Annotated in this window: 53 protein-coding genes (1 of these 53 running past the window's edge); 29 read left to right on the forward strand and 24 right to left on the reverse strand. The window is 37.4% G+C overall.

Going from position 1 to position 57,671, the window contains the following annotated elements:
- Positions 1-35 carry the start of an FUSC family protein gene (locus AB1278_RS07320; protein WP_343640060.1) on the reverse strand. The gene continues 2,230 nt to the left of window position 1, outside the view, so only the first 35 of its 2,265 coding nucleotides appear in the window; its start codon is at positions 33-35; its stop codon lies off the left edge, out of view.
- A 230-nt stretch (positions 36-265) separates the two neighbouring features.
- Between AB1278_RS07320 and blaCHM the strand changes: the two genes are divergently transcribed.
- A complete protein-coding gene (blaCHM, locus tag AB1278_RS07325) occupies positions 266-1,027 on the forward strand; it encodes a CHM family subclass B1 metallo-beta-lactamase (RefSeq protein WP_343640058.1) in 762 nt (253 codons plus the stop codon).
- A 428-nt stretch (positions 1,028-1,455) separates the two neighbouring features.
- On the opposite strand, the gene porV is transcribed toward blaCHM, so the two are convergent.
- Together porV and porU are read right to left on the reverse strand one after the other, a co-directional pair.
- Complete coding sequence (gene porV / locus AB1278_RS07330; RefSeq protein ID WP_062674515.1) at positions 1,456-2,619, reverse strand: type IX secretion system outer membrane channel protein PorV; 1,164 nt, start codon at positions 2,617-2,619, stop codon at positions 1,456-1,458.
- A 60-nt stretch (positions 2,620-2,679) separates the two neighbouring features.
- The gene (porU, locus tag AB1278_RS07335) at positions 2,680-6,582 is read right to left on the reverse strand and encodes a type IX secretion system sortase PorU (RefSeq protein ID WP_202838973.1); all 3,903 of its coding nucleotides are present in this window, start codon (positions 6,580-6,582) and stop codon (positions 2,680-2,682) included.
- A 164-nt stretch (positions 6,583-6,746) separates the two neighbouring features.
- On the opposite strand from porU, the gene gldJ reads away from it, so the two are divergent.
- Positions 6,747-8,348, forward strand: coding sequence for a gliding motility lipoprotein GldJ (gldJ, locus tag AB1278_RS07340; protein WP_110011788.1), 1,602 nt, complete (start codon positions 6,747-6,749; stop codon positions 8,346-8,348).
- Between the two features lie 152 nt (positions 8,349-8,500).
- Entirely contained in the window at positions 8,501-9,772 is a 1,272-nt protein-coding gene (locus AB1278_RS07345; protein ID WP_411413951.1) for a UDP-N-acetylmuramoyl-tripeptide--D-alanyl-D-alanine ligase, read from the forward strand.
- Positions 9,773-9,938: 166 nt separating this feature from the next.
- On the opposite strand, the gene AB1278_RS07350 is transcribed toward AB1278_RS07345, so the two are convergent.
- On the reverse strand, positions 9,939-10,547 hold the full coding sequence (locus tag AB1278_RS07350) for an NUDIX hydrolase (RefSeq protein ID WP_202838975.1): 609 nt from the start codon (positions 10,545-10,547) through the stop codon (positions 9,939-9,941).
- A gap of 36 nt (positions 10,548-10,583) precedes the next feature.
- Here AB1278_RS07350 and AB1278_RS07355 point away from each other — a divergent pair, with 36 nt between their 5' ends.
- On the forward strand, positions 10,584-10,973 hold the full coding sequence (locus tag AB1278_RS07355) for a hypothetical protein (RefSeq protein ID WP_034699917.1): 390 nt from the start codon (positions 10,584-10,586) through the stop codon (positions 10,971-10,973).
- Between the two features lie 47 nt (positions 10,974-11,020).
- On the opposite strand, the gene AB1278_RS07360 is transcribed toward AB1278_RS07355, so the two are convergent.
- The 4 genes from AB1278_RS07360 to mdlD all read right to left on the reverse strand — a co-directional run bounded on the left by AB1278_RS07360 (position 11,021) and on the right by mdlD (position 15,497).
- A complete protein-coding gene (locus tag AB1278_RS07360; RefSeq protein WP_429813351.1) occupies positions 11,021-12,064 on the reverse strand; it encodes an anhydro-N-acetylmuramic acid kinase in 1,044 nt (347 codons plus the stop codon).
- An 11-nt stretch (positions 12,065-12,075) separates the two neighbouring features.
- Complete coding sequence (lptC, locus tag AB1278_RS07365) at positions 12,076-12,666, reverse strand: LPS export ABC transporter periplasmic protein LptC (protein WP_429813354.1); 591 nt, start codon at positions 12,664-12,666, stop codon at positions 12,076-12,078.
- A gap of 1 nt (position 12,667) precedes the next feature.
- Positions 12,668-13,981 (reverse strand): hypothetical protein, encoded by a 1,314-nt coding sequence (locus AB1278_RS07370; RefSeq protein WP_137905272.1) that lies wholly within the window; start codon positions 13,979-13,981, stop codon positions 12,668-12,670.
- 196 nt (positions 13,982-14,177) lie between these two features.
- Positions 14,178-15,497 (reverse strand): NAD(P)-dependent benzaldehyde dehydrogenase MdlD, encoded by a 1,320-nt coding sequence (gene mdlD / locus AB1278_RS07375; RefSeq protein ID WP_343643676.1) that lies wholly within the window; start codon positions 15,495-15,497, stop codon positions 14,178-14,180.
- A gap of 396 nt (positions 15,498-15,893) precedes the next feature.
- Here mdlD and AB1278_RS07380 point away from each other — a divergent pair, with 396 nt between their 5' ends.
- The 6 genes from AB1278_RS07380 to AB1278_RS07405 all read left to right on the forward strand — a co-directional run bounded on the left by AB1278_RS07380 (position 15,894) and on the right by AB1278_RS07405 (position 23,084).
- Positions 15,894-17,012 carry an ATP-binding protein gene (locus AB1278_RS07380; protein WP_429813358.1) on the forward strand — a complete coding sequence of 373 codons (1,119 nt, stop codon included), beginning with the start codon at positions 15,894-15,896 and terminating at the stop codon, positions 17,010-17,012.
- A gap of 303 nt (positions 17,013-17,315) precedes the next feature.
- Positions 17,316-17,954, forward strand: coding sequence for a TetR/AcrR family transcriptional regulator (locus tag AB1278_RS07385; protein ID WP_202838980.1), 639 nt, complete (start codon positions 17,316-17,318; stop codon positions 17,952-17,954).
- Positions 17,938-19,254, forward strand: a complete 1,317-nt coding sequence (locus tag AB1278_RS07390) for a TolC family protein (RefSeq protein WP_395974520.1) — start codon at positions 17,938-17,940, stop codon at positions 19,252-19,254. Before AB1278_RS07385 ends, AB1278_RS07390 begins: the two co-directional genes overlap by 17 nt.
- A gap of 16 nt (positions 19,255-19,270) precedes the next feature.
- The gene (locus AB1278_RS07395) at positions 19,271-20,374 is read left to right on the forward strand and encodes an HlyD family secretion protein (RefSeq protein WP_202838983.1); all 1,104 of its coding nucleotides are present in this window, start codon (positions 19,271-19,273) and stop codon (positions 20,372-20,374) included.
- A 140-nt stretch (positions 20,375-20,514) separates the two neighbouring features.
- On the forward strand, positions 20,515-22,092 hold the full coding sequence (locus AB1278_RS07400; protein WP_062674556.1) for a DHA2 family efflux MFS transporter permease subunit: 1,578 nt from the start codon (positions 20,515-20,517) through the stop codon (positions 22,090-22,092).
- 395 nt (positions 22,093-22,487) lie between these two features.
- Complete coding sequence (locus tag AB1278_RS07405) at positions 22,488-23,084, forward strand: hypothetical protein (RefSeq protein WP_343644183.1); 597 nt, start codon at positions 22,488-22,490, stop codon at positions 23,082-23,084.
- Positions 23,085-23,217: 133 nt separating this feature from the next.
- Here the strand turns inward: AB1278_RS07405 and AB1278_RS07410 are convergent, their stop codons facing one another.
- From AB1278_RS07410 to AB1278_RS07420, 3 genes are read right to left on the reverse strand one after another with little or no spacing between them, the layout of a single operon-like run.
- Positions 23,218-24,231 carry a TQO small subunit DoxD gene (locus AB1278_RS07410; RefSeq protein ID WP_343644185.1) on the reverse strand — a complete coding sequence of 338 codons (1,014 nt, stop codon included), beginning with the start codon at positions 24,229-24,231 and terminating at the stop codon, positions 23,218-23,220.
- Between the two features lie 55 nt (positions 24,232-24,286).
- Entirely contained in the window at positions 24,287-24,664 is a 378-nt protein-coding gene (locus tag AB1278_RS07415; protein ID WP_343644186.1) for a hypothetical protein, read from the reverse strand.
- A gap of 17 nt (positions 24,665-24,681) precedes the next feature.
- Positions 24,682-25,596, reverse strand: a complete 915-nt coding sequence (locus tag AB1278_RS07420) for an alpha/beta hydrolase (RefSeq protein WP_343644188.1) — start codon at positions 25,594-25,596, stop codon at positions 24,682-24,684.
- Positions 25,597-25,764: 168 nt separating this feature from the next.
- On the opposite strand from AB1278_RS07420, the gene AB1278_RS07425 reads away from it, so the two are divergent.
- On the forward strand, positions 25,765-26,325 hold the full coding sequence (locus AB1278_RS07425; protein WP_429813366.1) for a DNA-3-methyladenine glycosylase I: 561 nt from the start codon (positions 25,765-25,767) through the stop codon (positions 26,323-26,325).
- Positions 26,326-26,418: 93 nt separating this feature from the next.
- Here the strand turns inward: AB1278_RS07425 and AB1278_RS07430 are convergent, their stop codons facing one another.
- Complete coding sequence (locus tag AB1278_RS07430; protein WP_429813369.1) at positions 26,419-27,414, reverse strand: IS110 family transposase; 996 nt, start codon at positions 27,412-27,414, stop codon at positions 26,419-26,421.
- A 397-nt stretch (positions 27,415-27,811) separates the two neighbouring features.
- Positions 27,812-28,177 (reverse strand): winged helix-turn-helix transcriptional regulator, encoded by a 366-nt coding sequence (locus AB1278_RS07435; protein WP_202838989.1) that lies wholly within the window; start codon positions 28,175-28,177, stop codon positions 27,812-27,814.
- 91 nt (positions 28,178-28,268) lie between these two features.
- On the opposite strand from AB1278_RS07435, the gene AB1278_RS07440 reads away from it, so the two are divergent.
- A complete protein-coding gene (locus tag AB1278_RS07440; RefSeq protein ID WP_343644227.1) occupies positions 28,269-28,799 on the forward strand; it encodes an NAD(P)H-dependent oxidoreductase in 531 nt (176 codons plus the stop codon).
- A gap of 43 nt (positions 28,800-28,842) precedes the next feature.
- Here AB1278_RS07440 and AB1278_RS07445 read toward each other — a convergent pair whose 3' ends face one another.
- The 5 genes from AB1278_RS07445 to AB1278_RS07465 form a co-directional block, all read right to left on the reverse strand.
- Entirely contained in the window at positions 28,843-29,295 is a 453-nt protein-coding gene (locus AB1278_RS07445) for a hypothetical protein (protein ID WP_343644226.1), read from the reverse strand.
- Positions 29,292-29,771 carry a hypothetical protein gene (locus AB1278_RS07450; protein WP_343644225.1) on the reverse strand — a complete coding sequence of 160 codons (480 nt, stop codon included), beginning with the start codon at positions 29,769-29,771 and terminating at the stop codon, positions 29,292-29,294. Before AB1278_RS07450 ends, AB1278_RS07445 begins: the two co-directional genes overlap by 4 nt.
- Positions 29,772-30,275: a DUF2199 domain-containing protein gene (locus tag AB1278_RS07455; RefSeq protein WP_343644224.1), complete on the reverse strand. Its 504-nt coding sequence runs from the start codon at positions 30,273-30,275 to the stop codon at positions 29,772-29,774.
- A gap of 44 nt (positions 30,276-30,319) precedes the next feature.
- The gene (locus AB1278_RS07460) at positions 30,320-31,906 is read right to left on the reverse strand and encodes a patatin-like phospholipase family protein (protein WP_429813374.1); all 1,587 of its coding nucleotides are present in this window, start codon (positions 31,904-31,906) and stop codon (positions 30,320-30,322) included.
- Positions 31,907-31,998: 92 nt separating this feature from the next.
- Positions 31,999-32,898: a magnesium transporter CorA family protein gene (locus AB1278_RS07465; RefSeq protein WP_202839000.1), complete on the reverse strand. Its 900-nt coding sequence runs from the start codon at positions 32,896-32,898 to the stop codon at positions 31,999-32,001.
- Positions 32,899-32,971: 73 nt separating this feature from the next.
- Between AB1278_RS07465 and AB1278_RS07470 the strand changes: the two genes are divergently transcribed.
- The gene (locus tag AB1278_RS07470; RefSeq protein ID WP_202839002.1) at positions 32,972-33,994 is read left to right on the forward strand and encodes a 3-oxoacyl-ACP synthase III family protein; all 1,023 of its coding nucleotides are present in this window, start codon (positions 32,972-32,974) and stop codon (positions 33,992-33,994) included.
- 358 nt (positions 33,995-34,352) lie between these two features.
- Positions 34,353-35,060 carry a hypothetical protein gene (locus AB1278_RS07475; protein WP_202839004.1) on the forward strand — a complete coding sequence of 236 codons (708 nt, stop codon included), beginning with the start codon at positions 34,353-34,355 and terminating at the stop codon, positions 35,058-35,060.
- A gap of 78 nt (positions 35,061-35,138) precedes the next feature.
- On the opposite strand, the gene AB1278_RS07480 is transcribed toward AB1278_RS07475, so the two are convergent.
- Complete coding sequence (locus tag AB1278_RS07480; RefSeq protein ID WP_202839006.1) at positions 35,139-36,299, reverse strand: thioredoxin family protein; 1,161 nt, start codon at positions 36,297-36,299, stop codon at positions 35,139-35,141.
- A 277-nt stretch (positions 36,300-36,576) separates the two neighbouring features.
- Between AB1278_RS07480 and AB1278_RS07485 the strand changes: the two genes are divergently transcribed.
- Complete coding sequence (locus AB1278_RS07485) at positions 36,577-38,208, forward strand: AraC family transcriptional regulator (RefSeq protein WP_202839008.1); 1,632 nt, start codon at positions 36,577-36,579, stop codon at positions 38,206-38,208.
- A 337-nt stretch (positions 38,209-38,545) separates the two neighbouring features.
- On the opposite strand, the gene AB1278_RS07490 is transcribed toward AB1278_RS07485, so the two are convergent.
- From AB1278_RS07490 to pruA, 3 genes are all read right to left on the reverse strand, one after another.
- The gene (locus AB1278_RS07490) at positions 38,546-38,746 is read right to left on the reverse strand and encodes a hypothetical protein (RefSeq protein ID WP_110011430.1); all 201 of its coding nucleotides are present in this window, start codon (positions 38,744-38,746) and stop codon (positions 38,546-38,548) included.
- 267 nt (positions 38,747-39,013) lie between these two features.
- The gene (locus AB1278_RS07495; protein WP_429813380.1) at positions 39,014-39,235 is read right to left on the reverse strand and encodes a cytochrome C551; all 222 of its coding nucleotides are present in this window, start codon (positions 39,233-39,235) and stop codon (positions 39,014-39,016) included.
- 402 nt (positions 39,236-39,637) lie between these two features.
- Positions 39,638-41,263 (reverse strand): L-glutamate gamma-semialdehyde dehydrogenase, encoded by a 1,626-nt coding sequence (gene pruA / locus AB1278_RS07500; RefSeq protein WP_429813383.1) that lies wholly within the window; start codon positions 41,261-41,263, stop codon positions 39,638-39,640.
- A gap of 405 nt (positions 41,264-41,668) precedes the next feature.
- On the opposite strand from pruA, the gene AB1278_RS07505 reads away from it, so the two are divergent.
- From AB1278_RS07505 to AB1278_RS07565, 13 genes are all read left to right on the forward strand, one after another.
- Entirely contained in the window at positions 41,669-42,034 is a 366-nt protein-coding gene (locus AB1278_RS07505; protein WP_202839022.1) for a hypothetical protein, read from the forward strand.
- Positions 42,035-42,191: 157 nt separating this feature from the next.
- The gene (gene ureA / locus AB1278_RS07510; protein ID WP_002977652.1) at positions 42,192-42,494 is read left to right on the forward strand and encodes an urease subunit gamma; all 303 of its coding nucleotides are present in this window, start codon (positions 42,192-42,194) and stop codon (positions 42,492-42,494) included.
- A gap of 11 nt (positions 42,495-42,505) precedes the next feature.
- A complete protein-coding gene (gene ureB, locus AB1278_RS07515; protein WP_034697259.1) occupies positions 42,506-42,874 on the forward strand; it encodes an urease subunit beta in 369 nt (122 codons plus the stop codon).
- 1 nt (position 42,875) lies between these two features.
- Positions 42,876-44,597 (forward strand): urease subunit alpha, encoded by a 1,722-nt coding sequence (ureC, locus tag AB1278_RS07520; RefSeq protein ID WP_429813388.1) that lies wholly within the window; start codon positions 42,876-42,878, stop codon positions 44,595-44,597.
- Positions 44,598-44,709: 112 nt separating this feature from the next.
- Positions 44,710-45,357 carry a hypothetical protein gene (locus tag AB1278_RS07525; protein WP_411413969.1) on the forward strand — a complete coding sequence of 216 codons (648 nt, stop codon included), beginning with the start codon at positions 44,710-44,712 and terminating at the stop codon, positions 45,355-45,357.
- Positions 45,347-45,856, forward strand: a complete 510-nt coding sequence (gene ureE, locus AB1278_RS07530; RefSeq protein ID WP_429813391.1) for an urease accessory protein UreE — start codon at positions 45,347-45,349, stop codon at positions 45,854-45,856. Before AB1278_RS07525 ends, ureE begins: the two co-directional genes overlap by 11 nt.
- Positions 45,849-46,541, forward strand: coding sequence for an urease accessory protein UreF (locus AB1278_RS07535; RefSeq protein ID WP_429813394.1), 693 nt, complete (start codon positions 45,849-45,851; stop codon positions 46,539-46,541). The genes ureE and AB1278_RS07535 overlap by 8 nt, the downstream gene beginning before the upstream one ends.
- Before the next feature lie 138 nt (positions 46,542-46,679).
- A complete protein-coding gene (gene ureG / locus AB1278_RS07540) occupies positions 46,680-47,318 on the forward strand; it encodes an urease accessory protein UreG (RefSeq protein ID WP_047094673.1) in 639 nt (212 codons plus the stop codon).
- Positions 47,319-48,107: an urease accessory protein UreD gene (locus AB1278_RS07545; RefSeq protein WP_429813398.1), complete on the forward strand. Its 789-nt coding sequence runs from the start codon at positions 47,319-47,321 to the stop codon at positions 48,105-48,107.
- Positions 48,108-48,217: 110 nt separating this feature from the next.
- On the forward strand, positions 48,218-48,919 hold the full coding sequence (locus tag AB1278_RS07550; RefSeq protein WP_429813401.1) for a hypothetical protein: 702 nt from the start codon (positions 48,218-48,220) through the stop codon (positions 48,917-48,919).
- Positions 48,920-49,071: 152 nt separating this feature from the next.
- A complete protein-coding gene (locus AB1278_RS07555) occupies positions 49,072-49,959 on the forward strand; it encodes an urea transporter (RefSeq protein ID WP_429813403.1) in 888 nt (295 codons plus the stop codon).
- A 157-nt stretch (positions 49,960-50,116) separates the two neighbouring features.
- Complete coding sequence (locus AB1278_RS07560; protein WP_429813406.1) at positions 50,117-52,363, forward strand: TonB-dependent receptor; 2,247 nt, start codon at positions 50,117-50,119, stop codon at positions 52,361-52,363.
- Between the two features lie 193 nt (positions 52,364-52,556).
- Positions 52,557-53,447 (forward strand): AraC family transcriptional regulator, encoded by an 891-nt coding sequence (locus tag AB1278_RS07565; protein WP_411413974.1) that lies wholly within the window; start codon positions 52,557-52,559, stop codon positions 53,445-53,447.
- 131 nt (positions 53,448-53,578) lie between these two features.
- Here AB1278_RS07565 and AB1278_RS07570 read toward each other — a convergent pair whose 3' ends face one another.
- Together AB1278_RS07570 and AB1278_RS07575 are read right to left on the reverse strand one after the other, a co-directional pair.
- Positions 53,579-54,685: a DNA topoisomerase IB gene (locus AB1278_RS07570; protein WP_411413975.1), complete on the reverse strand. Its 1,107-nt coding sequence runs from the start codon at positions 54,683-54,685 to the stop codon at positions 53,579-53,581.
- Between the two features lie 199 nt (positions 54,686-54,884).
- The gene (locus AB1278_RS07575; RefSeq protein WP_110011422.1) at positions 54,885-55,322 is read right to left on the reverse strand and encodes a DUF6526 family protein; all 438 of its coding nucleotides are present in this window, start codon (positions 55,320-55,322) and stop codon (positions 54,885-54,887) included.
- A gap of 215 nt (positions 55,323-55,537) precedes the next feature.
- Between AB1278_RS07575 and AB1278_RS07580 the strand changes: the two genes are divergently transcribed.
- A complete protein-coding gene (locus tag AB1278_RS07580; RefSeq protein ID WP_343641983.1) occupies positions 55,538-57,307 on the forward strand; it encodes an aminopeptidase P family protein in 1,770 nt (589 codons plus the stop codon).
- Positions 57,308-57,671 lie beyond the last annotated feature (364 nt).

Here is a 57,671-nt window from a genome sequence, read left to right on the forward strand (position 1 = left end):
GTTACAAATTTTTTTAGTTCCGCCGAATAGTTCATATTACAAAAATAGCTATTGAATTTAAGAAAATCGCCATAAATAAGAGACTTTTATTAACTTAAATATTATATTTTTTTTAATTAAGATGTAGTATTATTTAAAATAAATTGACAGATGAAACATATGAATGATTCGCCACTTACAATTCGTCATTTTTTAACACAACAGCTAACAAATCCTGTTCCACGAATTCCTATCTTAGCTTATCTCAAGCGTAAATTATCATTTTATGAATTTCATCAGTAAAAATATAGTGGCCATTTTGTTTCCTTTGATCATGTTAAGCTGTAGCTCACAGAGCAAAAACAGTTTTAAAGCAAAGAAAATATATGAATCAAAAACCCTGATCATTACTCAGATTTCAGAGAATTCTTTTATTCATACCTCCTTTAAACAGACCAATGATTTCGGGAATGTACCCTGTAATGGATTGATTGTAAAAGATCATCACGAAACCGTTGTTTTTGATACACCTACCAATGATAAAAGTTCAGAAGAGCTGATACAATGGATTAATGAAAAGCTTGATTCGAAAATTAAGGCCATTATTCCAACCCATTTTCATGATGACAGTTTGGGAGGATTGATGACTTTTCATAAGCACAATATTTCATCCTATTCCTATGTGAAAACAATTGAGCTGGCCAGAGAAAATAATTTTGTTATTCCTGAAAACAGTTTTAATGATTCTGTTATTTTAAAAGTCGGGGATAAAGATGTCATAGCAAAATTTTTCGGCGAAGGGCATACAAAAGACAATGCTGTGGGATATTTTCCAAGCGAGAATGTTTTATTTGGAGGCTGTTTGTTAAAAGAGCTGGAGGCAGGTAAAGGATATTTGGGTGATGCCAATGTTTTTGCCTGGTCCAATACCGTTGAAAAAGTAAAAAAAGAATATCCGGATGTGAAAATTGTAGTTCCCGGCCATGGCGACTACGGTGATGGAAAACTTCTTGACTATACAATTACATTATTTAAAGGTCAAAAGTGAATTTTTGCTTCGCAAAGTGAATGGTGAATGGTTGCAGCATAAAAAAATTGACAAGCGAAGCGGATTGACGATTGACTATTCACGAATCAAAAGTGAATTTTTGCTTCGCAAAGTGAATGGTGAATGCTTGCAGCATAAAAAAATTGACAAGCGAAACGGATTGACGATTGACTATTCACGAATCAAAAGTGAATTTTTACTTTGCAAAGTGAATGGTGAATGATTGCAGCATAAAAAAATTGACAAGCGAAACGGATTGACGATTGGCTATTCACGAATCAAAAGTGAATTTTTACTTTGCAAAGTGAATGTTGAATGATTGCAGCATAAAAAAATTGACAAGCGAAGCGGATTCACCATTGACAATTGACATAAAAAAAGCCTCCATACAATAATGTATGAGGCTTTTTTTATCGCTTTTTCTTTTATTAACGATCGTTGTTGGATGTTTCTTCTCCGATGTTCCAGGTTAGACCGAAACGAAGCGTGTTATCCAAAGCACTGTTGATCTTAGACATATTGATCAGGTAAGAAAGATCAAGTCCGAAAGAACGGTATCTTAGCCCAACCCCTGCAGTTGCAAACTGTCTTGCTCCCTGCTCTTCACTTTCATGGAAGTAACCTCCTCTTACAGAAAATGCATTGTCATAAGAATATTCCAGAGCACCACTATACATGATACTGTTTTTATTTTTGAAAGATTTTCCGATACCAGCCATTGGTCCTACATTCGGGATCTGGTAGATAGGCTGTCTTGTATTCGGGTCTATTCCTGCATACTCAGATCCAGGAACTAATAGTTTTGAACCTTCCACAGAAATTCCAACTCTGTTCATATCATCCAGGTACATATCGTATCCAACCCCTAATCTTGCCATAGTAGGAAGATAAGATCTTGATTCTTCATTCCCTGTATAATCCAGTTTTGGACCTAAGTTCTGAATAGCTAAACCTGCATTGATTTTACCATCATATCCGCCAATACTGGAGAATCTTGGAGAGGTATAGTATCCTGAAACGTCTACTGCAAAACTGTTCGCAGCCTTAAGTGTTGTATCTGTGTTGAATCCTCCGGCTAAGTCTGAACGGATAAATCTACCGGTAACAGCTCCGGAGAATGAATCAGAAAGTTTCAAAGCGTAGGCAACGTCAATGGAGAATTCGTTTGGTTTTGATGTACCCATAGAAGCAATTTCTGTACCCACCAATTGAGTCAGGTCTACCTGTCCCATATTGAAATAATAGATACTCGCGGAGATTGTAGATCTTTCTTCCTGTCCTAAAAACTTATGGAACGAAGCATATAATAAGAATACATCATTGGTAAGTTTTCCCATGTAAGGCGTATAGTTAAGACCTACGGAAGAACTTGTCCTGCTGAAAGGGTATTTAGCCGCATTCCAGAATTGTGAAAATGCATCCGGAGAGGTTACCACCCCCTGATCTCCCATACCTCCCGATCTTGCATCAGGTGCAATTCTTAAGAAAGGAGCTCCGGTAAGAACTGGGTTTACTTTACCTAAATCTTGCGAATAGCCTAAAAAACCAGCACTCAAACCAAATCCTAATAGCAGTTTAGTAGTTAAATTCATATGTTGTCTTTTATATATTATCAGTTTTTTATTAATATTATTGTCTATTGTTCTATTTTATTATTTCAAAAGTACCATTTTTTCTACAGCTGTAGCACTTCCTTTGCATTTTTCTTGATTTTGACTTTTTGCAAATATCTTAAAAATATACGTACCTTTTGCTACAGTAGCTCCAAAATCATCTCTTCCGTCCCATTCTATGGCCTGACGAGGGGTTCTGAAGCCCTGTAGGAACGGTTCTGCAACCACCGGCTGCGACAAAGTTCTTACCAATCTTCCTGTTATTGTATAAATTTGTACGTTCACATCCAGAATATCATCACAATTGTGTTCAAACTGAATATAGGTTTTGTTGGTAAATGGATTTGGCCAGTTTAGCGGACGGTTTATTGTCAGATGCTGGTCAGACTCATCTTTAACTTCAAAATTTAACGTAGCAGTTGTAGAATTATTGTTTATATCCCAAACTTTAAATGTTAATTGATGCTGTCCTATTGCAAGATTTCTGAAAGGGTAGGTTACATTTCCTTTCTGGTATTCGGCAAGACTAGGATTTAAACATCCGTTTCCTTCTCCCGGAGCATAAAAATCATTTAAAACAACAGTATTGATAATCTGCCCGTCAAGATATACTGTAATATCATGCCCTACACCGGATCCTGTTGAATTGATTCCTGTATCATCGGTAAGACAGGCAAGAAGCATTGGATTCTGATTGGTAATTCCACCATCTGCAAAGTTGGTGTTGTTCATATACAGTTTTACTTTTGGAGGCTGATTATCATTGATTCCGTTTGGATTAATATCGCCAACCTGTACAGCCTGATTGTTGAAAACATCCGTTGACTTATTATCTGCATAGGCTAGTATTCTTCCCTGGCCTACAGCATAGTTAATGTCTTTAGGTACATAGAATTCAGCAGTGAAAACCCCATTTACAGCAGTTCCTGCAGATTTTACAATAGCACTTCCTTCCTCAGTATACTCTAACACCGGAGATAAAACGCCACTGTTATTTAATGTTTTTTTATTTAATCTCTTATCAAAAATATTGATGCTGACCTTTCCGTTGAAGGTATTGTTCAGTGTTCCGTTCGGATTATTGATGTGTCCTTTGATTTTTACAAAATCCAGCCCTCTGATCAGTCCCGGAACAGGTGTTTCAATATTATCAATAACCAGGAGTCTTTGTGGTCTGCTTAATTTCATGGCAGGATCACCCAGTAAGTTTACTTTTAAGTGGTTACTGTTTGGTCCTTTTTGTTTTTTGGCAATTAAGTGGGCATTCCCCAGCGTATTAAAGTCGTCATTGGTTAACTTAAAAATATTCTGAGTAAAGGTATTGGTAAAATCACGTCCATAATCAACCCCGATAGCACGGCTGGAGGTAATCATGGTAGAAACACCTCCCTGTTTCATCTTAATAAACTGTTCTCCTACAGAGTTGGTTGAAGGTTCGTCCCATAATGTAAACTCACAGGTAATGGTAGATACAAACGGGAATCTGCTGTATACATTAGAGAAATTGTTGGCATTCTGAACTTCTGTGCTGGTAAGTACTCTTTCCTGTGCCCAGCCATTGATTCCTCCGTGTCCGAAATAAAACAGATATAAGCTGTTTCCGATAGCATTGGAAATGGCCTGGTTTACCTGCGGATATCTTCGTCCTCCGGAAGTACTCTGGGCGGTAAAGGCATCCATGTATAATTTTTTAACATTATACTCTTTAAGTTCCTGCTGGCCAGGCTGTTCAAATATGCCGGCAAGGGAGTTGTTCATGACATTGTGGAAAGGGCTTCCCCCTTCGTTGTTATCATCCACTACAAAGTCAAGTCGCATACGCCAGTCTCCAAACGGGCTCGACTGTCCCTGAAGGGAATTATAGTAAGCCAGTGTTTTATTGATCATATCTCCGGCTTCACTGGCATTGGCTGCCGGAATTCTGCCAACCGGAAGATCCGGAAGGTTGTTTTCAATTAATAATGTATTCTGCGGCTTGGTCATTACGATATAATCATCCGTCACAAAAGAGGATACATAATCGGAAGACTGCTCACTCTGATAGCTGGCAACAACGTTTGAATTATTCGGAACCCTGTTTTTATAATCGTATGAAGCATCCCCAAGGATAAATACATATTGAAGTCTCCCCAGTGGGGTATTGAGTTTACTTACGAAATCTCTTATCGCGGTAAGATCTTTACTTCCGCTGCCATATTCCTCGTAGATTTTATTGATGTCAACAATTTCTACCTTATAGTTATTCTTGGTTTGATGGTAGTTGGCAATTCTCTGTGCCTGGCCCATCATTTCAGGAACGGTAAGGATCAGATAATCTACGTTTTGTATTGCGGAAAGATTCTGATTCGAGATTCTTCCCACAAACTGCGGACTGAAAGCCGCATCAGCACGGAAAGCTACAAACTCATTGTTGAAATTCTGATCAGCAGCTGTGTACGCAAAGCTGAAAGAACCGGCTCCTGCCTTATTCACTCTTCTATTGGCGTTTGTAATATCCGTTACATCCCATACCTGTTCTATAGCAGCAGCATTACTGATACTGAAACCATAGTCTGTATTGCTTCCACTTACAATTGAGTAATCCCTGAAGTTCATTTGTGAACCATTGAATGCAAGGTTTTCCTTATACTGAACCTCTACATAATCAAAATAGAAAGTTCCATTCGGATTCTTGGAGATATCAGGATTATAAACCAGTGTAAACTGATTTCCGGTAAGATTGGTTAATGTTCCAGTATAAGTTACCGGATAGAAAGTATACTGATACGAAGAGGTGTCTGTAGGAATTACCTGCAGCGGGTGCGGATTTAAATTGTTGATTTTAAAATCTATCGTATTCTGCTGGGAATTGTACGCTACCACCTGGGTTCTGTATCGTATTACATCATTCGCCTGTATCGGGGAATTGGTAGTAAATGTTACTGTTTTTTCATTGGTGAAAGGAATATCTTCTACCCATGTTCTTCCTACTTTTAACAGGTTTTTCTGATCTTTGTTGATCACCTGGTAACTGTCATACCTTGTAATCAGCTGGGCTGGAAGGTTTCCGTCTACAGTCGCAACCCTTTTTCCCGCACCTTTATCAAAGTTGATATAATAATAGGAGAAATCCTCATAGATGTTTTTGACATTATTGCTTCTTTCACTGAACCGGGTATCGTGTCTTTTAAAGCCGTTCCCGTTGGAAGTATCATAAAGGTTGTATCCGTCGGGACCCTGTGCATAGAAAAGAGCGTAGTCATTGTCATTCCATACCCCGTCATCTTCACCTACCACCTGAATGGCATTTTCCTGTAAAGCACCGTATCTTGGATCCTGGTTGTATTCGGGAAGCATGATTCCCCCGTTTCCATAAATTCTGAAATTTTTAGGATTTACAGAACCCGGATTGATTCCGTTGTCTTTTAAAAACTGCGAAGTGATTTTGAATACTCCGGACTTGTCTACCTTTATTTTATAAAAATTTCCACTTGATAAAGGATTGCCGGTGGTTCCTATTTTATTAACAGTTCCTGTTGTATTGATAAAAGAAGAAGCTTCCGAAACATTAAACGAAGATAATCTCTGAACACGGCCTTTTACATTTTTAAATAAAGCAATACTAATGCTGGCATAGCTTTCACCATCTAAAGTATAATAGGAAACATCTGCTACATCATAATCAGGAAGTCTGCCCTTATCCAGTTCAAACAAATCCTGATTTGAAACGCTTTCCCAGACAAGGTCTGAGATTTTTAATTGCTTTTCTCCGATTTTTTGCTTGCTTACGATAAAAACATTATTTTGGCTGTAAGAAAAACCTTCATTTTTAAAATTAGGAAGATTTAATTTTGTGTCACCAAAATCCTGGATTTTAGAACCATTCCATTCTATGGTGTTTCTTTGAGCGTAAAGTGTTGATGCAAAAGCGATTAAAGATAAAATCGTAATTTTTCGTTTCATGTTTACTATTGAAATTGCTAAATTACAAAATAAATGAAAATTTTAGAATTAAATTGTGATACAATAAAATTAATTTGTTAACGTTTTTCAAAAAAATCAAATGTTTACTTGATTTATTGAATAATTTATTTTTTCTTTGTACTTTGAAAATATTTATATCGACTATGAAAAAACTAAAGTTGTTTTCATTAATAGCATTAAGTTCTACACTTGCATTAACCAGCTGTGGCGGATCAGGAACCAGCAAAGGTGGCGGTACCAAAAAATTTGTCAGCAAAACAGGTTGGAAACCAAACGAAAAACAGGGTTGGTTTTTTGCAGGAAAGCAACAGAAGCAGAAGGGTTGGCCTGGGATGGTATATGTAGAAGGTGGAACTTTTACAATGGGATTAGTGAAAGATGATGTTATGCACGATTGGAATAACACACCTCGCAGAATGCAGGTAAGTTCATTCTTTATCGGAGAAACTGAAATTACTAACTACGAATACCGCGAATACCTTACATGGTTGAAGTATGTATTCCCACCAAGTGACCCGAGTTTTAAGGAGATCTATAACGGTGCTTTGCCGGATACCTTATTATGGGACAACAAATTAGCAAGAAACGATTATAACGAAACGTATCTGCGTTCTCCGGAATTTGATTACTATCCGGTAGTAGGAGTTTCCTGGACTCAGGCAAACAGATACTGTGAATGGCTGTCTGACAGAGCCAATGAAAAAGCTTTGATGCAGGCTGGTATTATTGCCAAAGATTTGTATATCAACGAATCCAACAACCAGGGAGGAACTGCTTTCAATATGGATAAATTCAAATCGAATGATCCTGAAATGCAGGGATATATCAATGAGAAAAGAATGCAGCAGAAAACTGGTATGAAAACGACAAACCAGAGATTGCTTGCAGCTAACAGAGCTCCGAATTCTGCAATGGTACAGAAGTTCAGACTTCCTACTGAAGTAGAATGGGAATATGCAGCTCTGGGTATGGCTAAAAACAGAGAATATAACCAATATCTGGGTAAAAAACCTCAAATTGAAAGATTAAGAGGTTCCAAAGGAAGAGACAGAGGAATGTTCCTTGAAAACTTCAAAATGGGTAGAGGTGATTATTCTGGTATCGCAGGTTGGAAAAACGACGGATCAGCTCAGACTTCTGACGTAAGACAATATCCATCTAACGATTTAGGAATCTACGGTATGTACGGAAACGTTTCTGAATGGACGGCTGACGTTTACAGACCTATCATCGATGAAGATTACAACGATTTCAACTACTACAGAGGAAACATGCCTCAGGCGATCGTAAGAAACGGTGACGGAACTTATAAAATGATCGACGAAGGTACTATCAAGTATGATACGTTAGCGGATGGAAGATTAGTTTACAGAGGACTTCCTGGACAATTCGAAAGACAAACTATTGCTGACTACAGAAACTACAGAGATGGTGACAGACAGTCTTCTTTAGAATATTACAGAGCTTCTGATTCTGCTGCCGGATTCGATATGTACAACGCTCCTAAAACAAGCTTCGTTGTAGATGGAAGCGGTAGAGTGAAACTACAAAAAGATACCAAAGACAGAACTTCTGCAATCTCTAACGAGGTTAGAGTAGTAAAAGGAGGTTCATGGCAGGATACAGCATACTGGCTGGATCCGGGACAAAGAAGATATAAAAATCAAAACAGAGCTTATGGTTGGGTAGGTTTCCGTGTTGCACAGGATGCTAAAGCCAGCGATAAGAGTAGAACTAGAAGATAATATTTATCAAAAAATACTTACAAAAAACCTTCCGGACTTTCGGAAGGTTTTTTTATTTTTGAACCATGAAACCGCTTGGGCTGAAAAGCCTGAAATACTCGTGTAGATTTGGCGGTTGCATGTCAATTCTTAAAAAAAATATATATTTCCACATGAATATAGAACAGTTTTATCCTTTATTTCTGCAGGCGGCAAAAGTAACCATTGACAGCAGAAAAATAGCAGAGAATGATATTTTCTTTGCCTTTTCCGGTGAGAATTTCAATGCAGCTACGCTGGCAGAAAAAGCCATTGATGACGGAGCTCTGGCAGTGATTGTTGAACTTCCGGAATTTGAAAACAGAGATAAAAACATTTTCTATGTTCCGTCTACGCTGGAATTTTTACAGCAATTGGCAATCTATCACAGAAGCCTGCTTCATATTCCTTTTATCGGGCTTACGGGAAGTAATGGAAAGACGACTACAAAAGAGCTTATCCATGCTGTTCTTTCGGAAAAATTTAACGTTCAGTATACATCAGGAAATCTGAACAACCATATCGGAGTTCCGTTGACAATCCTTTCCATTAAGCCGGAACATGAAATGGCTGTGATTGAAATGGGAGCGAATCATCAAAAGGAAATTGAATTCCTGTGTACCATTTCACAACCTGATTTGGGGTATATTACCAACTTTGGGAAAGCTCATCTGGAAGGCTTCGGAGGTTTTGAGGGAGTAATCAAAGGAAAGTCTGAGCTGTATGATTATCTTAAAAATAACAACAGAACAATTGTTGTGAATGAAAACGATCCGATCCAGGCTGAAAAGACTGAAAACTATTCACCTAAAATTACTTTTGGAAAAGAAACATCGGATTACAATTTTGAATCTTTTTCCGCTGAACATTTTGTAGGATTGACCTATCAGGGCGTAAAAGCCGTTTCAAAACTGACAGGAGAGTATAACTTTACCAATCTCTGTGCTGCTGCCAGTCTTGGCCTTCATTTCGGAATCAGCTTTGAAAAAATTAAGCATGCTCTGGAGCTGTATACCCCCACCAATATGAGATCTCAGGTGGTGAAAAAAGAGGGCAGGACTTTGGTGCTTGATACTTACAATGCCAATCCAAGCTCTATGACCGCTTCTTTAAATAACTTTATCAGTTTTGAAGGCAGCAAAACCATTATCATCGGAGATATGCTGGAATTGGGTGATGAAAGTGAGAAAGAGCATCAGAACATCTTAAAACTGGCTCAGGATCTTCATTTCGATGAGATCATTACTGTCGGAAAACATTTTAAAGCGGTTAATGATTCAGAGTTTGCTTTTGAAAATACGGCCGAATTAACAGAATACCTGAAACAGAATAGCATTCAGTCTGACAATATATTGTTGAAAGGTTCCAGAGGAATTGCTCTGGAGAAAGTGATCGACTTTATTTAAAGTAAGGAAGCTGGGCGCTGGGGGAGGAGTGTTCATGAAGGAAGGAAATTAAAGACCGTTCTCTTATTTCTTCAGCTTTATAAAATTTCACTGATGAATAACTTAAAGAAGTAATTGGCCGGATCGTAACTTCCGGCTTCATTCTTCCAGCTTCCAGCCTTCTTACTTATTTCTTCGAATCCCAGAATTCTTTTACGATTAGTTTGATATTTTTAAAAGTACTCGGGAACACTTCATTTTCAATTTCTGAGGTCGTTTTCCAGGCTACTTCGGTAATACCTTCTTCTATCTGCGGTTTGGAAGTATCTTCGCCGTCAAAGTTCATTTCAAACCAATGGGTGCATTTTAAGATTTTCTCCCCGTTTCTTTCTACATAGATATGATAAGTCGTGTTGATGAATTGTACAAGCTCAACATCACTCAACCCTGTTTCTTCCTCTATTTCCCGTACGGCAGACTCTTCTCTGGATTCTCCTTTTTCCATTTTACCCTTGGGAAGATCCCATTTGCCTAATCTTCTGATGAAAAGAATCTTACCTTCAGGATTATTAACAAGACCTCCTGCAGCCTCTATAATTCTGAAAAGCTTTTGAAACTCCTGCCAGATTTCATCCAAATTCTCTCCATACACATTAAGTTCCTGCACAGAAGTATTCTCCAGAAGATCCAGGGCGATCTCTAAAGTTGTATAATTTTCGTATCCAAGCTTTTTTTCAAGTTCTTCAGGATGCTTAGATAGTAATAATTTTTTTTCGTTGACAAAAACTTTATACATTTGTAATAGTTAAGAATTTAAATACAAAAATAAAAAATGAATTTAGAAGGACGAAAGATTATTGTCAATAAATCATCTAAAGAACTTACAGAGTTGCTGAAATCTCCTGAAAATTATAAAGATTTTATGCCAGACGGTCTTCAGAAATTTGAAACAAGAGATAACGGATTTAAATTTGGATTACAGGGGATGCCTGAAATCGCTTTAAAAATAGATGAAGTGGATGATCAGAAAGCTGTTTTAAGGTCTGCAAGTTCAAGTCTGGACTTCTCATTAACAGCGACATTGAACCCGATCAGTGAAAACCAGACCGAAGTTCAGATGTTATTTGAAGGGAAATTCAATCCATTCATCAAAATGATGGTAGAAAAGCCTTTACAGAACTTTATCAATACGCTTACGGATAAAATCGAAGCTTATAAATAATAAAAACCTTCATTTTGAAGGTTTTTTTATTTTACATGAAAGTTTTTTTATGCAATAACTCCCGAGCAATGATCCGCTGTACTTCCCGTGGCAGAAGACAATACATTGATCTCGTTATTCATCTTTAAAACGCCCATAAAGGCAAAAATCAAGGCTTCTTTATAATCGATGATCTCTTTTTCAGGGATGATCACTTCGGCCTTTGTTTTTGCTCTTATTTTTTCGATTAAAAAAGTGTTGTAAGCGCCTCCTCCGGTGATAAGGATGTCTTTTATACTATATTCATTGATGACGTTGGCAATCTGCTGGGCAGCATGTTCTGTAAAAGTGGCCAGAGCATCTAAGGCTTCAATATTTTCAAGAAGGGGAAATATATGTTGATGGCACCATTCTATTCCCAAAGATTTTGGATGCGAAATCTGGTAGAAATCCAGGCTGTTAAGCTGGTTCAGTAAAATTTCATCTATCTTTCCTTGTGCGGCCAGTGCTCCGTTTTCATCAAAATTTTTATGCAGCTGCTGGGCCAGATGGTTCAAAACAATATTCACGGGAGCAATATCAAAAGCGATCCTTTTCCCATCCCATTGTAAAGAAATATTGGAAAATCCACCTAAATTCAGGCAGGCGCTGTATCCGGAGAAAAGTAATGCATCACCTATAGGAACCAGAGGAGCTCCGTTTCCTTTCATCAACACATCCTGGCTTCGGAAATCATAGATAACAGGTAACCCGGTTTCCAGCTTTATGGCTCTGCCGTCACCGATCTGCAGGGTGAATTTTCTTTTAGGCTGATGAAAAACCGTATGCCCATGAGAGGCAATCAAGTCGATATTTTCAAGCTGATGCTGATGAATAAATGCTTTAACCTGCTGCCCGAGATAAAAACCATACGCTGAATGCAGTTCCAGCAAATCTTCGGACGAAAGATAAATGGAGTTTCTAAGTTGGGTTTCCCAATCCTCAGAATAGGAGAGTGTTTCGGCTTTCAGGATTTTAAAAGTCCATGTGTCCTGCTTTTCAAATTCAGCAAGACAGATATCCAGACCATCCAGACTTGTCCCGGACATCAGTCCAATAGCCACAGCTTTCATTCTTTTTGGATTTATTTTTTATTTTCAGAAATTCTTTTTGAACTGAAATCTCCGGAATTGTTATAGAATGTATATTCGGAAAAGTCATCTTTGGCAGTCATTCCATTGGCACCTATCAAGGTAGAGCCATCTTCCATGGTAACATAAACTGTATCTTTGGTGTAGATTCTGTTTCTTTTCTGATCCCAATAAATACTCTGCATGGCAAATCTCTGCCCTTCATTGGTTTTTATCCTTACATCACCTTTGGCTTCGTAGAATTTTTTATATTCGAAAATACGGGCATATTTAGCGGTAATTCTTCCCGGAACCTTAGGTTTCTTTTTATCAAAAAACTCAATGTCAATTCCTTTTCTGGCTACCACATACGGGCTGTCGATCAGTTCGTATTTTTCAATGATGGGGGCTTTGGCTTTTAAAGTCACAAAGCCGGAGTCACGCTGTATAATATTGGCGTTGTTGATAATCTGTGAAGGGAAATTCTTGCTTTGGTTGCCATTTCTTTTGGTAAGATCCTCCTCACAGGATGTCAATATAAAAAATATAGCACAACTAAAAAGGCATGCTATATTTTTATATGATATTTTTTCTGAAAAATTCATCTTAGTTATAAAGAGTCTTTCTGAACCATTTATCAGCGAAATTAAAGCCGATTCTCAGGTTGACAAAGTTCTGGTTGATCAGGTTGTTTTTAAGAGTTCCTCTTTTACCCACTTCCAATCCGATTTCAAGACCACTCATTCTTGTGATACTGCTGTTCTTGAACGGTAACATTACCCCGGCTGAAATACCGAACTTATTAATGCTGTTTCCTTCCAGTTTAAGATTTCCTCTTTCGTAGAACGCTCCATATCGGTAGATCACCCTTGAGAAGTAGTTTCTGAAGTTATTATAGTTAGGAAGGTACCATCCACCTGCAGAAATTCTGTAAGTGTCCTGGAAATCAAAGGTTTTACCGAAATAAGAGATGTCTTCTCCTTTTTTATAATCAAGCTGTCCTGATACAAACCAATGGTTTTCACTACCATATCCCACCCCTAATGAAGCCTGTAACGGAAGAAGGTTTTTGGATTTTGTTTCTTTTTGCTCGATAATGGTTTCCGATCCGCTAAGCTTGGTGGTTTCCTGAGCATCAGAATATCTGTAGGTACTGTTGACATACTGTGTCGTCATATTACTGGTATTCCCAAAAGTGGCAGTAGCTCCCAATGTGAACTTCTTATCAGTACGTGTATTTAAAGTCTGGTAGCTTGTCCCCAGTGTAAAATTAAAGTTTCTGACTCTGTTTTTAGTCTCATAGCCATTAACATATTCACCTACATAAGTCCCAAGGTTACTGTTGTAAGCACGGAATTCATTAAGGTCGTTAAGGTCTCCGAAATAAAGGTTGGCTTTTGCTCCTACGGATAATTCCTGATTGATCTTATAAGACACAGCAAGCTGAGCTGTATTTAAAGTTCCGCTTCCTTTAAAGCTGTTTTTGTAAAGAGGAGTTTTATCTTCTGTAAACTGTTCCGTTACGATATCGTAGCTTTTAGAACTGTAAGGCTGATAAGAGATCCCCATTTTCACTTTTGAAGATAATGGAAATGCAATCGAAATATTGGAAAGATACGTAGAATGCTTTGTAGATTTCATATCGTTATAGTTCGATTTGAAATAATTGTTTTCGTTGGTAGCTTCCAGTCTGATACTCGTAAGTTCAAAATTGGCGTTGTTTGCCGGGTTGGCAAAATTGAAACTACTGGTAAAATCACTTATAAAAGCAGTAGATATACCTCCCATAGAAGCAGTTTCGATCGTATTATCATATTTCACATCTCCAATTCCATAAGTTGCATAAGGAGAGTTGCTTAGACTCTGTGCGTTCAGAAAATATCCAACTGATATGAATGATACTACAAAGATTTTTTTCATTCTTGATTTTTAAAACAATGCGCAAATATCTTAAATATTAATGAATTGTAAAAATTATATGTGGTTAAAGTTTGTTAAGGGCTTTCCTTTAAAAGAAAAATGCAAATTTTCAGCAATAAAAACAGCAATTCTGTTTTACAAAAAAGACCGTTCTATGATGAACAGTCCCGGTTTATATGAGTAAGCATTTATACTATTATTTTACCTGAAGTACAGAACGGCTGTGGCTGAAACATTCAAAACTGAACTTTCCGTGATATTTTCCCATTCCCGAAGTTCCTACGCCTCCAAAAGGTAAATAATGAGAACCTACATGGATAATGGAACTGTTGATTTCAGCATCACCGCTTGTGGTATGGTTTAAAACATAATCTGCAAATTTCTGATCTTCCGTGAAAACATATAATGCAAGAGGTTTTGGACGGCTGTTGATTTCCTCGAGAGCTTCTTCAATATTATTATAGGTCATAACGGGAAGGATAGGGCCGAAGATCTCCTGCTGCATCACCTGATCATCCCAGGTCACGTTATCCATTAAAGTAGCTTCAAAATGACGGGTTTCAAGATCATAATGTCCTCCGTAGATTACTTTTTCCGGAGCAGCTTCCAGGTAACCTGCCAGATGTTTAATTTGGTTCTGGCTTACAATTTTCCCGATTTTCCCCAAAGAATTCCCTTCATAACTTGTATTTAAATGAGCTTTAAATTTTTCTATAAAAACATCTTTTACAGACTCATGGATATAAATATAGTCGGGAGCGACACAGGTTTGTCCGCAATTTATCCATTTTCCGTAGGATATTCTTGCCACAGCTTTATCCAGATCGGCATCTTTATGAACAATGGTGGGAGATTTTCCTCCAAGTTCCAGCGTAACCGGAATTAATTGTTCGGCAGCGGCTTTCATCACAATTTTCCCGACATTCGGGCTTCCGGTAAAGAAAATATAATCGAAAGGTAAGCTGAGTAAAAGAGTATTTTCCTCAATAGCCCCCTGAATAACGGCTACATAAGATTCATCAAAAGATGCTTTCACAATATCTTCAAGCACCTGCGCGACATGTGGTGTATTTTCAGAAGGTTTTATAATGGCTGTATTTCCGGAGATCAAAGCTCCGATTAACGGACTGAATGTTAACTGAACAGGATAGTTGAAAGGACCAATAATATAGGTAACTCCATAAGGCTGATACGTTACTTTACTTTCCACTTCCGCACCTGAAGGATGTGGTTTGGAAGGTACAGAAGTCGGTTTTGCCCATTCGTCAATATTTTCCAGCAAATAATCAAGTTCGCTGATCACTATTTGAATCTCCACATATTCCGCTTCTTTTCTGTTTTTTCCCAAATCTGTATCCAAAGCCTCACAAAGTGCATCGGTATGCTGAAGAAAAACATCCCGGAATTTTCTTAATTGTGCTTTTCTGAATTCAATATCTTTTGTCTGATTGGTTTTGAAAAAGGATTTCTGCTGTTGAAATATCCCTTTGATTTTTTGTTCCAGGTTAATATCCATTGGTATATAATTTAATATTTGAATTGGTGTGAAATGGTAATAAATTTACAAATAATTTCACTCTACAAATGTATTGCTTAAAATTAAATTGTGTAAAATTTAATTTTATATTTTATTCTAATCCTATTATTGATGTTACCTATAATATGACATATTTCTTTTGAACCATTAAGATTATATGAAGGTCCTACGAATATTAAGATAACCTTCTCTTCAATCTTTAGATCAGAATGATTCATCTTAACTATACTTTATTTTTTCCATCCTTCTTAATGGTTTTATTACATCCTGCATTTTTAAAGATGTAAAGAAACTCAAAATGGCTGATCTATATTTTTATCTATTTTAAGCAGACTTAATTTTATAAAATGAAATAAGATTTTTTATCTTTGAAACATGAATTGGGAGAACATCGCCGGACAGACGAATCTGAAAAAACTTCTTAGAGAAAGCATTGCTGAAAACAGAGTGAGCCATGCCCAACTTTTTGTAGGAAAGGAGGGATACGGAACACTGCCAATGGTATTGGCCTATGCACGGGAAATTTTCAGCCAGGAAAATGAACATGCTGCTGCGAAGGTTGAGCACCTCAATCACCTGGATCTGCATTTCAGTTTTCCGGTTTTTACGGATAATAAAAACTCATTAAGCAAAAATAAATTTGACGAGTTCAGAGAAATGATCCTGGCTTCTCCTTATGCAAGCTACGACGACTGGACCGCTTTTTTAGAATCAGAAAATAAACAGTTATTTATTTCTGCGGATGAAGTGGATGATCAAAACCAGAAATTTTCTTTAAAAAGTTTTGAAGGCGGAACCAAAATTCTTATTGTCTGGAGAGCAGATAAAATGAATATCGCGGCTTCCAATAAATTTTTGAAATTTTTAGAGGAACCACCCGCAAAAACAGTCATTCTGCTCACTGCCGAAAGTACCAATGATATTCTTCCTACCATTCTTTCCAGGACACAGATTGTAGAGATCCCGAGAATTAATGATGAAGATATTGAAAATTATCTTAAAAAGAACTTTTCTGTTTCCGAAGATAAGGTAAGAGAAATTGTTCATGAGGCGCAGGGAGACCTCAATGACGCCATTAAGCTTCTGAACTCAGGAGACAAAAGCAATGAGTTTGAAAAGCTTTTTGTACAATGGGTAAGAGATGCATTTATGGTAAAAAAGAAACCGGAATATCTCAGAAGTATTATTTTATGGGCAAGGGAAATTGCTGGGTGGAACAGAGAAAAGCAAAAAAACTTCCTCAATTATTGTTCTGAAATTTTCAGACTGGCGCTGCTTCAGAATTATCAGTCCGAAAATCTGGTTTATAAAAAGATCAATGCGAACGGTTTCAATTGGGCCGGTTTTTCAAAATTTATCAGCGGAGCCAATATTGAGAGCATTTTAGAAGAAATCAATGTTGCTGATCTGCACCTGACCAGAAACGGAAACCCCAAAATCGTCTGGACCGACCTGGGAATAAAATTATCAAGATATATTCATAAAAGCACATAAATAAACTCCGGGATTTACCGGAGTTTTTGTTTTTGTTCTGGACAGATTATTATTTCAGCTCTATTTTCCTTATATTTTTACGTTTACTTCAATTGAATGCATTCTGAAAATATTAACATTATCGTTCAGGTTTTCCCGAATATTAATTCAAAATAAAACTCTTTTAATCAAAAAGTGCCTTTCCTGCGCTTTCAGCATATATTATAGAAACCGTCTTTTCTTTGTAATAAATTAAATCTATATTAAAAAATCAATCAATCGTTTGATTTGAATGAAAACTTGTGTACATTTGCGCCCTGAAAAATGAACACTAACATGATTTCAAAAGAAGAAAATATATTATTCGCTGCCGAGAAGCTCTTTGCAGAACAGGGATTCGAAGGAACTTCCACCCGGGAAATTGCAAAGGCGGCGAATGTAAACATCTCTATGATCTCATATTATTTTGGCTCTAAGGAAAAACTTTATGAGAAATTAGTGGAATACAGAATGAATGAAGGTCAGTTTTTCTCAAAAGACCTTTTGGGAAGAACAGACATCAACGAATGGCAGAAGATTGAAAGAGTAATCGATCAGTTTTCTCACAAGATCCGGACTCAAAAATGTTTCTACAGGATTATGCAGAGAGAGCAGCTGCATACCAAGAATCCTCAGATTATAGAATTTTTGAAGCAAACCAAAATGGGATTCCTTTCTATGTATTCGCAAATATTGGAAAGTGGTCTTAAAAATGGAATTTTCACAAAAAATCCACCTATTTATCTCCTTCATTCTACCGTAAGCGGAACCTTGTTTTATGCATTCAATGCAAAAGAAATGTATAAAGAGTTCCTGAATGAAACAGAAGATGAAGAAGCTTTTGATGAAAAATACTACACAGAACTTAATAAACATATTAAATATTTACTAAAAGACCTTTTAGGTTATGAAGAGAATAAATAACTCAGTGATTGCATTATCACTATTCGTAGGAATAGCAAATGCGAATGCTCAGGAGAAAAGAACACTTACTCTTGACGAGGCCGTGCAGCTGGGAATCCAGAACAGCAAGAATCTCAAGATCGATGCAGCCAAGATCGAAGAGGCTACAGCTGATCTTTTGGAGGCTAAAAACAGACAACTGCCGGAATTAAAGGTGTCTGGTAGCTATATGTACCTTCCGATAAAACCGAATGTTGATATCAAACTTTCTGGTCTTGCAGGAGGAGCTGGCGGACCTGAAATACATCAGGTAGTTTACGGTTCTGCTAATCTTAGCGTTCCCATTTACAGCGGTGGAAGAATCAAATACGGAATTCAGTCAGCAAAATATCTGGTAGAAGCTTCTAAATTAAGCACGGAGAATGATAAAATTGCCATTGCTTATAACGTTGCCCAGGCTTATAATAACCTGTTTAAAGCCAACCAGTCCATCAAGGTTTTTGAAGAAAATCTTGCCGCTTCTCAAAAAAGAGATGAAACCTTCCTTAAAATGGAAAACAATGGTTTGATTGCAAGAAACGACAGATTAAAGGCAAATCTTCAGACCTCAAATATTGAACTTCAGCTATTGGAAGCCAAGAATAACTACAATATTGCCAACATCAATATGGATTTATTGCTTGGTCTTCCCGAAACAACGGAACTGGCAGTAGATGAAAATTATATTGAAGAAGGAACAGATGTAAAACCTGTTGATTATTATGTTAATGAAGCCAGAGAAAACCGTAAAGATTTACAGGCTCTGGCACAACAGAGAAAAGCGGCAGAATTAGGTTCGAAAGCAGCAAAAGCAGAAAATCTTCCTTCCATCGCATTTACAGGAGGTTATGTAGCAGCTGATATCCCTAAGTTTCTTACCGTATACAATGCCATCAATGTAGGAATCGGGGTTTCTTATAACCTGTCCAATCTTTGGAAAGAAAATTCTTCATTGAGACAATCGCAGGCGAGAGAAAAACAGCTTGCCGCTACTGATGAATTACTGAATGATAACATTAAGCTTGATGTCAACAGAGAATATCAGAACACAGACTATTCGAAAAAGAGAATTGCTGTTTTTGAAAAATCGGCGGAACAGGCTAATGAAAATTACAGAATTACCAAAAATAAATACGACAACGGTTTGGCAACCATGACTGAATTGCTGGATGCAGACGCAGCTCAGATTGCTGCCAATGTTGGCGTGATCAATGCTAAGGCAGATGCTGCACTGGCATACAGAAAACTATTACAGACAACAGGAACTTTAACAATTAAATAATCAGATCGAAACCAAAATGGAAAATAATAATACACAGGCAGCTGAACCTAAAAAGAAAAAAAGTTTAGTTTTTCCTATCATTTTAGCGGCAGTAGTAATCGGAGGAGGAATCTACGGTTACAGAGCCTTTACTTACGGACAGTATCACGAAGAGACTGATGATGCTCAGATTGCTTCCAATATGGCACCGGTAATTTCTAAAATCTCCGGCTATGTAGCTCAGGTAAAAGTAAAAGACAACCAGTTTGTGAAGAAAGGAGATACCTTGGTGATTTTGGATAACAGGGATCAGAAAATGGCTCTGGAACAGGCTCAGGCAGCTTTATCTACAGCCAGAAGCAATATTTCAAATGCAGAAGCTACTACCACAGCTACTTCAAAAAATATAGGTTCTTCTGAAGCAGCGGTAGTTACTGCTAATGCTCAGATAGAAGCAGCAAAAGTAAATGTCTGGAAAACTTCTCAGGATTTGAAAAGATATGCTAATCTTGTAAAAGACCATTCTATCACGGAACAGCAGTATGAGCAGGCTTTGGCAGCAAAACAATCTGCAGACAGACAGTTGCAGGTTTTAGTGGATCAGAGAAACCAAATTGCTCAGCAAACTCACATCGCTTCTTCTCAGACGGCTGCAAGCTCACAACAAATCAGTGTGGCAGGATCTGTTGCTAAACAAAGAGAAGTAGATGTAGAAAATGCAAAATTGAATTTATCCTATACTGTAATCCTTGCTCCTGAAGATGGATACGTAGGAAAAGTACCTACGCAGGCAGGTCAGTATCTGCAGGCGGGAGCTCAGTTGTTTGCTTTGGTTAAAAACGACCAGAAATGGGTGGTGGCCAACTTTAAGGAAACGCAGGTAGATAAAATGGTAGAAGGGCAGAAAGTGAAAATTGAGATTGATGCCTTCCCTGATAAAGAATTTGAAGGAGTGGTAAGCTCATTCTCTCCTGCTACTGGAGCTACTTTCTCTATTCTTCCTCCGGATAATGCAAGTGGTAACTTCGTAAAAGTAGTTCAGAGACTTCCTGTAAAAATTGATTTTGTAAATCTTGACAAGAATATTGCCAAAAGATTAAGAACAGGAATGAACGTGAAGGCAGAAGTTGCTTTGAAATAACATTTAAAATTGTTAAAAGTCAATGAACTTCGTTGTCAATAGTGAATCAGCTTTGCTGTCAATTAAACGGCAGGCTTTACAATTCACCATTCACCTGCGAAGCAAAATTTGCCATTGATTTTTCACATCGAAAAAAACTTATGCAAGATTCATTAGTAGAATATGGAGCGCGGAGAGTAATTATTACGATTACGGCTATCCTTTGTGCCCTTCTTGAAATTGTAGACTCCACGATTGTCAATGTTGCCTTGAATGAAATGAAGGGGAATCTTGGAGCTACGCTTTCAGAAGTAGGGTGGGTGATTACAGCGTATGCCATCGGGAATGTTATCATTGTTCCGATGACGAGCTGGCTTTCACAGCAGTTTGGGCGTAGAAATTACTTTGCGGCATCCATCATTATATTCACCGTATTTTCATTCTTATGTGGAAATGCGACCAATATCTGGGAACTCGTGTTCTTCAGATTGATGCAGGGAATTGGGGGTGGAGCCTTATTGGTAACCTCACAAACGATTATTACGGAATCTTATCCGATTGAAAAAAGAAGTATGGCTCAGGCTATTTACGGACTTGGGGTAATTATCGGTCCTACACTAGGTCCGCCTCTTGGAGGATACATCGTTGATAACTTCAGCTGGCCCTATATTTTCTATATTAATATTCCGATTGGGATTGCTGCAACGCTGATGACGCTTCAGTTTGTAAGAAGCCCGAAATATGCAGAAAAACGTAAAGCTTCAGATGTTGACTGGCTTGGAATTGCTCTGCTGGCAGTTACAGTAGGCTCATTACAGTTTATTCTGGAAAGAGGACATGAAGAAGACTGGTTTGAAAGTGGAATGATCGTGGCCTTTACTGTAGCAGCAATTTTAGGATTTATACTCTTCCTTTGGCGGGAACTTACCTTCAAGTACCCGATTGTTGAGCTCAGAGTACTTAAAAACAGTAACCTGAGAATCGGGACTATGATGTCATTCGTTCTTGGATTCGGATTGTATGGTTCTACATTCATCGTTCCTTTGTACACCCAGAGTATTTTGGGATGGACAGCACTTCAGTCAGGAGCTTTGATGATTCCGGCTGCATTAACGACAGCCTTCATGATGCCCATCATTGGGAGACTACTGGCAAAAGGAGCAAAACAGCAGATCCTGGTTTCATTAGGACTATTTATCTTCTTTGTTTACAGTTTCTGGGGATACAAAATTCTGACCCCGGATACCAGTAAAGATGCCTTCTTCTGGATGCTGATTGTAAGAGGAGCAGGTCTGGGATTATTATTTATTCCGATTACCTCTTTGTCATTAAGTACCCTGAAAGGGCAGGAGATTGGTCAGGGAGCAGCCTTTACAGGGATGATGAGACAGCTGGGAGGATCTTTCGGGATTGCAGCGATCACCACCTTTATTGCCAATGCGGGACAGAAGTACAGAAATAACTTAATTTCCCACCTGGACGAAAACAGTTTTGATGTTCAGCAAAGACTGGCAGCATTGAAGGCCAATTTCATAGCGAAAGGGATGACTCCTGATGCAGCAATGAATGCCGCCTATAAAATGCTCGACTTATCCGTAACAAAACAGGCCACTGTTTTATCTTATATGGATGTATTTCTTTACCTCGGAATCGTATTCCTGATATGTATTCCGTTTATCTTACTCGTAAAAGAAAGAAAAAGCAAAGAAAAAATAGATTTGAGTGAAGCCATGCACTAGATTTAAAAAGACCTTCGGAATTTCGAAGGTCTTTTTTTGTTGTATCTGCCTTAACATGATAATAAACAATACTTTCTGTTTTCATTTTGTTAAATAAAAAATAATATCACTTATTGGAGAGTTTATTTATTTTTTCTAGCTTTACATCACCAAATGAAAAAAATATGAATAAATTCCCTCACCTTGTAATAATCCATTCAAAAAGGATTTGCCGGAATGCTGCCTCATACTTTATCTGATTTCCGGTTATTGAACTGAAAGACCTGGCTGTTCTTCACTTGCTTTTTATAGTTCATAAAGACAATTTCCCAATATCCGAAAACGGTATGAAGTATTGTATTCCGTTTTATTATTTAGCTAAATCATGATTTCAAGCCACTAATAACTTATTATATATGAATCAAATTCAACTGCCGGAAACTTACGCGGCATTATCAGATTTCAGAAAAAATGATGTCTATCTTCCTGAAATGAATCAGGCTCAGCTTATTGCAGATTTCTTTCCCGGAACTTTTACAGAGCTTACCCAGCGCCTCTCTGATATTACAGGGGCTTTTTATGGAGGCATGCTCAAACAGATTGGAAAACTTTACGGAGCTGAAGCTATTGAACAGATTTCCAGTACTTTTATGTACGATCTGGGATCAAGAATGACACTGAGGAATCTTGAAGTAAAACCCAATTTGCAGCCTGGAATTCCGGCTGTTGCAAAAATATTGATGGGAGCAGTTTTTACATCCAGTCCTGAATATAATTTTGAATTTAAAGAATTAAATGACTACAAATGCGAATTGCTCATTAAAGGAGTAGACCGTTACCACAAAATCACCCATAGCCTGCAAATTGCAGGTCTGTTGAAATGGCCAGTCATCAAACCTTTTATACAGGGCATTTGCGACACTATGGGACTGGATGTTTTACTTGAGATAAAAGTACTCAGACTTGATCCGGACAGCAAGTGCAGCTATCATGTCATGGTTACAGAAAAATAGCCTTCAACATAAATAGTACCTGAAAATTGTACAGGCAGCATTCAATAGGAGCGGACTTTAGTCCGCTTTCTCTATAATAAATCAAGGATAAGTTTTAGTCTAAACATGAACCCGCGTCTCGCACCCCGCATCGCTAATCAATCCTTTCTATCCATTCAATACCACTCACATCAATCAGTTTCAGACTGTGGATATCATTTTTTTGGAAAATATCATCAATATTCAGTGTCACATCAGCTTTTGCTCCTAAGGGAATTATCAGACTGTGTTTTCCCGGTTTCACTTTGGCAACATAATGATTCTGAATATCCTCTTTAGGAATTCCGGCAAGTTCTTTATGATCCAGTTCCTTTAAAATCTTTCCGTTTTTGTCGAGGATATGAATCCCCATCAGAAAAGAGCCATACACATCAGCACCTTCCGTCCTGTAAACTTCAAATGTTAACTTTGAGTGCTGATGAGAGATTTTTGAAATTTCAAGCTTGGGTTTTACCGATTTATTGTGAAGTGTTCCCCACACACCTCCATGAAAATACTGATTGGTAAAAAGAGTTAACCCCAATATGATGAGTGAGCCTGCCAGTACAAAACCCTTTGGATCTGACACAGGAAAATTTCCTGAGCCAAGCCATTGAAACCATCTTTTTTGAGTGAATTTTTTGTTGTTTTTCATGAAATAATGATCCAGAGAATAAGGACCACTTCCTGTGAGAAACATGACAAATCCACCGGCTACACCCAATACACCAATCTGCCACTCGTCAAGGCAGGTTGTTCCCAGCCAGCCGGAACCTAATAAAATCCCGAGAGCAAGGCTGAAAATGGCAATACTCATCAGCCTGGTAAATAAACCGAGGATGATGAATAATCCGACAATTGCCTCAATAATCGTAAAAATCATCATGGAGCGTTGTAAAGCATCGGGATGAGTCACCAGATATTCAATAACAGGTTTTATTCCAAGTGCATTGGGTAAAAAATGGTTGAATTTTTCCCCGATATATCCTTTTTCGTCGGGAATAAGTTTGTTTTCAAGGATGAGACGGCGCCAGAACGCTGAAAAGTAGGTCCATCCGATAACCATACGGAGGGATAAAGTATATAATCCGGCCATGTCTGAAGACTGGCTGTTTAAGGTATGTTTCATTGAAATTAATATTGTGTTGTAAAAAACTGTTTTTTATAATCTGACTTAAAAAAGTTTAAACCAGATGAAGTCTCAGTCTTTTAAACAGAATATATTTCGGAGGGCTGTTCCCGGTAAAATGCCCGGAATAGTTATTGAGAAAAGCTTTTTCTTCAAAAAGATTGGCCGTAGCTGAATTAAAACCAGATAAAAACTTATGGTACTGGTTTTGAATTTTGGTTTTTGAAACTGCAGTTTCTGAAGAAGCAAAAGCGGTATCACAGCTGAAAGAGAGCGATGAGGTTGTTTTTACCTTATTAAGCCCGCTGATGTACTGAATGTCAAAAATATCAAGGACATTTCTTTTGACTGAGCACGGAGACAGCGAAAACACCAATATAAGCATCGTAATGACACCTTTATAAGTTTTCATATGAAGTCCTGAACTGGGCATAATTACAAAACTACGCTTTATTTCAATGTAAGCTTAATAAATTCCAAAAAATGATCCTGCTGATCTACAAATAAGTAATGAGAGCAGTTATCAATCAGTTTAAAGTTTCTTTTTCCGGCAATATTTTTAAGATCATTAAGTTGTTTTTCTGAAAATATACTGTCATTCTTACCATATATGGCAAAAACAGGAATTCCTTTCTTTCGGATATCTTTTAGAACTGTAGTATTGTCAAGGTTATTTAAAGGTTCATTCTGATAAAATGTAAGAGGAGAGTTGGGGTTTCTTATATTGTTTTTATAAAATTCTCCTGTAAGGTATTTCTTTCTCAGATTTTCACTTTCTGGAGTAGGGTTGGGCATGTCAAAAAAGCCAAGTTTTCCAGCCGTTTCATAGCATCTTTTTCTGTAGGCTGCGGAATTTTTATCCAGATTTTCTATTGCTGAAATCTCTTTTAGCTGCACAGAATCATTTTGGAAATGCTCTTTTGCCTTTTTAAGAATATGGTTATAGGTCTCCTGCTGGGTAAATAAAGCGCCTGCAAGGGTGAGTGACTTTACCTTGTCAGGAAATTGTTCCGTAAACAGAGTTCCGATAATTCCGCCGAAACTGTGAGCAATAATATTGGCTTTTTTGATGTTATAAGCGGAATAAATACCTTTTAAATCCTCAAAACTTTCTTTAAATGTCATGGTTGCACTTTCATCTTTTGAACGTCCTTCACCGCGTCTGTCATAAACAATGACATAAAATCCTTTGTCGGCAAGTTTTTGCGCGGTAGTCCCCTCAAATAAAGTTGCATTTCCTCCCGGCCCGCCATGGATAAAAATGACAGAAGGGTTTGTAGGTTCTCCATAAGCTTTAGAATACAAATTCTGTGCTTTACAGAACATTGAACCTATCATCAAAAGAAGGGAAAACAGTAATTTCATGGTAATTGTTTTGAGTCTTCTAAACTACTAAATTTCTCTGGACAGAAAGTTATAAAACTTTTTTTACGGCTGTTAAATCTAAAAATTAAAACACTACTGACGAACAGTTGTCACAATCCTGCTTTATCTTTACAGTCAGAAAGTTTACAAAATAGAAAATATACAGAAATGAGTTACTGTTTAGCAATAGAAGGAATGCAGCCTGAGAGCAGAAAAGAACTGCACAAAAATTACCATGATAACCACTACGGATTTCCTATCCATGATGATAATGAATTGTTTGGAAGACTGATTCTGGAAATTAATCAGGCGGGACTAAGCTGGGAAACGGTTCTGAAAAAAGAAGACAGTTTCAGAAAAGCTTATGACCAATTTGATATTCAGAAAATAGCGGTTTATACAGAAGAAGACCGTGAAAGGCTGTTGAGTGACCCTGGAATTATCAGAAATAAATTAAAGGTAAATGCTGCCATTGAAAATGCTAAAACAATCATTGAATTACAAAAGGAATTTGGATCCTTTGAAAAATGGCTGGAGCATCATCATCCACTGACTTTGCAGGAATGGATGAAGCTTTTCAAAAAAACATTCAAATTTACAGGTGGAGAAATTGTAAACGAATTTCTTATGAGCACCGGATATCTGAAAGGAGCCCATCATGAAACCTGTCCTGTACACTCGGAAGTATTGGCTCAAAAGCCTTTGTGGAAAGAGGTTGAGGGGAAGTAGAATACGACTTTCTTTGAATTAATAAGTCTGGATTCCTACAGAATGAACTATAGAATTGTTTGACATTATGCATACACTCAGTCATTCCGATTTCTATGACAAAAACAAAGAATTATTATAGTTTTTTTCATATAGTTTCCCCGTTCTGATCATTGCAAAAATTCTATGAATAATTTTGTTTCTCACAGCGTTTAAAACTGCCATTTTGTTTTTACCATCACTTATCTTTCTGTTATAATATATTTTTAAATCATTTTCTAGTCTCACAGCTCTCATTGCAGCCATATGGAGTACTGTTTTCAATGATTTATCCGCATAATAAGAAAGCTTAGGTTTAAATTTTATTGATGTTCCAGATTGATAGCCAAAGGGGACCACACCTGCATAACAAGCTAATTTTCTGGGGTTATTAATCTTTGTAAACCCTTCCGTTTTGGCAATAATCATCCAGCTTAATACTTTTCCTACTCCTGGAATACTTTGTATACATTGCTTCTTGGAGTATAAATCTGAGTCATTATCAATGATTTGTTCTATTTCATCTTCTAAAAAATTTATATGCTTTTCTAAAACTTCAATCTCCTTTTTATTCATTTTTAAAAATTTAGAATCATATCCTATATTTTCAAGTTGTGAATAAAGATGTCTTTGTTTTAATAAAGAAGCTCTTAGCTTTATCTTAGAATTTCGTTCAGAAAACAGCACTTTAATTTTCTTTATGTTATCAGAGCATGGTTTCCATTCTATGAGCTCTTTTTCATGTTTTTCTGTGAACTCACAGATCCTTTTAGCATCAATTTTATCATTTTTACCCCTTATTAAGCCTATGCTTTTCTTTAAGTGTAAGGGGCTAAGTACAAAAACTTTAAAATTAAAATACTCCAGAACCTGATATAATTCCCAATTATATCTTCCTGTATTTTCCATGGAAACTATAATCTCAGATTTCGATTTTTGAAAGATTTTGAAGAATACTTTGATTGCCTTAGCTTCATTGGCAATAACATAAAAAGAATAAGAACCACACTTTTTAATACAGATATCCAGTGTCTTAGCACTAATGTCAATACCTATTACAATTTTTTCCATACTTTTGGTTTAATTTATAAATGGAAGAGCAATTCATCTTATTCTTAACACCTTGATAATGGGCTTTAAATCCCGAATTTCTATTTAAGCCTTTTGATGAAAAAGCATTTAGTTCTTTATCGGAATATGAATCATATTCTAAGGAATCTATAGTGTAACTAAATGCTTGCTCTTTTCTAAATGTAATCATTTATTTCATAGAACTAATCTAAAGGTAGGAATCCAGCTTCCGAAAATTAAGAATAGAAAAAGAAATTCCATTTTATATGTCAGCTGGTAGCTAGGGTTTTAAGCTCTGGCTCAAGCCCATTTCTATTGAATTGATCGATCAGATCATTTTTATGTGCCTGTCTCCGTTGAGTGTAAGATCTTTGCAAAAATCTTTTAACCAAACCTTTTACTTGTTTTCCATAATCTGTTTATGCTCATTACCCCATTTTTCAAACTCAAGAATGATGGGCCTCAGCTTATAGCCGATTTCTGTAAGCTCATATTCTACCCGTGGAGGAACTTCGGCATATACGGTTCTGGTAATGATTTTGTCCTCTTCCAGCCTGCGGAGCTGGAGAGTAAGCATACGTTCAGTAATGTTCTGAAGCTTCTTTTTTAGTTCCCCGAATCTCATTTTCCCGTTGATAAGATAACAACAGATAGCCAATGCCCACTGTCCTCCGATAATATTGGAAGCATAGATTTCCGGACATTCATCAGCAAGTGCTTTTTTATTGGCAAAATTGGTTGAGGTTTCCTTTATTTTAGTCATTACTTACATTTTTTATAGTACCATACAATAGGTTGCTAATGTACGAAATGTAAGTAACGTGTTGTAATTTTGTAACAGAAATTTAAACAGAATGAAGACTTTAGTAATTGTTACCCATCCTGATATTGAAAAATCAGTGATTAATAAAAAATGGATCGACGAGTTAAAAAAATATCCTGAGAAATACACGGTTCATCAACTGTACGAAGCTTATCCTGATGGAAAAATCAATGTGGCAGAAGAGCAGAAGCTGATGGAATCGTATAACAAGATTGTATTTCAGTTTCCTTTTTACTGGTTCAGCAGTCCGCCGCTTTTAAAACAATGGCTGGATGAAGTGGTTTTGTATGGCTGGGCGTATGGAAGCAACAGCGGTTTCAAACTGGCCGGAAAGAAAATGACACTGGCTGTTACCGCAGGAATAGATGAAGATGGATATTCTGAAACAGGGGAATATAAATACACGATGAATGAACTTTTCCGACCTTATGAACTGACTTTCGATTATATAAAAGCCGATTATAAAAAACCATTCGTGTATTATGGAATTGAAAGAGATTCTTCCGATGAATGGATCAACAGAAGTGTTCCGATGTATCTGAAGTTTCTGGACAATTTATAACTGAATGAAAGTAAAATTGAACTTGAATTAAAACGGGTTCAATTTACTTTTGTATGTATTCAAAAGGCTCCACATTCCAGTCCTGTACATATTTCTTTATGGTATTACTGTCAATATTAAAGGGAACATCCTGATATTTCCAGCCTTTTGAAGGAACTTTTACATCCATAAGGTAGTTTTCAATAGAATAGATGTCAAGTATCGCTGAATTATCGGGTTTTATAGAATCAAAAATGATCAGAAATTTATCTCCTTTCTTATAAGAGAAATTGGCTGTTTTAGAATAGATAATACCATTAACATCATATTTGTAATCTATTCCTACACCATTATTATTTTTGTGATGCCAGTCTGATATAGCTTCTCCAATGGTGTATTTTGGGCTTTTGAGTATATTGTTTATTCCTAAATGGGCACTAATTAAACAAAATATGATAAAAATTACAGTGGCTATCAAAATAATAATGTGAAACTTTTCTGAGATCAATTTTTTCATGCTCCAGTTCTATATTTCTTGTTGAACTTCTGCAGATCTATTGCCTGCTCCTGGAAATATTCTTTAAATGTATCTGAAAGATTTATATCTTTAAATTTCACAAGGGTATATCCACTGTCAAAAGCAATAATTTCTAAAATGCTTTCTTGAATTAAAAAATGATCAGGTTCCCAAATACTTGTATCTTCAACAGATAAGATGGAAAAGGCTGAAGTATCGGGTTCAATAGTATTTGGAACGGCTGAAATGATCCCCCAAATGATCTGAGTATTGCTTTGATAGAGCTGTTCAAATTCCGGATGATCCAACACAAAATAATCTTCATCAAAATTAATGGGAAGAGTCTGATCAGATATAAAATCTAAATCCGTCAAAATCCATTTATAAATGGCAAGATCATTCCATATAGGTTTCAAAACCTCATGAAGATTGGTATGGAATTTTACCTTTTTTGTACTTCTGATAATCCAGTTCATTTATTCTTTATTTAAAACCCTGTTTATTCTTTTCTCTGCTTCTTTTTTTGTAATGCCATTATAAAAGTCGTATACAAACGGATGCTCATAGCTTTGGTGAGGATAAACAAAGGGACGCCCGATAGAATTATTGACTACTACAGTTGTAGGAACACTTTCCTCAAACTCATAATCCGGAAGATAGGTGGAAAGCCATCCGAAATATTCAGCTTCAAATTCCTTGTTATCATAGTTTTCAACATATTCATTGAAGCTTTTTTCACTCAGTGAAACCCAGATTCCATAATCCAGATCTCTACAGTCATCTGTGACTTCCTGTACCAGAACAGTACGGATAAATCTATGGGTATCTTCAGGATCTTCAACAACACATAAATCTGAGGTAAGTTCAGTATTTTTTAACTCTTCTTCCGATAAGCAGTAATAGAAATAAGGAGCATTATAGGATATCGCAGGCCAGTCTTCTTTCTCTTCTCCGCAACATTGGCAGATGTATTTCATCATCGTATTTTATTTATAATGTTGATTAAATTTAAAAGCAAAAACCCTTATCCCACCGTAGGCGTATCCTCTTCTTTGAGTATTTTTTTCTCCTTCATCGTAAGCATCATTCTTTCATATTTGTACTTTTCCCAATCAAATGTGTTGAGAAAATCAAGGGCAGCCTGAAAACCTCTGTTGAAGAGTTCTTCCTTTTCTTCTCTTTTCATAAAGAAATTCAGCCAGCTGCTGGTGCCGCAGTTAACGGTCTGTATACTGTATAGCTTATAAAAAGTATGTTTGGTAAGGAATGTCTTATCATTAAAACCTTTCAGGGTACTGATGATATTTCCTGCGTAGCTGAACGGTGTTTTAAGGATTTCTTCACTGGTTTTTCCTTTTTCAGAAAGAATGGCAGAATCACTGGTTAGCTGTACCCCAAAAAGAGGCATTCTCGGATAAAAAACTTCATCCGCGTGAAAAAGGTCAATAGGGAAGTTGGAAATACTGCCGCCATCAATGAAAACTCCTGCCGGATTTATATTTTCCGGTTGGGTATTCATCCAATACCTCCAGGCATATTTTACAGAATCATCGTTTCTGTTAATTTGTTTCTGGAAAGGTTCAAAGAAAAAAGGTACCGCCATAGAGGCTCTTACAAATTCAGCCGGGCTGATGTGCTTCAGTTCCTCTTCGGACCAGTAGAGATTGGCCATCGTAGGAAGTTCTACTTTAATTTTAGCATTGATATCAGTGGTAATAACCACATATTCTGAGGAAAGAAGGTAAAACGGATTGTTTTTATAATAATCATTATTGACGGCACTTTCATAGAAAATTCTGTACCGGGTCTGGTCAATGTGTTCCTGATTTTTGATTTTAATCTTTTCAATGCTTTGCAAAGCCATCTGATAATATTCCTGCCCGTTCCCATAACGGTAGCTGAGATTGAGGTCTTTTTCTTTCTGAATGAATTTTTTATTGAGATCGGCAACTGTTTGTATTCCAAATTGGGCCAGCGCATTCTGCATGGTATTCTGAAAAACATTTCCGGGATTCAGTCCGCTGTTTTCTTTTCTGAAATTATTATAAAGCTTTTTAATACAGAAAAAGAGAATGACAGCCGGAATCAATGGAATCAGGAACATCAGCTTGGCATTCAGGATTGTTGTGGGAGGAGCCAGAAAAGGAATGCTGAGCAGAATAATGAAAAGAATGACTGCAATGATGGCATTGATTTTAAAAAAATCTTTGTTGTTCAGCATCGCATGAAGAGTCGTTTTTACATAGGTTTTCCCATCCATAAAATCAGCAAAATTCCAGCTGAAAAGTATATCCTTGATCAGCTCACTTTTAGGTTCTTCTTTGGTTTTGCAGGCTGCAATAAGCATGGTATTAATAGCTCCGGCACTCGTTCCTGCTACTTTCAGAAAACGGATTCCGAATATTTCCAGACCATAAAGATAGCCTACCAGTGCACTTCCCCAGACACCGCCACCTTCCTGTACAAACTCTATATACTGATTACCGGACTGATCCAGAATATCAGAGAATTCTTTGGCAGTTATATTCCCGTGTAAGGCAAGCAATTTATCTTTTGATGCCTGTGAAAGAGAAGGATCTTCCAGAATTTTGTTGAGGTTTTCGGTAGTCATGGTATTTTGTTTTGAGGATGTGCCGGTAAAAGACAAAGATCATCAATTGGATTATTAAAATCTTTGTGCCTTTGTATTGATATAAAAATGAATCACCACTGTTTTCGCCTTACATAAATAAATGTACTGATTACTACAGTAGCCATCGCTCCCAATGTTATAAAATATCCATACTTATGATGAAGCTCAGGCATATTATCGAAATTCATCCCGTAAACTCCGGCAATGAAAGTGATTGGTAAAAAGTAAACAGAATAAATGGCCAACACCTTCATCACCTGGTTGGCTTTTTGGTCCGAAAGTGCCAGGAACATGGAAATAAGGTTGGTAATCTGAATGTTTAAATGATCAAAATCGGCAACTACATCCTTATGTTTATCTTTCAAATCGACAATTTCTGAGTCCTGTAAATTCAGCAGTTTAAATTTATCAATAGCATCCGTAGAGATTACCAGTACGCGGGAATTCAAGCCCGATTTTCGTTTCAGTTTGTAAAGACGGCGGATCTGGCTGGTATGATTCGTGTTTTTAAGAAAAATTTCATTTTCTATATTGTCCATCGTTTCGAACAGACTTAAAGATTCATCGTCAAAACTTTTCATAATTAAGATAGCAATCATCAGGGTGATTTGCTGAGGAGTAACATCTTCCTGAATCAGGGAGACTTTTTTCTTGGTCTCTGTGATACTTCTGGTTTTCATCCTGTGGATGGTAATAATGGTATTTTCAACCAGAAAAATCCCAATCTTGGTACTGATATCACTGATGGTATTCAAATTCTTTCTTTCCAGTTCGGTACTTTCACGGAGTAAAAAGAATTTTACATTCCCGTCTTCTTCATATTTCGGAAGGTGATTAGGATCCATCGTATCTTCCAGAAGAAGGTTGTTGATTTCATATCTTTCATGAAGAAATTTCAGGTCTTCTAAAGTAGGAGCCTCTACATCTACCCATTCGCACTGGGAGGTTCTGTATATCGTATCAATTGGCATAAAGTAAAAATACTAATATTTTGAAAAACTATGTGTTAAATAAGTTTTATCTTTGCCAAAATTAAAAAACTATATGATTAAAAGTACAATAAAAGGTGTGGGATTTTATGTTCCAGATAACGTTGTTACAAATGATGATTTAGCAAAACTAATGACTACCAATGACGAATGGATTACGGAAAGAACAGGTATCAAGGAAAGAAGACACAGAAAAAACAGATATGACTCTCAGGAAACCAGCGCTTATCTAGGTTTTAAAGCTGCAGAAAAAGCCATCCGCAATGCTGGTCTTACCTCAAAAGATATTGATTATATTGTTTTTGCAACGCTTTCACCGGATTATTACTTTCCGGGATGTGGTGTCCTGCTTCAGGACATGCTGGGATGTGATACGATCGGAGCACTGGATGTAAGAAATCAATGTTCAGGATTTGTATATTCTATGAGTGTGGCCAATGCATTCATCAAATCCGGTACTTATAAAAATATTCTTGTGGTAGGAGCAGAAGTTCATTCTTTCGGATTGGACTTTTCTGACGAAGGTAGAGGAGTTTCTGTTATTTTTGGTGATGGGGCAGGAGCAATTGTTCTTTCTGCATCAGAAGATGAGAATGCAGGAGATATTTTAGCAATGAATATGCATTCTGAAGGAAAATATGCTGACGATCTTTGTACCCAGTTCCCGGGTTCAAAATTCGGATGGAGCGACAGAATGAGAAAAGATCCTGAAAATGTAACGAACAAAGAAGTATATCCGATCATGAACGGAAACTTCGTATTCAAGCATGCGGTAACAAGATTCCCCGAAACCATGATGGAAGCTTTGAACAAAGCCGGAAAGACGGTTGAAGATCTTGATATGTTTATTCCGCACCAGGCGAACTTGAGAATTGCCCAGTTTGTACAGGAAAAATTCGGATTACCGGATGAGAAAGTCTTCAACAACATTCAGAAATACGGAAATACAACCGCTGCTTCTATTCCTATTGCTTTGAGTGAAGCGATAGAACAGGGAAAAATAAAAAGAGGTGACCTTGTACTTCTTTCAGCATTTGGAAGTGGATTCACCTGGGGGAGTGTTTTGTTTAATTTTTAATTTTTCATCATTTAATAAATTAGGCAGTTTTTTTAATTGATTTTATCTAATTGGTTGATTTTTAATTAATTGATTTAGGTGATGCATAACAAGACAAAATAAATCAAAAACCATAAACTTTAGTTTATGGTTTTTCTTTTGTAAAAGATTATATATTTTTTATTGTGATCATAGTAGTTGATTTTATTCTTTGCTTGTCAATATGTTGTATTTTTTTTTGTTGATTTTTAAACTTGCGAAGAGTATAGAACTTATAAGATATTTTATCATTTTTAATTGAGAATATTCATTATTATTAGGATGATTTGATTGTTTTTTCTTGTAATTTTACTTTTATTAAAAATTCTAAAAACAAAACATGAAAAACTATTTATTATCTGGGGCTTTTTTAGTTCCTTTATTTTCGTTTGCCCAAATTGGGATAGAAACTTCGACTCCTCAGAAAACTTTGCACGTTAACGGATCATTACAAGTGGTCAATGAAATCAATGTAGGAGGAAATGCCACAACAGCAGGTTCTGCAGGAACCACCGGTCAGATTTTAACTTCTAATGGACCAGCAGCCGCTCCTTCATGGCAAACCCTAAATACAATAAGCGGAACTATTAACGGCGCTTATTATGTACAGGGAACTACTACTGCCAGTGCTAATGCAGGACAAACAATAGATGTACCGGGAGTTACCTATACAGTAACTGTTCCGGCAGGAAAAACGCAAACCTTTTTGTTTACGATTATAGGTTATGCCCTTGATATATCCTCAGGAACAACTTCTCAGGGGGTTTTCACGCTTTTGCAGAATGGAACTAAAATTTCGTCTGCTTATGTCTCTAAAGCAGGTATTTTCTCTAATAGTGGTTTGTCGGGAGGATTAGTAAATATGCCTGTTCCTGTTACTTTTTTAAAATCTGTCAGCCTGTCTTCAGGAACATATACGTTCAAGGTTCAGTATGTTTCTTGGGTTGGTACAGCAAGTGTAAATGTAGTTCCTTCCACTTTTGCCGGATATAATGGTGATACCGAAGCAATGCTTACCAAGATGCAGATTCTGGTATATAATAATTAGAAATAAGCACTTTCTTAAAAAAACAAAACCCGCAGAACGGAAGTTCTGCGGGGTTTTGTTTTATGATTAGAATAACTCTTAAAGACTCTTCAATAATTTTTCTGTGTCTGTAGAATCCTGTCCTGTGCTTTTTGCCAGTTCAATAGACTTTTCAGCCCATATTTTTGCATTTTTCTTGTCACCTACCTTATTGTAAAGATTGGCTAAAGTATCTGTATTGGCAAAGTTCTGGTTTTTCTTTACAGATTCCTGCGCCCATGCAATGGCTTTTTCCAGAGAAGCTTTATTGCTCACATTTTCAAAGAAGTTCCATGCAAGAGAGTTCAGTTCTTCAGAACCTGCTGCAGAATAATCTTTGTAGATATCAAGGATCAGCTTTTCATACTCAGGAATATCTTTATTCTTTAAAGCCCTGTTTGCTTTCATTCTTTTTAAGATCTTGTCGGCCTCTTCTTTGCTTAGAAATTTCTGAGCTTCAGCCATAAAATAACTGTCATCCCATTTTTTAGTCTCTGCATTATAAGCTTTTTTAGAAATGGTATTCAGCTTGATATTTTTCTCAAACTTTTCGTATTTATCTTCCGGAAAGAACTTAACGATATCAGCCTTTTTATCCTGAAAAATTTTGTATAAAGGACTGTCTGTAGTCTGTACTCCTGAAAGAAGCATTTGGATATCTTCCTGATCTAAAATTGTTTTCTGCTGAAAGTAACGGTTAAGAACTTTCCCGGCAAACTCAGCATCGTTATACATAGTAAGGCCTGCAAGATTCTTTAAAAACTCAGGATCTTTTTCCCCTTTTTCAAACTGCTGTTTCAGAGAAGTCAGTCTTTTGTTTGGATCTTCCGCGTCTTTTGCAAACTGGATAAAGTCTTTTTCTTCCACATATCCTAAAGTTCTGTGTACAGCTTCACCATTTCCGTCAATAAACAGGTAAGTAGGAAATGCTTTTACATTATATTTTTTGGCCAGCTCAATTCCTTCTCCTTTTTCCATATCAATTTTAGCATTGATAAAGTGGGAATTATAGTAATCACCTACAGACTGAAGTGGGAAAATATTTTTAACCATCAGTTTACAAGGTCCGCACCATGAAGCATATGCATCAATGAAGACCAGTTTTTTTTCTTTTTTTGCTTTGGCAAGAATGGAGGCAAAATTGCCTTCTTCAAATTTAATTCCCTGTGCCCAGGCTAGGACCCCTATAAAGATTGAGGAAAGTATGGCTATTTTTTTCATAAAAACTTTTTATTCCATGCAAATGTAATAAATATGACGACACCTGAGCCGTCCATATTAAAAATAATTATACAGGAATTTTGGTTTTAAAACAGAAATCAGTTTATATTAAAGAAAACCATGTATTATTTCTGTCTTATTATTAAAATTAATACAAATTGATGTTTTTGGTTAAATGATTAAATTTCAATATAATATTTTAATAAAAAATAAAATATCACTAGTTTTGTAAAAAACAAAAAGACACTCCGTGAAATCAATGATGAATTATTATAAAATGAAAATAATAATTTGTTTTTCTATGCCTAAAAGTCTTTTGAAATTCTTGTTTTTGCTGATAACAGCAGTTCCCATATTCGCCCAGAAAAAAAATAGCTTTGATCTTATCTGTGAAAGGACTTCTTCTGTTACAGCCTATAAAGATTTACCCAAAGCCATTAAAACTGCAGATTCTCTCTATATGAAGGCACAAAAGCCTTCAGAGAAAATAAGATGTCTTATCCTTTCTTCAGAGCTGTACCATCATGCAGGTGAACTTAAAAAAGCAATCTGTTACAGTGAAAACGCCCATTCGGTAATCAATAAGATTAATGATCCTGAATGGATGGCTGTAGTAACCCGATTACTTGCGAGACAATATAGACAGGTAGGGTTATACGAAAGATCCAAAAAATATATTATAAAAGGGCTGCAGGCTTCAGCCCGGATCACCGATTTTCAGAAAAGTAATGAAGCCGCAGGACTGCTGAATCAGGAAATGGCCTTCTACGAAATGGAGATGGGGAATTATCCTAATGCCATACAGCATATCGAATCCTCCCTGAAATATTTTGAAAAGATCAATAGTTATAATGAAAACAGAACGGCAGCCGCGTCTTATCAACTATTGGGAGATGTCTATTTCAAGCTTAATAATTATTCTGTCTCTGAAGATTACTATAGAAAAGCTGAAGGATTGCTAAAAAAAGGAAGCTGTACGCTGGGATTGGTTTATAATGGCCTGGGAGGAATCCGTCTGAAGCAGAAAAACTGGAAAGATGCTGAACTGTATCTTAAAAAAGCAGAAAAAATTGCCGATACTTCCCGGAGCCTTAAGCTTAAAAAAGCAGTTTATTCCAATATTAATGATTACTATGAAGGGATTGGGGACAATTTCAAGGCTTCTTTATATGCAGTAAAATATGTGCGTGCCTATGACAGTATTGCAGCCCGCAATCAGAGTTTTGCCATAAAAGATTCTGAAAATCCCAAAGGAAAAGCTACCAAAAAAAATGGGCAGATGAATGGAGTGAAGAATGCGGCTATTGTCATTCTGTCCATTTCATTGGTTGGTCTGTTTCTTTTTATTAGAAGGAAACAGAAAAAACAGCGGTCAAAGCTTAGAAATATCATCAGAACTCAGTTGAACATGATCGGTAACAGGACACACTATCCTTTACAACAATCTGGTGATTTTGAGTTTTCCAATATTTTTGTGGAAGAAATTGATGAAAAAGACTCCGAGACAGACCGAAGAAGGAATGACTCTCTGATGACCCCGGAAACAGAGTCAAAACTACTGGAACTGCTTGAGGATTTTGAAAAAGGTAATCTTTATAACAATAAAGGCATGTCCCTTTCTTTTCTCGCCGGAGAATTGAACACCAATACAAAATATCTTTCTTATGTTATCAATCAGCATAAAAATGCAGATTTTAAAACGTATATCAATCGTTTAAGAATCAACTATATTGTAGACAAACTGATCAATGATGAGAGGTACAGACAGTATAAAATAAGTATCCTTGCTGATGAATGCGGATTTTCTTCCCACAGTAAATTTGCTGCGGTATTCAAGGCGGTCACAGACTATTCTCCATCAGCTTACATCAAATATCTGGATAGTGAAACCCGGTCAGATAAAAAATAGTCATTTTCCCGAAAATGATTAAAAACGGGCATTTTATCCAATTCTATATTGCTATTTTCACGAAAATGAACAACCTATTATTTTAAAGGAACCCTCTGCTATCATATCTTTGTAGCAGTTTCAAAGTACACAACAATTCTGTTACAGCTTATCACTTTTATTTCATTTCTGAACTAAGATCATTATAAGAGAAACTGCAAATCCCATTTTTTAACTTTTTAAGGAAATATTCTGACCAGAATATCTGCCATATCCTATAATCGGGGTTGATTGCCCGGTTTTTTTTCAGTCAAGTTTTTTTAAGTGCAAATCCACAGATGTCTGTGGATTTGTGATTTTATTTAACTTTCGTACTGTCGGTTTTTACTTTTGAAGAATCCGGGGAAGGGATTGAATTCGCTACAGCAGAATCTCCCATTCTGTTTCTTAAGGAATCTTTATTGTGAGCATCTTTATATTCCTCTCTTTTTTCTTTGTTTTGAGCACAGCTTCCAAGGAAAAGAAGTCCAAGAACTGCTCCTATCCATAATTTTCTCATAATAGTTAATTTTGATTGTTGATGTTAATCAAATATAAGGATTAAAAGATAAAAGATAAAAGATAAAAGATAAAAGATGTTCCTTTAAATTTTGGATTCAATAGGGGTGGGCTTCAGCCCGCCGTTAGAAATAATATATAATCCCCGGCTGTAGTCAAAAACATGGAATAAGCGTCTTTTCAATCCAAAATTTCTGGTTATCCAATAAAAAAATCTGCAGCGCTTTCATCTGCAGATTTTCCATTTTAAATTAAACGTATATACATATTATTTGACAGGAGACGTTGCCATAGAATCCCTTTTGATCTTGATTGTATCAGGATTCGTCCTTTTTGTAGTCATCGTATCAGTAGTTGTAGGCGGTATACTTTTTTGGGTACTGTCTACTGTTGCTGAATCTCTGCTACTTGTTGACATTGTCGATTCTTTGGTTCCACAGCTCACTGCAAATATTCCTATTCCGACGGCTGTTAGCAATAACTTTTTCATATTATTTTATTTTGGGGTGTATACTAACAGAAAATCAATAATTATTCCTAACAGGACTTTGAAAATCGTAAAATATAGGTAAAGTTTGTTAAAAGATGTTAGGTAGCAGGTAGCGGATTGTAGGGATGAGGAGTTAGGTATTAGGAGTTAGAGTGTTGGAGAGTAGGAGGGTTAGAGAGTTGTGGGGAATTGAGTATTGAATATCGAGTATTGAGTATCGGAGGAGTAAAAGTGTATTTCTGGATACCCATAACTTTAAACCTTGAACTCTAATTCCCGCAACTCGCATCCCGAACCTCGCATCCGCCTATCACCACAAAAAAGCCCCGAAACCGAAATTCCGAGGCTGTATTCAAAGAACAGACAACAATTACTCATTGCCCATTACTCATTATTTATTAATTATCCCAGGTATGGATATTTGTAGTTTTTAGGAGAAACAAAAGTTTCTTTTACGCTTCTTACAGAAACCCATCTTAGAAGGTTCATTTTAGAACCTGCTTTATCATTTGTTCCTGAAGCTCTACCACCACCGAAAGGCTGCTGTCCTACTACGGCACCCGTTGGTTTATCATTGATGTAGAAGTTACCTGATGCATTTTCTAAAGCTTTGTAAGCTTCAGCGATTGCGTAACGGTCTTGTGAGAACACAGAACCAGTCAATGAATAAGGAGATGTTGAATCTACAAGCTTCAACGTTTCTTTCCAGTCCTGATCTTCATATACGTAGATCGATAAGATTGGTCCGAAGATCTCTTCAACCATACTTTCGTAGTGAGGATTTGTAGTTTCAATTACTGTTGGGTGTACGAACCATCCTTTAGAATCATCATATTTTCCACCGATAGCAACAGTAGCTTCACCTGAAGCGTTTGCTCTGTCGATATATCCTTTACATTTTTCAAAAGAATTCTTGTCGATCACAGCGTTGACGAAGTTAGAAGTATCTTCCGGCGAACCGATTTTGATGGTGCTCATCTGAGTTTCCATTACTTTTTTCACATCAGCCCAAAGAGATTTAGGGATATAAGCTCTTGAAGCAGCAGAACATTTTTGTCCCTGGTATTCGAAAGCACCTCTTACCAATGCAGTAGCTACAGCTTCCACGTTAGCAGACGGGTGAGCAATAACGAAGTCTTTACCACCAGTTTCTCCAACGATTCTTGGATATGTTCTGTAGTTGTGGATATTATCACCGATCATTTTCCACATTCCCTGGAATACTTTTGTAGAACCAGTGAAGTGAAGACCTGCAAAATCCGGGTGGGCCAATACTTTTTCAGCAGTTTCTTTTCCATCTGTAAAGATCATGTTGATAACCCCTGCAGGAAGACCCGCTTCTGTTAATACATCCATGATTACTTTTGCAGAATATACCTGTTTGTCAGACGGCTTCCAAACCACTACGTTTCCTAACATGGCCATACAAGTCGGAAGGTTTCCGGAAATCGCTGTAAAGTTGAATGGAGTTACTGCAAAACAGAACCCTTCTAATGGTCTGTATTCAACGCGGTTCCAGATTCCTTTATCAGAAACCGGCTGCTCAGCATACATTTCTGTCATGAACTCTACGTTGAATCTTAGGAAGTCGATGAACTCACAAGCAGAATCAATTTCAGCCTGGTGTACGTTTTTAGACTGCCCGATCATTGTTGCTGCATTAATCACATCTCTGTAAGGTCCTGCTAAAAGATCGGCTGCCTTTAAGAAAATTGCTGCACGCTGTTCCCAGCCTAGTTCATTCCATTCTTTTTTAGCTGCCAATGCCGCGTTGATAGCGTCATCCACATGCTGCATACCACCCTGATAGTAGAATCCGAAATCATGAGCATGATCCTGTGGAGACTGAAGCTGTACTTTTGTTTCAGTTTTTACTTCTTTTCCATTGATAATCATTGGGATTTCTACCTTTTCAGCCCACATTTTTTTATAAGTGTCGATAAGGCTTTTAACTTCCGGAGATCCCGGTTCGTATGAGTTTACAGGCTCGTTTACCGCTAATGGTACTTGCGAAATTGCTTTTGACATATTACGTTTTATTATTTTATTAAATTAATAAGATGTGTATACAAATTTACAATAATTATAAGGAAAGAAAAAATGCAGCCTTTTTTTGTCAGATAAACCAGAAAAAAGATCCGGTAATGTCATATACGTTTTTTTTGAGATTAATTTTTATTAAATTATGGTCTATTATGAGGATTCTTTAGGTTTTAGAAAAAAACACATCATTTTATTAGAATTATAGGAATTAAGACAATAAAACATTTGTCATAGTTTAAGAATTGCTGTTAATGGCTGTAAATAAATGGTTTATGTTACAATGTTAAAATTATATAAATTCACATTTGTTGCGATTTTGAACATTTTAAATAATTTTTTTGATAGCCGGAGGGATCAGATTGTTCTAATTTTACATCATTATTATCAGGTATGAAAAAAAGAGTATTATTTTTCTCTTTTGTGATATTTTTCTCAGCGTTGTGTGCAGGTCTTTTTGCACATAAAGGAAAAACTCAGGCATATTCTGATATCCTTTCAAAAATTCATCTTTTACAGCAGAAATCTGATCAGCAGACCCAGCCTGAACTCTATAGTTTTTCAGATGTGCAGGATGTGCAGGATTCCAACGACTGGGAGAAAGTAAAATTTGATTATTCAATACTTGCACAGAATTGGCTGCACTATTTCTTTGCAGGTTACACTTACAATACACAGGTTGCGGCTGTTCAAAACCGCGTTTATATTACGGCACCAAGATACATCCTGTATCACTGTCTGCAGGTAGCGGGCTGCTAATCCCTTTTCTTAATTTTTAATGATCCGTTGTGGTTTGTATTCATGTCAATACAGATCTGAAAACATCATTTCCCATTTTACATTTTTGAACATTTCTGTTTGCCTTTACGGAGAGGTGAACCGGATATTGTTTGTCCAATTTTAAATAAAAAATATTATGCACTTAACACCGAGAGAAACGGAAAAGCTTATGCTGTTTCTGGCAGGCGAACTCGCTCTGAAAAGAAAAGCAAGAGGCCTTAAATTAAACTACCCGGAATCCATCGCTCTGATCAGCCACTTTCTGCTTGAAGGCGCAAGAGACGGGAAAAAAGTAGCCGAACTGATGCAGGAAGGCGCTAATCTCTTAACTAAAGAGGATGTAATGCCGGGCGTTGCGGAAATGATCCACGATGTTCAGATTGAAGCAACCTTCCCAGATGGGACAAAACTGGTAACCGTACACAATCCAATCCGCTAATACTACTGATTATGATACCAGGAGAAATTTTTGTAAAAGAAGGAACAATTATCTGCAATGAAGGCAGAGAAACTGTAAAAATAAAAGTAACCAATACCGGAGACAGGCCTATTCAGGTAGGTTCACACTTCCATTTTTTTGAAGTTAATAAAGCGATGAGCTTTGACCGCGAAAAAGCTTTCGGAAAGAGACTGAATATTGTAGCAAGTACTGCAGTACGTTTTGAGCCGGGAGAAGAAAAAGAAGTGGAATTGGTAGAAATAGGAGGAACCAAAAAAGCAATGGGCTTCAATAATCTTGTCGATGGGCAGGTAGATTCTGAAGAACAGAAAAAAGTAAGCCTTGCAAAAGTTGAAGAGTTAAACTTTAAAAATCATTAAGATGAGCTTACACGTAGACAGAAAACAATACGCCAATATATTAGGTCCTACAGCGGGAGATAAAATCAGGCTGGGAGACACTGAAATTATTATTGAAATCGAAAAAGATTTCACTCATTTTGGTGACGAAGCCGTTTTCGGCGGAGGAAAAACCGTTCGTGACGGGATGGGACAGAATGTCACGGCCAAAAGAGACGAAGGCGTTCTGGATCTTTGTATCACAGGAGCGGTAATTATTGACCATTGGGGAATTGTAAAAGGAGATATCGGAATCAAAGACGGAAAGATCGTAGGAATCGGAAAAGCCGGAAATCCTGATACGATGGACGGTGTAACACCTAATATGATCATCGGCGCCTCAACGGAAGTTCACGGAGGGAAAGGATATATTGTAACTGCCGGAGGAATTGACACCCACATTCACTACATCTGCCCTCAACAGATTGAAACATCTCTTTACAGCGGAATCACCACAATGATTGGTGGTGGTACAGGCCCCAATGACGGAACCAATGCTACAACAGTTACTCCCGGAAGATTCAATATGCAGAAAATGCTGGAAGCAGCAGAAGAATATCCTATGAATCTTGGTTTCTTCGGAAAAGGAAACTGCTCGGCAGAAGAACCTATCGAAGAACAGGTAGAAGCAGGTGCTTTGGGAGTGAAAATCCATGAAGATTGGGGAGCAACTCCTGCAACCATTGATGCAGCATTGAAAGTAGCCGATAAATATGACGTTCAGGTGGCCATCCACACAGATACTCTGAATGAAGGAGGGTTTCTGGAAGATACCATGAGAGCCATCAACGGAAGGGTAATCCATACTTTCCACACAGAAGGAGCAGGCGGAGGCCACGCGCCGGACATTATTAAAGCTGCTATGTATCCGAATGTATTGCCGGCCTCAACAAATCCTACGCGCCCTTACACCGTAAATACAATTGATGAGCACCTGGATATGCTGATGGTTTGCCATCATTTGAGTAAAAACATTCCTGAAGATGTAGCATTTGCAGATTCACGTATCCGTCCTGAAACCATTGCAGCAGAAGATATCCTTCATGATATGGGCGTTTTCAGTATCATGAGTTCAGACTCTCAGGCGATGGGAAGACCAGGAGAAGTGATTACCAGAACATGGCAGACGGCAAGTAAAATGAAAGAGCAGAGAGGTGATCTTACTGAAGATAAAGACAGTGGAAATGACAATTACCGTGCAAAAAGATATGTAGCGAAGTATACCATCAACCCGGCTATAGCGCACGGTATTTCAGAATATGTAGGATCTGTTGAAGAAGGAAAATTAGCGGATTTGGTGATCTGGAAACCTGCCTTATTTGGAGTAAAACCGGAAATGATTGTAAAAGGAGGATTTGTTATTGCTGCTAAAATGGGAGATCCTAATGCTTCTATTCCAACACCTCAGCCTATTATTTACAGAAATATGTTTGGAGCCCATGGAAAAGCTAAGTTTGGTACTTGCGCGAACTTTGTTTCTCAGATCTCAATTGACAACGGAACCATTGCTTCTTACAAACTGGAAAAAATGATTCTTCCGGTGAAAAACTGTAGAAATATTGGTAAAAAAGACCTTATCCATAATGATAAGACACCTTTAATTGAAGTGAATCCTGAAAACTATAAAGTAACGGTAGACGGAGAATACATCACTTGTGAACCGGCAGAAACACTTCCTTTAACACAGTTGTATTACTTGTTCTAAGATAAATTTTACAAATAAACCTAACAGGTTTCAAAAACCTGTTAGGTTTATTTAACAACAAAAAAAGATTTATCAGACTCTATTGTAAAACAATTATAGAACTAAGTTTAGAATGAAATATTTAAATAAAACAGTTGTTTCTCTTGCGATAGCTGGTGTATGTATACTTTCAGGAAATCTGAATGCCCAGTTTTTGGGCGGACACAGGCTTAAAAGTGATGAAGACGGACCCAAAGGGCAGTTTATGGTGTACGGTTCATTAGACTATTCAAAACTTACAACACCATCAAGCAGCAGCAGTACCGTTTCCAGTGCACCGCTTGGAGTAGGGTACTTCGTCAATAATAATGACCTTATCGGAGTTAATTATGCTTACTCGCAGAATACAGTGGATCACAATGTAGTTTACAAGCAAAATGAAGCAGGAATCTGGTATAGTCCTTCAGTAATGCTTGGAAAATATTTTATGTTGATTGGTCAGGTGGATGCCCACTATGTTTGGGGACAGCAGCTTTCAACAGCAGCGGATGCCATGCAGAATTTTAACGGATTCCGTCTTCGTGCCTATCCTTTGATCGGAATCGTATTAGGAGGAGGCTGGGCACTGAAATTCAAATTCGCAGAACTTTCAATGCTTCAGACTAAAACAAAAGAAGAGGGCTGGACGAAAAGCTATGTAGCCGGAATCAGCGGTTCAACATTCGGGGTGGGAATCTCCAAAAACTTAGACTTCAGAAAAAAAAACAAAAATGATCATTAATCAAATCATAGGCAATCTTGCTGAAAATCCTACGGAGAAAGCCATAGACTATCTTGATCTGGAATGGTTTGAAACCACCAAAAGAATCCAGCGTAAAAAAACCAGACAGGGAACTGATGTTGCCATCAAGTTTCTCAGAGAAGGACAACGATTACGTGAAGGTGATATTCTTTTTGAGGATGCCGAAAAAATAATTGCAATCAATGTTCTGGAAACGGAAGCCATTGTGATGTCACCCACCTCACTGCTGGAAATGGGAACTGTATGTTATGAGATCGGAAATAAACATATTCCGCTTTTTATTCAGAATGACAAAGTTTTGCTCCCTTTTGAAATGCCGATGTTCAGATGGCTGGAAGCAAGTGGTTTCAAACCGGAGAAACAATCGGTGAAACTGCTTAATCTTCTTAAATCTAATGTAGAGCCTCATGGACATGGAAGTCTCGGCTCCACAATCTTTACAAAAATCTTAAAAATGGCGGCTCCGAAAGATGAATAATATAAATTTCCTGTCAGGATTGCTTCACCTTGCAGATCCTACACTTCCCATCGGAGGATATACCCATTCCAACGGACTTGAAACGTATGTGCAGGAAAGAATTGTACATGATCTGGCAACCGCGAAAGAATTTGTACAGAACATGCTTCAGTACAACCTTAAATTCAATGACGGTGCTTTTGTAAAACTGGCTTATGATGCAGCACAAAAGGGAGATTTGCAGCAGCTTTTAGAACTGGATAATGAATGTAATGCTATAAAATGTCCAAAGGAAATCCGCCAGGCGAGCCAGAAACTGGGTCTCAGACTGATTAAAATCTTCAAAAGAAGAGAAAATTCTCCTTTAATGGAAGCTTTTGAGAAAGCCATTCAGCATAAAGAAGCCAATTCTCATTACTGTATTGTGTTCGGAGTGTATGCTTATTTAATGAAAATTCCTTTGTTCGAAGCCCTTTTAGGATTTTATTACACTTCGGTTGCCGGGATGATTACCAACGCTGTAAAGCTTGTTCCTCTTGGACAGCTGGATGGACAGGATATTCTATTTTCACTCTATCCCGTCATGGAAAAAACAGTTTTAGAAACTATAGATCTGGACAGAGACATGGTGGGACTTTGTAATACGGCCTTTGATATCAGATGTATGCAGCATGAGAGGCTTTATTCAAGACTTTATATGTCGTAGAAGGTAAAAGGTAAAAGGTAAAAGGTAAAAGAGCAAATTGACGAATTGCCCATTGAGTGAAACGTCCTTGCGATCGAAAAATATTCACAATCAAAAAAACTTAGCGCATATAGCGTTAAAAAATAAAATTTAAATAAAATGGAAAACAGAAAATATATAAAAGTAGGAGTAGCAGGACCTGTAGGTTCAGGAAAAACTGCATTATTGGAACGTTTAAGCAGAAAATTATTCGGGACTTATGATCTTGGAGTCATCACGAATGATATTTATACCAAAGAAGATGCTGAATTTATGGCGAAAAATAGTCTTCTTCCTCATGACAGAATTATCGGAGTAGAAACAGGAGGCTGTCCTCATACCGCCATCCGTGAAGATGCAAGTATGAACCTTGAAGCGGTAGACGAACTGGCAGCACGTTTTCCGGAAATCGAACTGGTTTTGATTGAAAGTGGAGGTGATAACCTTTCAGCGACATTCAGCCCGGACCTTGCAGATGTTACCATCTTTATCATCGACGTCGCAGAAGGAGAAAAAATCCCTAGAAAAGGAGGTCCTGGTATTACAAGATCAGATTTACTGATCATCAATAAAATTGATCTTGCCCCTTACGTAGGTGCCAGCCTTGAAGTGATGGAAAATGATGCCCGAAGAATGAGAAAAGGAAATCCTTTCGTGTTCACCAACCTCAAAACAGATGAAGGACTGGATAAAGTAATTGGTTGGATTAAAAAATATGCCCTTTTAGAAGAAATTGAAGAACCGAATTTGGTAAGATAAATGGATAGTCATTTAAAAATTATTGCAGGATTTAAGGGAGGAGAATCCTATGTGAAAGACCTTTATGTCTCGCTTCCTTTCAGAGTGGTTTCTGTTGGGCAGCGAAAAAGTGACAAAAAGCTCTATCAGATGGTGATGAGCTCCTCTCCGGGAATTCTGGATGGAGATCACTATCATTTGGATGTTGCACTTGAAAAAGGAGCTGCGCTTCAGTTGCAGTCACAATCCTACCAAAGGCTTTTCAACATGCAGAATAAAGCGCTTCAGGAACTCAATGTTTCTATGGAGGATGAAACTTCTTTCGCTTATGTTCCTCATCCGATTGTTCCTCACGAGGATTCCAACTTTAAAAGTAAAGCCAATATTCATGTCGGTAAAAACAGTCAGATCATCATCAGCGAGATTATTACCTGTGGGAGAAAATATTATGGAGAAGTTTTTAAACTGAAACGTTTTCAGAATATCATGGAAATCTATCATAACAACAAGCTTGTGGTGAAAGATAACGTTCTGATTCAACCTGACATGATCCCGATCAGCAGCATCGGAAACCTGGAACAGTATACGCACCAGGGAACTCTGATCTTCTATAGTACAAAGGAAAATGTAGACAAAAATGGATTGATTGAAGAGATTGTTGAAGCCGCCGCACAGCACCATGAGCAAATGGAAGTAGGGGTTTCTGCAATGGATGAAAATGGTTTTGTAGTAAGAGCTTTGGGACATGGAGGAGAGTTGATGTACAACTTCTTCCTGCATATTCAGGAGATTCTCTGGTCGTTGGAGTAAAAAGAGGTCCTTGTCAAGAAGCGGGCTTTAGACCGCTTAACAAAAAGAAATCTTCCATTGGCTTCAGTCAAAACTTAATAAAGAATCTGAAATAACAGAATTAATAAAAAATGGATAGTACAGTTTGGGCACTTCTTATAAGCGCCGTTTCAATAAGTTTTATACACACCGCTTCAGGGCCGGATCATTACCTGCCTTTCATAGTGATCTCAAAATCTAAGAAGTGGAGCGGCATGAAAACAGCCATATTAACGGTTGTCTGCGGTTTCGGACACGTATTCAGTTCTCTGATTTTAGGTTTTATCGGAGTTTTCCTCGGATGGCAGCTGAATAAAATCTCCTGGTTTCAGGATATGAGAGGGAATTTCTCAGGATGGGCACTGCTGATCTTTGGCGGTGTTTACCTTGTGTACGGCCTCATCCAGGCGATCAGAAACAAACCGCATAAGCATTTTGATGTAATGGGTGATGATGTGTACGTATACGAACATAACCACAGCGAAATCGTAATGCCTCAAAAAAGAATAAAGGTAACACCGCTTGTCCTGTTCATGATTTTCGTGATGGGGCCAAGTGAACCTTTGATCCCCCTATTATTTTATTCAGGAGTAAAACATTCCATGTCTGAAATTGCCGTACTGGTAACTTCCTTCACAGCAACTACAGTATTAACCATGCTTGGGATGGTTCTTTTGGGGCGTTATGGTTACTCAACATTATTCAATACCGAAAAACTTGAAAGATATATGGGAGTAGTAAGTGGAGCAGTAGTAACTGTGTGCGGTGTGGGAATGGTCTTTCTTGGATGGTAAACGGGTTTCGTGTTTCGGGATTCGAGTGGGAGAGTTTGAGGGTAAGAGAGTTTTGATGTGGATTCCGAAACCCGCACCTCGCAACCCGCAACGAAAAACAACCCGCAACGAAAAACAAACAACAACCCCATTATTAATAAATTAAAAAAACTATGAACGAATTTTTCAAAAAGCTACCTTTTTTAGACCATATTTTAAAAGGAATCGGGCAGATTATGCTCCAGGAAAACAGATGGACAGGACTCCTGTTTCTGATAGGGATTTTTATGGGAAGCTGGCAGTGCGGAGTGGCGGTATTGCTTTCAACAGCAGCCGGAACTTTTATCGCAATGAAGCTTAATTATGACAAATCTGAAATCAATGCGGGACTTTATGGTTTCAGTGCAGCTCTTGTAGGGGTAGCATTGGCATTTCTATTTGAGACAACCTTGCTGATCTGGATCTTAATAGTTTTGGGCGGAGCGTTAGCGGCTGTTATTCAGCATTTCTTTATCCAAAAGAAAATACCGGTGTTTACTTTTCCTTTTATCATTATTACATGGATATTGGTATTTGTACTCCATCATTTTACCAATATTCCACCTTCTGAAATGCTAAGCAGTGAAGTGGTTCCTTCAGAATATGATGACTTTCTTACCTGTACCAATGGCTTTGGGGAAGTGATATTTCAGGGAGGAGTGCTTTCCGGGATTATTTTCTTTCTGGCGGTTTTTATTAGCTCTCCGATAGCTGCTTTATATGGATTGGCAGCGTCTATTTTGGGTGCGGGATTATCACAGTTGAATGGCGAACCCATCAAAGAAATCCACATGGGATTATTTGGATTTAATGCTGTGCTTTCCGCAATTGTTTTTTCCGGAGTCAAAAAAACGGATGGTTTATGGGTATTGATCGCCGTTCTCATTACCATTGCCATTGATGATCTTTTAATAGACAATCACTGCCTGGATATAGTGGGCGGAGTATTTACTTTCCCATTTGTAGCCGGAACATGGATTACACTTTTGATTCAAAAAATATTTCTTAAAACAAAAAAATAAAAAGTTGGAGAGTCTTAGAGTTTAAGAGTGAGAAAGTTCAATGTTTAAGGTTTTTTCATAATGATTGACAATTCACTTGCGAAGCAAAATTCACCATTGATATTCCTCTAACTTCTAACCTCTGGTTTCTAAAATCAAAATATAATTAAACTAAAAAATGAAAATAACAAAAATAGCAGCCGTATTTCTGGTTATGGCATTCAGTGGAAAAATGATGGCGCAGGAAACAGAAAAACAGTTGCTGATAAAAGATGCAGATGACAAATTTCCCATTGCCGATGCTTTGGTAAAATATGACCACGGAAACAGCCATATCCACACAGGAACAGACGGAACATTTTCCATTCCTGTAAAATCTCTTCCCGATACCCTTGTGGTCAGCCGTCAGGGATATGATGAGGTAAAATGGGTCGTGACCAATGATGATGATAAAAATAAAGTTATTTTTTTACAGCATAAGCCCTTTCAGATTTCTGAAGTAGCCATCAATCACAGTTCATTTCTGTCTGCTATTACCAAGGTTGATCTGAATAAATTTCCGGTAAATTCAGCGCAGGATCTGTTGAGGAAAGTTCCAGGATTATTTATTGCACAGCATGCCGGAGGAGGAAAAGCAGAACAGCTTTTTTTAAGAGGATTTGATGCGGATCATGGTACCGATGTAAGCGTCAATGTAGACGGAATGCCTGTGAACATTGTTTCTCACGCCCACGGTCAGGGATATTCTGATTTACATTTTGTGATTCCTGAAACAGTAAACAATATCGATTTTGGAAAAGGAGCCTATTACATGGACCGTGGGGACTTTAATACCGCTGGTTATGTTGATTTTCAGACCTACAATGGCTTGAAAAACAGTATGATTAAACTGGAAGGAGGTTCTTTCAACTCCAAAAGAGTATTGGGAATGTTCAATATTCTGCATGATGATCTTGGTAGAAAGAATGCGTATGTGGCAGCGGAATACAACTATACCGACGGACCTTTTGATGTAAAACAGAATTTTAACAGGGTTAATATCTTCGGTAAATACAATCAATGGCTGACTGACAAAGATTACTTCAATATCCAGTTTTCAACATTTAATTCTTCCTGGAATGCTTCCGGACAGATTCCGGAACGTGCTGTAGACGAAGGAATCATTGGCCGATGGGGAAGTATAGATCCTACTGAAGGTGGGAAAACTTCCAGAACAAACCTCCAGATGAACTTTAAGCACATTATTTCTCCTTCCGAGCAGATTGATGCGATGGCTTTTTATTCAAAATACAATTTCAACCTGTATTCCGATTTTACCTTTAATTTAAAGGATAAAGAGCATGGAGACGAAATTCAGCAGACGGATGGAAGAAATATTTACGGTGCTGAAGTAAAGTATACGAAGACTTTTTCTTTTGCCAACAGCTCTTTAAACTGGACTTCAGGAATCGGACTAAGAAATGATGATATCAATACCTTACAGCTTAATCACGTTTATCACAGAGACCTTCTGCTGGACAGACTATCCGATGTGACAGGAACGGAAACCAATCTTCATGCCTATTCAGGATTGATATGGAAGACAGGAAAATGGACCATCAATCCAGCTTTGAGAGTGGATCATTTTATCTTTAATATGCACAATCTCCTGGATGTGGAACAATTACCTTCCGGACAGTCGAAAGAAGCAACAAGGCTGAGTCCCAAACTGAATTTTTCCTATGCTCAGAATGACAATGTCATGTGGTTCCTGAAAACAGGAATGGGTTTCCACTCCAATGACCTAAGAGTAGTAGTTCCCAATAAGAACGAAAATACGCTTCCATATTCTATAGGGGCAGATTTCGGGGTAAGATTGCACCCGTTCAAATCTTTGATTATTACTCCGGCATTATGGTATATGGATCTTCAGCAGGAATTTGTGTATGTGGGAGATGATGCAGTAGTAGAGCCTTCCGGAAAATCAAGACGTTTCGGGGTTGATCTTGGTGTTCGTTTCCAACCGTTGGAAAACTTTTATCTGAATGCAGATATCAATTATTCCCACGCCAGATTTACCGAAGAAGAAAAAGGCCAGGATTATGTTCCGCTAGCTCCGGTAGTCACCAGCACAGGATCTGTCAACTGGGACTTCCTGAATGGTTTTTCTCTGGGACTTCAGTACAGATATCTGGGAGCAAGACCCGCTGTTGAGGATAACAGCATCAGAACAAAAGCCTATTTTGTGAATGATTTGATGCTTTCCTATAACCGTCAGAAATGGGGAGCGAATATTCAGATGAACAACCTTTTCAATGTAAAATGGAATGAAGCTCAGTTTGCCACAGAAACGCAGTTAAAAGGAGAAGCAGAACCCATTACAGATCTTACTTATACACCAGGAAGTCCTTTTGGAGTGAGAGTAGGAGTGTATTATAAGTTCTAAACATGAGAGTGGGAGAGTAGTAGAGTGAGAGGGTGAGAGAGTTTGAGAGTAGAAGGGTTGAAGAGAGTAAATTATGGGTTTCGGGATACGTGTTTCGGGGTCTTTACTATTTAGACTTTAGCTTTTTCACTCTTTTACTTACCTCCTTTGCTTTAAAATATTTTGTATAACTTTAAATAATCATAACAAGGATATGGAAGTACTATCCAATTTTCAATATAAAAAGCTTTTTCTGCCGAATATTACGGATAAGATATTGGCTAATAATGCTGATATACAGCTGTATCGGATAGAAAATTATCTTAAAGGTATTCTGATGCCGGTGATTCCGTATCGTACCACATTCAATTTTATTATTTTCGTTACCAATGGCCATATCAGACAATATCTTGAAAATAAAGAATATCATGCTGAAAAAGGAGGTGTGATCTTTATTAAGCAAGGGACAATTACCGCAACCGTAGAGCTGTCAGACGATATTGAAGGTTTCTTCCTTGCTTATGAAAATAATATTCTATCTGAACAGGAACTGCCAAAACATAAAAGCAGTATCTTTTTCATGACACCTTTCCTGAATCTGGACAGCTTAACCTACGGAACCATCACACAGCTTCTTCCGATAATGGAACAGGAATTATGGTTGAATAATCTCAATGTGAATGATGTCGTTGTGACAATGCTTCATTTGATTCTGATCAAAATGCTGAGTACAGATTCTGATACCCATCACAAATCTGCAACACGCCCCATGGAGCTGTCCCTGCAGTTCCGTGATCTTTTGTTCAAATACCATGTCGGAGAAAAGAGAGTGGCTTTTTATGCTGATAAATTGTCTGTTACAGAAAGTTATCTGAATAAATGTGTCAAAGGAGTTACTCAGAAATCCCCAAAACAATGGATCAATGAGATTGATATCAATTACAGCAAAGCATTACTTCACTCCAGTAAAGATATTGCAGAAATTGCCTATGAACTGAATTTCCATACCGCATCCCATTTTACCCAGCTTTTCAAAAAAATTGCAGGAATTACGCCAAAGGAATACAGGATTCAGTTTTTGAATAACAGCAGGATTTCAGTCTGATATAAAGAATCGAATTTGTGTAATGTCAATGGTCAATTTTTGCTGCGTAAGGGAATAGTCAATGATGCTGAAGTACAGAATAAAAAATTCACTGCGAAGCAAATTCACCATTCACTATTGATTGGTCTCCCTTACATCTTTTCATTTTCCAGAATCTTCAGCACCAGTCTTTCTTCTTTTGTAAGATCGGCTTTTCCGTCATTTTCTTCTATCACTTCCAGTTCATCAAGATATTTTTTGATACTATTATTCTCATAAAGGTTAATGACTAAAGGATGAACATAATACTTTTTGCAGACAGCCGATGTATTTCCCAGGTTTTCTGCCACGATATCCAGGGCTTCTTTTACCTTCTTTTTATATTCAGTGTCATTTTCCGCATATCCGATCTCTTTAAAAGCGATCAGAGCACTTACGGTTCCGGACCATGTTCTGAAATCCTTAGCGGTAAAATCTTCACCACTGATCTCTTTAATATAGTCGTTCACCATCCCGGAATCGACGGAATGGCGGTTTCCTTCATCATCAAAATACTGAAAAAGCTCTTTCCCGGGAATATCCTTGCATTTCTGAATAAGCCTTGCCAACCTTGGACTCCTGAGGTCGATTTGATGCATGACACCTTTCTTCCCTTTAAAAGAAAAAGAAATTTTTTGTCCTTTTACCTTTACATGTTTATCCTTTAATGTGGTCAGACCAAAAGAACCGTATAATTTTTCATATACGTTATTCCCGATACGGATATTGGTTCTTTGCATAAGGCTTACAATTAAGGCAAGGATTTTTCGTTTCTCAAAATTTCTCAGGGCAAGATCCTGTTCTATATGCAGACGGATGTCCGGTAATGCATATCCGAACTGAAGCATTCTGTAAAATTTTGTATGATTTCTTAAAGCACTCCACAGAGGGTGGTAGCGGTACTGTTTTCTTTTTTTTACATCGAAACCCGTGGCCTGAAGATGGCCATTGTCAAGAGCACAGATCCATACATTTTCCCACGCAGGCGGAATCACCAGTTTATTGATCCGGGTAATTTCGTCTTTATCCTTTATTTTTTCTCCGTCTTTATAATAGGAGTATTTCTTCCCGGTTTTCTTACGGGTAATTCCGGCGGTTTCCGCATCGGTGGTATATACGAGATGTACCGCCTTTGCAGAAGCTTCCGGATCCTTCATTATTTTAACAATTTTTGAAGGCTTAAGGTGAGAAATGATTTCCAAATCTGTATTCTTCTCCATAAAACATGGTTAAGAGTTTTTACCCCTCGAAAAAATCAGTAAAATAATCCCTACTATCACACAGACTAAGATTATTCCCCACCACATTCCTGCCTTAAAAATTGTTTCTACGGCTTCACAACTTGTTAATGTCAGTATACTTAACAGTATAATACTGTAAAAGCTCCATTTTTTCATAGGTATATATTTTGTAGGTGTGTTAAATTCTGAGTCGGTCAGCTCTCCATTTTTTGATAGACCTTTTAATTTCGTCTCCTGAGATGTTTTCATGAAGTGCTCTGTATAAAAGCTCTTTGAATTCATCATCATACGTAAATCTCAATGCAGCAATCTGATCGAATTTCAGTTTTTCAGCAGTTTCATCAGACCTTTTATTGAAAATTTCGAAATAACGCTGTTTAAATTCCAGTATAACCAACCGGTTTTGAAGTCCCAGCGCATAATGCTGCCTTGTCATCAGTGCCAGATAAAAAAGCAAAAAAATCACGACAGAAAACAGTATCCAGATCAGCTGATTTCCGGGGTCATCCCAGATTTTGTAAATTCCTAAAATCTCCAATATCATAAGCAATGGAAGATAAATAAAATGATGTGGCGGATAAAATTTCCTGTGGTTATTGTAGTTTTGCTGTTTCATGCAATAAAATGTAGCAATAATCTTTCCAAAAATTTATTATTTTGATAATGTGGTAGTTTTTTTTACTTAAAAATGGTTTGTTTTGTTAAATATATTTAGTTGTTTAGTTTTTTTCAGAACACTTTAAGAATAAAGAATTATTAAGCAAAATAGCCGGTAGATTTACCTTCAGACATCAAATTTTTTGTAACTTTCGGTGGTTAAAAATAAAAAGAATGACTTCAAAGGAAAAAGTTGCTGCGCTTCGTGAAGAAATGCAGAAAAATAATGTTGATGCATTTATAGTATATTCTGCAGATCCGCATATGAGCGAATACCTTCCCGAAGAATGGCAGGAGAGAGCCTGGCTTTCCGGCTTCTTAGGTTCTGCCGGTTTTGTGGTAATTACCAAAGATAAAGGCGGACTTTGGACAGACGGAAGATACTTTACACAAGCTGCTATAGAGCTGGATGGTTCCGGAATTGATCTCTTCAAAGATGGAATGGAAGGAACTCCCAATTATATCGACTGGATTATTTCAGAAATTCCTTCAGGCGGTAAAGTGGCGGTAAATGCTGTTGCAGCCTCTCATGCCAACTGGGAACTGCTTTCTCAAAAACTCAACTCCAAAAATATTACGCTGTCAGATATTCCGCTTTTAAAAGAAGTATGGAAAGACAGAGGAACTCCATCTGCTAATCCTATCTTTGTTCATCCGGTTGAAAGAGCCGGTAAATCAGTATCCGATAAAATTGCTGCGATCCGTCAGAAAATGGAAGAGCAGGAAGCTACCGTACACATTATCTCAAGTCTTGATGATGTGGCATGGACACTGAACCTGAGAGGAAGTGATGTAGAAAGCAATCCTGTATTCTTAGGATACATTGTGATTACTAAAAATGATGCTGTTCTGTTCACAGGATTAGAGAAAATGGAAGTGGCTGCAAGAAAACAAATGGATGATTCCTTTGTAAAAATGATGCCTTACGAAGAATTCTACAATTATCTGAAAACTTTCAAAAACGAAAAAGTTTTGGTTTCTCCGAACAGCAACCAACAGATTTTTGAAACATTAAAATCAGACAATCAGTTTATTAAAGCTCCGGTTCCGGGAAATCTTATGAAAGCCCAGAAAAATGAAGCTGAGCTGGAAGGTTTCAGAACAGTAATGGTAAGAGACGGAGTAGCCATGGTGAAATTCCTTTATTGGCTAACGCACAATGCAGGAAAAGAAGCCATGAATGAGTATTCTATCGGACAAAAACTGAGAGGATTCCGTGCAGAAGGTGAAAACTTTGTCGGAGAAAGCTTCGGGTCTATCGTTGGATATAAAGATAACGGTGCTATCATGCACTACTCTGCCAAAAAAGAAGGTAGTAAAGAAGTTACCAATGAGGACACGATCCTGGTAGATTCAGGAGGTCAGTACCTTGAAGGAACTACTGATATTACAAGAACTTTTGCTTTAGGAACTCCTTCGGAAGAGTTTAAAAGAAATTCAACATTGGTATTACAGGGACTGATCCGTTTATCAATGGTGAAATTCCCGAAAGGAACAAAAGGAGTACACCTGGATGCTATTGCAAGACTTCCGCTATGGATGGAAGGGAAAGATTTCAACCACGGAACAGGACATGGGGTAGGAAGCTTCATGAACGTTCACGAAGGACCGCAAAACATCAGAAAAGATCTGAACCCTCAGGAACTTCTTCCGGGAATGGTTTGTTCAAATGAACCGGGTTACTATCTGGAAGGTCATTATGGAATTCGTCATGAAAACCTGATTGCAGTAAAAGAAGCAGAAAAAACAATTCATGGAACATTCTATGAATTTGAAACATTAACATTCTGCCCGTTCTTCAAAGATACAGTGGTAAAAGAAATCCTTTCAGAAAGCGAAATTGCATGGCTGAACAGCTATCACAAAACTTGTGAGGAAAAGCTGGCTCCTTATCTGGAAGGAGAAATTAAAGAATGGTTCCTGCAACTGGTAAGCCCTCTTTAATTAAGATTCAAAGGTGAAAGCAGATGACAATCATTACTTTACCTTAAACCTTGAACTTTAAACTGAATATTGTTAGATAATCCAAAAGTCCTGTAAGGTATTTCCTGCAGGGCTTTTCGTTTTATACAACCGTATTTTTACGGATATAATTACAGGGATTCCACTGATGCATAAAAAATAAGGTTCACCTATCTTTGTTACAACAAAACATCATTCATATCTTCATAAATAACTCAAGTAAATTCAAAACGGTAGATCATCTCGTCCTGAGATGATTTTTTTTGTTTTCAATGGGAATCAGCCGGATCTATTTGATTTAAAATATTCAAACTGATTGATATAAAAACGCAAAGAAACTATTAGA

It is taken from the genome of Chryseobacterium sp. NRRL B-14798, from assembly GCF_050470705.1.
Lineage (GTDB): Bacteria > Bacteroidota > Bacteroidia > Flavobacteriales > Weeksellaceae > Chryseobacterium > Chryseobacterium cupriresistens.

Coding starts and splice junctions, on each gene's coding strand:
- blaCHM (WP_343640058.1), top strand. CDS start 266: ATGAATTTCATCAGTAAAAATATAGTGGCCATTTTGTTTCCTTTGATC.
- porV (WP_062674515.1), bottom strand. CDS start 2,619: ATGAATTTAACTACTAAACTGCTATTAGGATTTGGTTTGAGTGCTGGT.
- porU (WP_202838973.1), bottom strand. CDS start 6,582: ATGAAACGAAAAATTACGATTTTATCTTTAATCGCTTTTGCATCAACA.
- gldJ (WP_110011788.1), top strand. CDS start 6,747: ATGAAAAAACTAAAGTTGTTTTCATTAATAGCATTAAGTTCTACACTT.
- AB1278_RS07345 (WP_411413951.1), top strand. CDS start 8,501: ATGAATATAGAACAGTTTTATCCTTTATTTCTGCAGGCGGCAAAAGTA.
- AB1278_RS07350 (WP_202838975.1), bottom strand. CDS start 10,547: ATGTATAAAGTTTTTGTCAACGAAAAAAAATTATTACTATCTAAGCAT.
- AB1278_RS07355 (WP_034699917.1), top strand. CDS start 10,584: ATGAATTTAGAAGGACGAAAGATTATTGTCAATAAATCATCTAAAGAA.
- AB1278_RS07360 (WP_429813351.1), bottom strand. CDS start 12,064: ATGAAAGCTGTGGCTATTGGACTGATGTCCGGGACAAGTCTGGATGGT.
- lptC (WP_429813354.1), bottom strand. CDS start 12,666: ATGAATTTTTCAGAAAAAATATCATATAAAAATATAGCATGCCTTTTT.
- AB1278_RS07370 (WP_137905272.1), bottom strand. CDS start 13,981: ATGAAAAAAATCTTTGTAGTATCATTCATATCAGTTGGATATTTTCTG.
- mdlD (WP_343643676.1), bottom strand. CDS start 15,497: ATGGATATTAACCTGGAACAAAAAATCAAAGGGATATTTCAACAGCAG.
- AB1278_RS07380 (WP_429813358.1), top strand. CDS start 15,894: ATGAATTGGGAGAACATCGCCGGACAGACGAATCTGAAAAAACTTCTT.
- AB1278_RS07385 (WP_202838980.1), top strand. CDS start 17,316: ATGAACACTAACATGATTTCAAAAGAAGAAAATATATTATTCGCTGCC.
- AB1278_RS07390 (WP_395974520.1), top strand. CDS start 17,938: ATGAAGAGAATAAATAACTCAGTGATTGCATTATCACTATTCGTAGGA.
- AB1278_RS07395 (WP_202838983.1), top strand. CDS start 19,271: ATGGAAAATAATAATACACAGGCAGCTGAACCTAAAAAGAAAAAAAGT.
- AB1278_RS07400 (WP_062674556.1), top strand. CDS start 20,515: ATGCAAGATTCATTAGTAGAATATGGAGCGCGGAGAGTAATTATTACG.
- AB1278_RS07405 (WP_343644183.1), top strand. CDS start 22,488: ATGAATCAAATTCAACTGCCGGAAACTTACGCGGCATTATCAGATTTC.
- AB1278_RS07410 (WP_343644185.1), bottom strand. CDS start 24,231: ATGAAACATACCTTAAACAGCCAGTCTTCAGACATGGCCGGATTATAT.
- AB1278_RS07415 (WP_343644186.1), bottom strand. CDS start 24,664: ATGCCCAGTTCAGGACTTCATATGAAAACTTATAAAGGTGTCATTACG.
- AB1278_RS07420 (WP_343644188.1), bottom strand. CDS start 25,596: ATGAAATTACTGTTTTCCCTTCTTTTGATGATAGGTTCAATGTTCTGT.
- AB1278_RS07425 (WP_429813366.1), top strand. CDS start 25,765: ATGAGTTACTGTTTAGCAATAGAAGGAATGCAGCCTGAGAGCAGAAAA.
- AB1278_RS07430 (WP_429813369.1), bottom strand. CDS start 27,414: ATGGAAAAAATTGTAATAGGTATTGACATTAGTGCTAAGACACTGGAT.
- AB1278_RS07435 (WP_202838989.1), bottom strand. CDS start 28,177: ATGACTAAAATAAAGGAAACCTCAACCAATTTTGCCAATAAAAAAGCA.
- AB1278_RS07440 (WP_343644227.1), top strand. CDS start 28,269: ATGAAGACTTTAGTAATTGTTACCCATCCTGATATTGAAAAATCAGTG.
- AB1278_RS07445 (WP_343644226.1), bottom strand. CDS start 29,295: ATGAAAAAATTGATCTCAGAAAAGTTTCACATTATTATTTTGATAGCC.
- AB1278_RS07450 (WP_343644225.1), bottom strand. CDS start 29,771: ATGAACTGGATTATCAGAAGTACAAAAAAGGTAAAATTCCATACCAAT.
- AB1278_RS07455 (WP_343644224.1), bottom strand. CDS start 30,275: ATGATGAAATACATCTGCCAATGTTGCGGAGAAGAGAAAGAAGACTGG.
- AB1278_RS07460 (WP_429813374.1), bottom strand. CDS start 31,906: ATGACTACCGAAAACCTCAACAAAATTCTGGAAGATCCTTCTCTTTCA.
- AB1278_RS07465 (WP_202839000.1), bottom strand. CDS start 32,898: ATGCCAATTGATACGATATACAGAACCTCCCAGTGCGAATGGGTAGAT.
- AB1278_RS07470 (WP_202839002.1), top strand. CDS start 32,972: ATGATTAAAAGTACAATAAAAGGTGTGGGATTTTATGTTCCAGATAAC.
- AB1278_RS07475 (WP_202839004.1), top strand. CDS start 34,353: ATGAAAAACTATTTATTATCTGGGGCTTTTTTAGTTCCTTTATTTTCG.
- AB1278_RS07480 (WP_202839006.1), bottom strand. CDS start 36,299: ATGAAAAAAATAGCCATACTTTCCTCAATCTTTATAGGGGTCCTAGCC.
- AB1278_RS07485 (WP_202839008.1), top strand. CDS start 36,577: ATGAAAATAATAATTTGTTTTTCTATGCCTAAAAGTCTTTTGAAATTC.
- AB1278_RS07490 (WP_110011430.1), bottom strand. CDS start 38,746: ATGAGAAAATTATGGATAGGAGCAGTTCTTGGACTTCTTTTCCTTGGA.
- AB1278_RS07495 (WP_429813380.1), bottom strand. CDS start 39,235: ATGAAAAAGTTATTGCTAACAGCCGTCGGAATAGGAATATTTGCAGTG.
- pruA (WP_429813383.1), bottom strand. CDS start 41,263: ATGTCAAAAGCAATTTCGCAAGTACCATTAGCGGTAAACGAGCCTGTA.
- AB1278_RS07505 (WP_202839022.1), top strand. CDS start 41,669: ATGAAAAAAAGAGTATTATTTTTCTCTTTTGTGATATTTTTCTCAGCG.
- ureA (WP_002977652.1), top strand. CDS start 42,192: ATGCACTTAACACCGAGAGAAACGGAAAAGCTTATGCTGTTTCTGGCA.
- ureB (WP_034697259.1), top strand. CDS start 42,506: ATGATACCAGGAGAAATTTTTGTAAAAGAAGGAACAATTATCTGCAAT.
- ureC (WP_429813388.1), top strand. CDS start 42,876: ATGAGCTTACACGTAGACAGAAAACAATACGCCAATATATTAGGTCCT.
- AB1278_RS07525 (WP_411413969.1), top strand. CDS start 44,710: ATGAAATATTTAAATAAAACAGTTGTTTCTCTTGCGATAGCTGGTGTA.
- ureE (WP_429813391.1), top strand. CDS start 45,347: ATGATCATTAATCAAATCATAGGCAATCTTGCTGAAAATCCTACGGAG.
- AB1278_RS07535 (WP_429813394.1), top strand. CDS start 45,849: ATGAATAATATAAATTTCCTGTCAGGATTGCTTCACCTTGCAGATCCT.
- ureG (WP_047094673.1), top strand. CDS start 46,680: ATGGAAAACAGAAAATATATAAAAGTAGGAGTAGCAGGACCTGTAGGT.
- AB1278_RS07545 (WP_429813398.1), top strand. CDS start 47,319: ATGGATAGTCATTTAAAAATTATTGCAGGATTTAAGGGAGGAGAATCC.
- AB1278_RS07550 (WP_429813401.1), top strand. CDS start 48,218: ATGGATAGTACAGTTTGGGCACTTCTTATAAGCGCCGTTTCAATAAGT.
- AB1278_RS07555 (WP_429813403.1), top strand. CDS start 49,072: ATGAACGAATTTTTCAAAAAGCTACCTTTTTTAGACCATATTTTAAAA.
- AB1278_RS07560 (WP_429813406.1), top strand. CDS start 50,117: ATGAAAATAACAAAAATAGCAGCCGTATTTCTGGTTATGGCATTCAGT.
- AB1278_RS07565 (WP_411413974.1), top strand. CDS start 52,557: ATGGAAGTACTATCCAATTTTCAATATAAAAAGCTTTTTCTGCCGAAT.
- AB1278_RS07570 (WP_411413975.1), bottom strand. CDS start 54,685: ATGGAGAAGAATACAGATTTGGAAATCATTTCTCACCTTAAGCCTTCA.
- AB1278_RS07575 (WP_110011422.1), bottom strand. CDS start 55,322: ATGAAACAGCAAAACTACAATAACCACAGGAAATTTTATCCGCCACAT.
- AB1278_RS07580 (WP_343641983.1), top strand. CDS start 55,538: ATGACTTCAAAGGAAAAAGTTGCTGCGCTTCGTGAAGAAATGCAGAAA.